Genomic DNA, 56268 nt, shown 5'->3' with positions numbered 1-56268 from the left:
CAACAGCCCCGGGACGGCGGCGCGAACGTCGTCGCGGGCGAACAGTTCCCGGCTGCCGCGCAGCACCCACTCGATCCACCCCTGCTGGTCGGCGCCCTCGAACGGGCCCAGATCCGGTGTCTCACCCAGCACGGCGTGCAGCACCAATTCGGCCTTCGATTGCCAGCGGCGAGCGATCGACGCCCGGCCGACGCCGGCGCGCGCGGCCACCGCCCGCACGCTCAACTCGTCCCACCCCACTTCGACCAGCATCTCCCGGACGGTCGCCAGCACCCGCTGTTCGACCGACTCGTCCCTGGGCCTGCCCGCGCTCCTGCTCGCCGCAGGCGGGTCCTGCGCCGTTTCGCCCATGCCGCTCCCTGACTTCCATTACGATGCCACTGGCATCGAATTTGTGCCGATGCTTCCGATGTGCGGCCATTCTCGCGTGTGCGGCGGGCATGGGCGGTGGATCGGACGGCGGAACCATGCTGACGAAGGATCGAAATGGGTGGACACATACCGGCTGAGACCGGCACGGCGGCGAGCGCCTGGACGCCGACGACCGGACGCGACGAGGGATAGCCGGTATGCGAATCGCGGTCACCGGCGGCACCGGCTATCTCGGCGCGCACACCGTCTCCGCGCTGTTGCGGGACGGGCATCAGGTCGTCCTGCTCGTTCATCCGAGCGAGTCCGTCGCGGAGGTCGTCGGCATGTTCGACGCCACGCCCGAGGCGCTGTCGGTGCTGCCGGGCGACATCAGGGACCCGCGGACGGTGGAGAAGTTGCTCGTCGGATGCGACGCCGTCCTGCACGCGGCGGGCGTCGTCGGCACCGACAACCGCCGCGAGCAGTTGATGTGGGAGGTCAACGCGGACGCCACGGCGACCGTGCTCGCCCGCGCGACGGCGCTCGGACTCGACCCGATCGTGCACGTCGCCAGCTACAGCGCGCTGTTTCCCAGCCCCGATCCGGTCATCACGCCGGACAGCCCGACCGCGCCGGGGCGCAGCGCCTACGGCCGCACCAAGTCCGCCGCCGACCGGATCGCGCGTGCGTTGCAGGCCACCGGTGCCCCGGTCGTGATCACCTATCCGTCCAGTGTCGTCGGGCCCGGTCTCGGGACGCAGGCAGGCATCACCTCCGACGGCTGGGGCGCCATACTGCGGGCCCGCGTCGCTCCGCGAATCCGGGGCGGGATGCAGATGATCGACGTCCGGGACGTGGCCGCCGTGCACGCCGCCGTCATGCGCCCCGGTCTCGGCCCGAGGCGCTATTTGTGCGGCGGTCACCTGGTGGCGTTCGACGAAATCGTGGACATCTTGGAAAGCGCTGCCGGACAACGCATCCGCCGGATCCCGGTGCCGAAGGCCGCGCTGCTCGGACTCGGACGGCTCACCGACGCCGCCGCCCGCTTCCTCCCGATCAGCGCGGGCCTCAGCTACGAGGCCGCCTGGTTGCTGACCACCGCCACACCGACCGACGACTCCCGCACACTGGCCGAACTCGGTGTGCGTTGGCGGCCCATCGGCGAAGCGATCATCGAATCCGTGCGCGGGGAAACGGGTTCCCGCGCATGACGCGGTACGCGCCGGTCAGATCATCTCCCGGGAAATGGCCGCGACCAAACCGCCGTCGATGATCAGGTCCTGCCCGTTGACGTAGGACGCCTCGGCGGACGCGAGGAACGCCACGGCGTCGGCCACGTCCTCGGCGGTGCCGAGCCGGCGGCTGGCCACTTCGGCGAGCACGGCGGTGTGCGCGTCGGGGCTGACGTTGTCGTGGAACATCGGAGTCTCGATATAACCGGGGCTCACCGAGTTCACCCGGATCCCCTTGGGCCCCAATTCCGCGGCGAGGCTGCGCGCCAGGTTGTGCACGGCCGCCTTGGTGGCCGCGTACAGCGACGCGCCGGGCAGGCCGCGGTGCAGGGTCCACGACGCGTTGATGACGATCGCCGCGTGCTCGGACAGCAGCGGCAGCGCCTTCTGGACGGTGAAGAACACACCCTTGAAGTTGATGTCCACGACGCGCGCGAACTCGTCCTCGGTGATCTCGGCGTTCGGCTGGAAGGACGCGACGCCCGCGTTGGCGAACACGACGTCCAATCGGCCGTGCCGGTCGCGGACGGCGGCGGTGAGCGCGTCGAGATCGGCGAGGCGCGCCGCGTCGGCCTGGATCGCGAGCACCCGTTCCCCTCCGTGCAGCGCGTCGACCGCGGCGTCCAGCCGGGCCCTGTCCCGGCCGGTGATGACCACCTGTGCGCCTTCGGCGAGCAGCCGTCGCGCGGTGGCCAGCCCCATGCCGCTGGAGCCGCCGGTGACGAGTGCGACCTTGCCGTCGAATCGGGAGTTGTTGTGCGTCATGAGAGTCAGCGTGCCGAAGGTCGGCGCGGGCGAACAGTGTCCAGTCGACCTAGGTCTGGCGCCACCAGGCTGCGGTCACGCCGGGGCGGTGAGCGCGACGCGCATCAGGTCCTCCACCCGCTCCGCGCTTTCCGGCTGCGGGTTGTAGAGCACCAGGAACCAGCCGGGGTGGCCGGCCACCGCGAGGGTGGTCGTGTCGAACACCAGGTCGCCGGCGTCGGGATGGCGTACCGCCTTCACGGCTTGGACGGCGGCGTCCACGTCGTGGCGGGCCCACAAGCCGGCGAATTCGGGGCTGGCGGCACTGAGTTCGCCGACCACCCGGCCGAATTCGGGATCGTCGGGAGCGTAGGCGGCGTCGGCGCGGAAGGCGGCCACGACGGCGGGCGCGATCGCGGCCCACGCCACGTGCATACCGCGATACCGGGGGTTGCGGAAGAAGGAGACCAGGCAGTTGTGGTCGGCGGCGGTGAATCCGAAGACGGTGCGCGCCATGTCGTTGACCGCGAGCAGATTCCAGTAACGGTCACGCAGCACGGCGGGCCGCGCTCCCCACGCGTCGAGCAGTCGGCGCAACTGCGGGGTGACCTCGGCGTCACGGCCGGGGCCCAGGGGCGGCGGGTTGAGACCGGCGAGCAGATACAGATGCCGTCGTTCCGGGCCGGACAGGCGCAGCGCCGCGCCGACCGCGTCCAGCACCTCCGCCGACACCGTGATGTCGCGTCCCTGCTCCAGCCAGGTGTACCAGGAGACGCCGACTCCGGCGAGCAGCGCGACCTCCTCCCGCCGCAGGCCGGGTGTCCGCCGTTTGCCCACGGTCGGCAGGCCGACGTCTCGCGGTGTGAGCCGGGCTCTGCGGGTGCGGAGGAAGTCGCGCAGCTGCGCGCGCCGGTGCGGCGCCGGGGAATCACTGGCCATGGGCACGGTAACAACCGATGCGCCGGATCAGTTCCCCAGATACACCGGGAACGCCTCGAGATCGTTCTGGGTGAGCACCGGCAGGTTGCGGATCTGTTCGACCGGCACGGCGAAGCGCAGGCCGGGGAAGCGGGCGAACAAGGCGGGCAGCGCGATGCCCGCTTCCAGCCGGGCCAGCGCCGCGCCGGGGCAGATGTGCGGGCCGTAGCCGAAAGCCAAGTGCCGGTTGGCCGTCGGGCGGGAGACGTCGAAGTCGTCGGCGTCCTCACCGTGCACGGCGAGATCCCGGCCGATCGCGCGGTAGGACATGACCACGCCTTCGCCTTTCTCGATGACGGTGTCGCCGACGGCGATGTCCTCGGTGGCGAAACGCATCAGCAGATGGGTCACCGGGCTGTCCCAGCGCAGGGTCTCCTCCACCGCGTCCGCCCAGGTGCGGTCCCCGGCGCGGACGGCGTGCAACTGCTGCGGCCGCTGGAGCAGGGCGCGCACGGCGTTGAGGATGAGACCGATCGTGGTTTCGTGCCCGGCGGCCACCAGCGCCTTCAGGTTGCCGACCACTTCCTCTTCGGTCAGCGGCTCGATGTCGTCGCCGCCGACGATGAAGGCGCTGGTCAAGTCGTCGGTCGGGTCAGCGGTCTTCTTGCGCACCAGGTCGGTGAAGTACACGTCCAGCTCGTCGATCACCCGCAATCGCTCGTCCTGCGGTGTCAGCAGTGAGAAGAACGCCTTGTACCAGTCGAGCAGCATCGGGTGGTCGGCACGGTCCACGCCCATGAGCTCACTGATGACCCGCATCGGCAGCGGATAGGCGAACACCGACTTGAGGTCGACCGCCGCCCCGTCGCGCCCGGCCGCGGCGAGGTCGTCGAGCAGTTCGGCGGTCATGCGCTCGATCGCCGGACGCAGCGCGTCGAGCCTGCGCTTGGTCAGCGCCTGGGTGGTCTTGATCCGCAGCCTGCGGTGCTCGGGACCGTCGACGGTGAACATGGAGCGGCCCGCGTCGATCATGCCGATCAGCGGCCACTGCCTGGTCACCGCGCCGGACCGCCACAGCGCCCACGCGTCGATGTTCTTGACCAGCCTGGTGTCCACGAGCAGCTGCCTGGCCAGCGCGTGGTGGGTGACGGTCCAGGCGGGCACGCCGAGCAGCTCGATCCGGGTGAGCGGGCCTGCGGCGCGCAGCCTGCTGGTCTCTCCGGCGAGGTCACCGACCATCGGATCGATGACAAGGGCTGCTGCGTGCGGGCATTCTCTGGTCACGGGGTACCTCCGACGGCGCGAACGGGTGTGAAGCGGACGGGCAGGGACGTCATGCCGCGCAGGAAGGCCGACGGCCGCCGGACCAGGTTCTGGGCCGGCACCGCCAGATCGAGGTCGGGCAGCCGGTCGAGCAGGACCTCGATGCCGGTGCGCGCGATGACCTCGGCGATCTCCTGCGCGGGAAACGGGCAGCGGTATTCGCCGTAGCTGAACGCGAAGTGCGCGCTGTTGCCGGTGTGCGCGGGGTCCGCGCCGTCGGAGACATGCTGTCGCACATGGGGATCGGCGTTGGCCGCGGCCAGGCCGAGTAGCAGCATGTCTCCGGCCCGGATGACCTTGTCACCGAGCCGGGTGTCCCGCGCGGCCCATCGCCCGGCGAGGATCTGGGTCGGCGTGTCCTCCCACAGCACTTCGTTCATCGCCTGGCCCACGCTGTGGCGCCCGCCGCCGAGCGCGGCGGCGAACCGGTCGTCGGTGAGCATCAGCCGCACCGAGTTCCCGATCCAGTCGGCCGTGGGCAGATATCCGGCTGCGGTGATCGCCATCAGATCCAGGACGTATTCCTCGTCGGTGAACGGACCGGGATGCGCCAGCATCCAGGACACCAGGTCCGCGCCCCGCGCGACCTTCTTGGTCGCGAGCAGGCGCCCCATGTGCTCGCCGAACTGCTGATGCGCGGCCTGGGCGTCGGCGCCGCCGTCGGCGAGGGTCTTCATCGTCCACGCCAGCCGCGGGCCGTCCTCGTCGGGGAAGCCGAGGACGCGCGCCAGGGCCAGCACCGGCAGCGGCTCGGCGAAATCGGCGACCAGCTCCGCTTCCCCCCGCCCGCAGAACGCGTCGATCAGGCGGTCGGCCAGCTCCTCGCACGCACGGCGCAATGCGAAGGTGTCGATCCTCTCCAGCGCGGGTTCCACCATCGCCAGGTGCCTGCGGTGCTCCGCGCCCGCGGTGAAATAGATCGACGGCATCGGCTGCCCGACCATCGGCAGCAAGGGCCAGTCCGGAGGGATGTTCGGCCACTGGTTCCACCGCCCCACATCGCGGGGGAACAACTCGGGATCGCTGGTCACCTGATGCAGTTCGCGGTAGCCGATGACCAGCCACGCGGGAACGCCGCCCGGCAACTCCACGGCGACCACCGCGCCGTGCTCCCGGCGCATCTCGTGATAGAGCTGATGCGGGTCGGTGTGAAAACGCGGACCGCTCAACGTGACCGGCGCGGTGTGGACAGGGCAGCTGTCGGTGGAGCTCGGCGCGGGCGTGGTCATGACGCGGCCTCCGGAGTGGGGAGCAGGGCGGCCGGGGACGGCGCGCGGGAATAGAGGTGTTCGACCAGGGCGATCAGCACGCCCTTGCCGGACTCGCGCGAGCGGGCGTCGCAGTCGATCACCGGCACGTGCGGATCCAGGTCGAGCGCGTCGCGGACCGCGTCGGGGCGGTGGCCGTCGCCGAAGTCGTTGCAGGCGACGACGAACGGCGTCCGCTGGTGTTCCAGCCGGTCCACCGCGTACCAGGAGTCCGCGATCCGGTCCGGGTCGACTAGCACGATCGCGCCGAGCGCGCCGGTGAACAGCCGATCCCAGAGAAACCGGAACCGCTCCTGCCCCGGCGCGCCGAACAGGTAGAGCACGTGCTCGTCATCGATGGTGATGCGCCCGAAGTCGAAGGCGACGGTCGTGGTCGATTTGCCGGGCGCGCCACTGGGATCGTCGATCCCGAGCCCCTCGTCGGTCATGATCGCCTCGGTGTCCAGCGGCCGGATCTCGCTGACCGCGCGGACCATCGTCGTCTTGCCGACGCCGAAACCCCCGACGATCACGATCTTCAGCCCCCGCGTCGCCGCAGGGTGCAGGGGCGCGTCCGCGCGGGCGGGACGCGGATCAGAGTTTGCGAAGTCCAACGAGCACCTTCTCGAGCGTCGTGGTGTCGGGCAGGCAGTGCCACGGCGAACCGGGCGGACCGGCTTGGGGCGGGCGAACGGTGATCTTGCCCGCGAGCAGCAGGTCCGACAGCAGGATGGTCGTGATGCCGACCGGAATCCGGAGCTCGGCGGCGATTTCGACGACGGAGGTAGGGGCCTGGCACAGCTCGAGGATCGCGACGTGCTCGGACTGCATGCCGGACGCCGGCGCGCATTCGCTGACCACCAGAGTGACCAGATCGAAGGTGTCGGAGTCCGGTTTGCTCCGCCCGCCGGTCAGCGTGTACAGCCGATCGGGGTCGTCGTCGCGGCCTGGTCTGCTCACGACACGCCCGCTCCAGGGAAGCGCGGCGTGGCCGCCAGATGTTCGCCGAGCTGTTCCACCAGCTCCCGCATGTTGTGGCCGACCAGCCCGGCGTCCGCGTCCTCGGCGGCGACGACCGCGATGTGCGCGCCCAGCCCGGCTTCGACGATGAACAGGATGCCACCGTAGAACTCGGTCATCGATTGGCGCACCCCGGCCCGGCCGTCGCCGAATTCCACCGACGCGCCGTGCGAGAGGCTCTGGATACCGGCCGCGATGGCGGCGAGTTGGTCGGCGCCGTCCACGGTGAGTTCGGGTGTGTGACAGATCTTCAGCCCGTCGCTGGACAGCAGCAGGGCATGCCTGCTGCGCGGCGTGCGGGTGAGCAGCTGTTCCAACAGCCAGCTCAGCTGGGCGGTCTCGGAGGTCGTCATCGTTCGTGCTCCACGGAGACGGAAGGGACGGGGGGAGTGGCGGCGGCGCTGCCGCTCGCGGAGCCGGTCACCGCGCGCTGAAACGCGCCGAGCGAGTCCGGTCGTGCGGCGGGAGGGATCGGTGCGGCGGGCTCCGGCGCGGCGAGGCCATCGGGGTGCACGGCGGCCAGCGTGCTGCCTCGACGCCGCTTGGGAAGTGTCCGGGTGGCGGCGGGAGCGTCGTCCGCAGTGGACGGACGCACGGGCCGCGGCTCGGCGGACGCGTGCTCCGGCGCGGCGGTGCGGGCGGGCTCTCGCGCGACCGGCAGCGTGCCGGTGGTGGTGGACGGGTGAGGGCGCTCGGCGCGGGTGGTGAGGTCGCGCGGGATCACCACGACCACGGCGGTGCCGCCGATGGCGGAAGGCCGGAACGAGACGGTGAGCCCGTGCTTGCGCGCCAGGTTGCCCACGACGGCCAGGCCGAGTCTGGTTCCGGTCAGCGAGGACAGGTCGGCTCCGGCCCCGCGGGCGTCCGGCCCGGTGGCCGAGACCGCCGCCTCGGCCCGGCGCAGCGCCGACTCGCTCATCACCAATCCGCTGTCCTCGATGGTGATGATCACGCCCGCGGGCACCTCGGCGGCGTACACGTGCACCTCGGTGGTGGGCGGGGAGAAGTTGCAGGCGTTGTCGAGCAGCTCCGCGAGCGCGTGCATGACGCCTTCCGCGGCGTGACCGGAGACCGCGATGTCGGCGATCGCGCGCAACCGGACCCGTTGGTAGCCCGCGACGCGGCCCATCGCGCCACGCAGAATCGATTCCATCGCAATGGGTTTGGCCCAGCGGCGGCCCGATCGCGCGCCGCTGAGCACAGCGATGCTGTCGGCGAGCCTGCCCGCCTGGGCGGTGCGGTGATCCAGGTGCAGCAGGTCGGCGAGCACGGTGGGATCACCGTGGCGATGCTCCATCTCGCGCAGCTCGGCGAGCATGCTGGTGGTCATCGCCTGCATGCGGCCCGCCGCGCCCGCGAAAGCCGCCATGGCCGCGGCGCGACCGCTCTCGCTGTCCTTGGCGCGCGCCTCGTATTCGGCGACCGCCGCGGCCGCGGCGGCGATCTCGGCTTCCGCGCCGCCGGCGACGCGCGCTCGGTCCTGGACGGCCTGCCCCGCGTCCCGCTGGGCGTGCCGCGCTTGCCGTCGGAAGTGGACCGCCGCCGTCGTGGCGGCGCACAGGGCGATGGCCGCGGCGGTGGCGCCCGCCGCGAGTGGGATCCGGAATTCGGCGGGCGCGTAGTACACCGCCGCCGTCACGATGGCGGCGCTCGCGATCAGGCAGGCCGACAATATCGCGTACGGCGGTTTCGGGTGTCCGACGACGCCCTCGCCGCGCCCGCTCGCCGACGCATTCAACAACTCTGACAAATTCCGTACTTCCGCACTCGCGCTTGCCGCAGGAAACGGCACAACTGCCCTCGTCCGCGTGCATCGGCACCCCAAATACGCAGACCGACAAGCAGTTTCGAAATATCGCGGCCCGAGCATAGCGGCGTGCGCGATGCGGCGCCACTCGGGCGGATTTCACGAGAAGGCGGCGCGGGGGATTTTTTCGCTGCCGTGCCGATGCTCGGATTACGCTGACTACGGCCGAAAAATGTGGCGCGACCGCGCGCTCAGCGCGAAATGAGTGAATTCTCGTTTGCCTGTAATTCACTATCGGTGTGCTGGGGGCGCTCACGTGCGGCCGTATCACCGAAGCGGTATGTGAATCTCGAATTATCGACGCGTCATGTGTTCGCGTCCGTGAGCGGCGGTGGCGCCGCGTGGGCGGAGTGGCCGGCCCGCCGGGCTTCCCGGGGGCCGAAGCCGAGCCGCTGTCGTTCGATCAGAGTTGCGCGGTTTGCTCGCACGGGGGCAGGCCGTCGGCCTGGCGGAGTACTTCGGCGACGGACTCCAGATACAGCAGGGTGCGCAGCGACACGCCGTTCACGGCTTGCCCTAGGCGGCGCAGGGCCGAATTGTCCAGGTGCGCGATGACTTCCGCGTCGTCGGCCCGGTCGGGGCCGGGATCGAAGCCGAAATAGCTGGGGTCGAGCCCGAACACGTGGACCAGCCCGGCGCGGGCCTGTTCGGGAAGCGTGGCGAGATGTCCGCGCCGAACTTTGGTCAGGTGACCTGGTTCCAGGTCGTACCCGGCTGCGGTCACCCATGTCTCGACCGTATCGTCGGCGAGCGGGCGCCCGTGCGCGCGCTCCCACATCTCGAACGCTAGGTTCAGCCGGGTAGTGATATCGATTTCCACGACCGCCTCCACCTTCTGGCGACTTAGCCTGTTGACGGGTCACACATTGCCTCGACCGTAGCGTGGGAGTAGTCGATCGCCGCGATTTCACGGCAAATGTCCGGTTGCATAGGGGGCGGAACATACTCGATCCCCGATTCGCGGGGACAACGATCTCGAGGAGGCGGATTTGCTGCTGCGTTCCGAGGAAGCGCGCAAACGATTCGCGACCAGTCCGGTCGGGCGGTTGGCAACCGTTTCGCCGCAACTGCGCCCGCATGTGGTGCCCATCGTCTTCGCCGTGGCGGGGGAGGTGGTCTACACCAGCGTGGACGCGAAACCGAAGATCACCACGGCGTTGCGCAGGCTGGCCAACATCGCGGCCAACCCCGCCGTCGCGGTGCTCGTGGACCGCTACGACGACGACTGGACGCAGCTGTGGTGGGTCCGTGCCGACGGAACGGCTCGCATCGCGGAAGGCGCCGAGGCGCAAGCGGCGATCCGCCACTTGACCGTGCGCTACTCCCAGTACGAGCGGCAGCCGCCGCCGGGCCCGGTGATCGCCATCGATGTCGCGCGCTGGTCGGGATGGTCCGCCCGCTGAGCGAGCCGCGCCGCTTCGGGTACAGTCCGATTCACGGTCTCCCACTGCGGGAGTCGTCGAGCCGAACCACCCGTCGAGCCGATCGTGAGGATCGTATGCCCTCGAATTTCGCGCTGAAGGCCATGAATACGGCGCATCGCGCGCTGTTGAAGATCAGCTTCGGGAAGCTGGGCAACGATTTCTCCGGCATGCCGTCGCTCGAGCTCACCACCACCGGCCGCAAATCGGGTCGGCCGCACGCGGTGATGCTCACGGCGCCGATCGTCGACGGCGACACCTACGTCGTGGTCGCCTCCCGTGGCGGCGACCCTGTCCATCCGGCGTGGTTCCTGAATCTGCGCGACAACCCCGATGTGCTCGTCTCGGTGCGCAACGGCCCGAAGCTGCCGATGACGGCGCGGGTGGCCACCGCCGAGGAGCGGGCGGCGCTGTGGCCACGGGTCACCGCCGCGCAGCCGGTCTACGCCGGTTATCAGACGAAGACCACGCGCGAGATCCCGCTCGTACTGCTGACCCCGAAGGGCTGACCGCTGCCGTTCAGGCGCGATAGTTGCGCAGCACCGCAGCGAGGCACCCGGCCGCGGCGAGTGCGCCAGCGGTGAACATCGCCGGATAACCGAGACCGAACGTGTCGTGCAGGAACGAAAGCAGGGCCGGGGCGCCGAATCCCAAGTAGCTCGCCGAATAGAACACGGCGGTCAGCCCGGCCAGATCGTCCGGGCGGGCGATGCGTTCGATCTCCTGCAGCCCGGCCACCAAGCCGATGCCGTATCCGGCGCCCAGCACCACGGCGGCAGCCACCGTCGCCCACAGGGTCAGCAGCCCGGAGGCCGTCGCGGCCAGCGCCATCCCGAGCGTGACCGCGATCAGCGCGGCGGCGACCGCCCGCGCGGTGCCCGGCCGGTCGATCCGGCGCGCGACGGACTGGACGGCGAATCCGCAGCCGAGGGTGATCACGCAGATCATGGCGGAGAAGGCGATCGGCGCCGCGCCGACCCGGGGCGCCATCAGCGCGGGCAGCACCGCGTACGCCGCCGCGGCGGAGGTGAACAGCCACAACGCCGCAGGCAGCGCCACCGCGCGGAAGCGGCGGTGGCCTGCGGCGGGAATGCGCAGGTCGTCGCGGAGACTGCCCGGATTCCGTCGCCGGGGCACGGTTTCGGGCGCACGCCGCACCCACACGGCGGCGACCAGGCACAGCGCGACGTTGATCAGGTACGCCAAGGTGTTCGGCCACGGCGCCCACTGCGCGAGCACACCGGCGCAGCAAGCGCCGATGGCGAAGCCCGCGGTGAGGCTCATCGCGGAGCGACGCGCGCCCGTGCCCGCGGCAAGCCGCGGGCCGTGGGGAGGTTGCGCCAGCTCTTTGAGCCAGCTGCCGCCGACCGCCATCGCCAGCCCGAGCGCGACGCCGCACAGCACCCGTCCCATCGACATCAGCGGCACCGACGCGGACCCGAACGCGAGCAGCAGTGATCCGGTCGCGGCGATGAGCGGTGCAGGCCGCAGCAGGGCGCGGCGGCCGTAGCGATCCGACAGCGGGCCGCCGATCAGCAGCGCGGGCACGATGCCGAGCACGTAATAGAACAGCAGCAGGTCGACCGTCGTGGCCGCCAGTCCGTTGTGCTTGTACATCACCAGCAACGGCGTGAATTCGTTGCCGCCCCAGGCGATCGCGAACATCGCGGCGGCGACGCCGCGCCATCGGCTCGGGACGGCCAGGTCTCGGGGCGCGGTGACGGTGAGTGTCGCCATCACCGGCCTCGTAGTTCCAGTTGGTGCACGCCGGAAAGATGCTCGACCAGCGCGGCGGCGAACCCGTCCACGTCGGAAGCCGCGACCAGGTCGGCCAGTCGCGCGTGCTGCTCGATGATCCGGGTGATGTCGACCGGGCCGCGGCGCAGGGCGACGCTGTTCATCCGGCGCTGGCGTTCCCGCAGCGAGTCGTAGAAGCCCGACAGCAGCGGATTGCCGCCGGCCAGGACGTAGGTGCGGTGGAAGTCGGTGTCGGCGAGCGCGAAGCCGTCCAGATCGCCCGCGGCGGCCAGTTCGCGCTGCCGCAGGATCGAGGAACGCAACGCTTCGACCAGCATGCCGGTGTCTTTCGCGGTGGCGCCGCGGACCGCGGCCGTCTCCACCACGTACCTCGCGTGCGCGACGTGCTCGGCCTCGTCGGGCGGGATCGGAACCACCAGAGCGCCGCGCTTCGGGTACAGCTTCATCCACCCTTCGGTCTCCAACCGCAGGAACGCCTCGCGCACCGGCGTGCGGGAGGTGCCCAGGTCGGCGGCGATCTCGCCCTCGCTGATCAGCTCTCCGCCCGCGAGCGCGCCGGACAGGATGCGCTCCTTCACGGCGCGATAGGCCTGTTCAGCGGATGAATACGTCTTAGACACAAGTTGTATCTTACGCCCGGGTGCGCGGTGGATATATCGAGGGCCGGCTCCTCGGGCTGGCAGGTCTTCGACGGAAACGGCCATGTCGTCCTCGGCGGCGACCGCCGAGCCCTGACCACCGGAGGCCTGTTCGTAGTGTCCTGGTGGTCCAGTGGTCCGACTGCGGGCATGCGCCCGTGGCGAACACACCGCAACCGCCGATCCAGAGCAACATCAGGCAGTAGCAGGCCTTGTGGGTGTCGGTTCTCGCAGGTGCGCACTACGGGCCCCGTGGGCTCTGGTCGGTCCCACCAAACGTTTCTCACTGCCGCGGCCGGGCCGAGACAAAGCAACTGCGGCACGGCTGTGGGCCGAAGCCGAAAACCTGACCGGCGTCTCCGCCGAAACCATCGAATAAGCACCCGGGCCGGCAAATTCAGGTGCTGTCGGCCTGCACCCGCCGAGGACCCCACATCAGCCCCGGCCGCGCCGTAATCGAATCATCGGGCCGCTCAGTACAGAGAACGATCAATACGCGGCGCGGAGGACCGATCATGATGCGGCGGGGACGGCCGACCAAGACGCGGGTACGGACCGCCGATCGGGACGCGGCATGCGGCTGCGCGTACCAGTCGGGACGGTGCGACGCGACGCCGAGCGCGAACCGGGCCGCGTATTCGGGCACGCTCGCGAGGCTTTTCGCCGGAGCCGGTGCTTCCGATTCCGGCGCGATGTCGTGCAGGTCGGACTAGCGGTTCGAAAGGGCCGCCGGTCGCGGATGCGGGCGCGCCTGCTCGAGCTGCGCGGCGACCGGAAGAATGGCCGTCTCGCCGTTGGTGGGGCCGACCAGCTGCACCGACAACGGGAGGCCGTCGTCGCCGACGCCCGCGGGCAGCGAAGCTGCGGGGTGGCCGGTGACGTTCCACAGCTCGGTGTAGGCGACCATCGGGATCGATGCGAGCTGAGCGCGTACCGTGTTCGCGCCGTCGAGCACGCCGAGCAGCGGCGGGCGGATCGCGATGGTGGGCGTCAGCAGCAGATCGCATTCGGCGAAGACGCGGTCCATCTTCCGCGTCAACGCCGCTCCGCGCCGGATCGCCCACTCGACGACCGGCCTGCGCGCCCACGCGCCGACCGCGACCGTCTGCTTGGTGCGGCGTTCGAGTAGTTCCGGATGATCTATTTCGGCCAGTTCGGCGCGCACCCCGCCGAAGAACTGTGGGAAGAACGCGTGCATGGAATCCGGGTAGCGCACATCGATCTCGGCCACCGTATGCCCCAGTTCGGTGAGCAGTTTCGCGGTGTCGCGGATGGCGCGCACGTGCTGCGGATCGAGTTTCACCATCAGGGCGTGCGGTTTGGTGCTGTAGCCGATGCGCAACGGCCGGGCCGGCTCGCGTGCCGCCGCCTCGAAGGAGGTCGCCGGTTCCGGCGCGCGGAAGCGGTCGGTGGGAGTGCTGCCGCGGATGACGTCGTAGACGACGGCGGAGTCCAGCACGCCGCGAGTCAGCGGCCCGGCGGCACCCAGCGCCCACCACAGGTGCTCGTTCGGGGCGATCGGCACGCGCCCGCGCTGCGGTTTGAGACCGAACAATCCGCAGCACGCCGCCGGGATCCGGATCGACCCGCCGCCGTCGCCGCCGAGCGCGACCGGCACCAGCCCGGCCGCCACCGCGGCGGCGGACCCGCCACTCGATCCACCCGCGGAGCGGCTCGGGTCCCACGGGTTGCGGGTCACGCCGAAGGTGCTGGATTCGGTGTACGGCCACTGCCCGAATTCCGGCATGGCGGTCTTGCCGACGATGATCGCCCCTGCCGCGCGCAGTCTGCGCACCACCTCCGCGTCCGCCACGGCGGGCGTGGCGTTCGCCCTGGTGCCGAAGGTGGTCACCACGCCGGCGACATCGAACTCGTCCTTCACCGCGACCGGAATTCCGTGCAGCGGGCCGACCGCCTCGCCCGCCGCCCGCTCGCGGTCCCGCTCGACGGCCGCTGCCCTGGCCTCTTCGCGCAGGACATGGGTGAAGGCGCCGAGATCCGCCGCCGCGTCGATTTCGTCGAGTGTCGCCTCGACCAGTTGCTCCGCCGAGAGGGCGCCCTGAGCCAGCAACTCGCGCTGTTCGAGCACACCCGCCGACACGACCTCCCGCAGATCCATCCGCCACCGCTCCTTCCGAGCCGCGCGACGACGCGGCTGTCGCCGATGCCGACGTTCTCGACCGTATGCACTCGAGCGGCCGTTCCGCAATGGGGTACCCGGCCGACGACGGATCAGGAAGCCGCTGAGCCTTCCGCAGCGGCGGGCCGGGCGCGCTCGAGCCTGGAATGGGTGCGCGAGTAGGTGAAGTAGACGATCAGACCGACGACCAGCCAGATCACGAAACGCGCCCAGGTCTCCCACGGCAGCGACCAGATCAGGTACACCGAGAACCCGATGCCGATCAGCGGCACCACCGGCATGAACGGCAGACGGAACTCGCGCGGCTCGTCGGGGCGGGTGCGCCGCAGCACGATCACGGCCACCGACACCACGATGAACGCCATCAGGATGCCGATATTGGTCAGCTCGGCCACCACGGTGATGTCCAGCAGCCCCGCCATCAGGGCCGATCCGATGCCGACGATCCAGGTCACCCGGGTCGGCACCTTCCGGACCGGATGGGTCTTGGCGAACCACTCCGGCAGCAGCCCGTCGCGGCTCATGGCGAACCACACGCGGGTGACGCCGAGCATGAAGGTGAGCACCACGGTGACGATGCCGATGATGGCCCCGATCGCGATGACGTTCGCGACGCCAGGCTGCCCGACCGACTCGAACGCGGTGGAGAACCCGCTGGTCGGGCTGATCTCGGTGTATTTCTGCATGCCGGTGAGCACCAGGGTGGCCAGCACGTACAGGACCATCGCGATGGCCAGCGAGTAGAGGATCGCCTTCGGCAGATGCTTCTTGCCCTCGGTGGACTCCTCCGCGGCGGTGCTCATCGCGTCGTAGCCGAACACGGCGAAGAAGACGGTGGCCGCGCCGGTCCACACCGCGCCCGTGCCGAACGGGAAATACGGGGTGTAGTTGGCGCTGTCGATGTGGAACACGCCGAGCACGATGATCAGCACGACGAGGGCGACCTTGATGCCGACGGCGACGGTCTCGAACCGTCCGACGCTGCGGATGCCGCGCGAGAGCAGCCAGGCCGTGCCGAGGCAGAACAGCACGGCGAACACGTCGACGACGTGTCCTTCGCCGGTGCCCGCCGCGCCGAGCATCCAATCCGGCAGTGCGATATCGACCTGTTCCAGCAGGAATTTGAAGTAGCCGGAGACGCCGATGGCCACCACCGCCGCGACCGCGACGTACTCCAGCAGCAGATCCCAGCCGATGAACCAGCCCGCGATCTCGCCGAGCGACACGTATCCGTAGGTGTAGGCGGACCCGGCCTTGGGCACCATCCCGGCGAACTCGGCGTAACACAGCGCGGCGGCGGCGCTGGCCACGCCCGCGATGAGGAACGAGATCAGCACCGAAGGCCCGGTGACCGAGTGCGCCACCGCGCCGGCCAACGTGAAGATGCCCGCGCCGATGATGCCGCCGACACCGATCGCGGTGAGCTGCCACAGGCCCAGCGATCGCGACAGCTGCTCGTCGGCCGCGGCGGCTTCGTCCTCGACCTCGCCGAGCGGCTTGCGGCGGGTCATCTGGGCTCGTAACTGCGCGAGCGACATACGACTCCTGTGTTGAATTCGCCGCGAACGGCGGATGCTCGGTCTCGCTTCGCTCGAAACCGTAGGTTCCGCCAGTATGGTCGCGTGGCGTCGCACGTGGCGGCGAAAAGCACGCCAATCCTGGTTACTCGGTTCGGGTGGGCGGCCGACCGACCACAAGTCCTCCTCCGGCCGCTGATCGCTCCAAGCGCTGCCGCGTTACCCGCGTTGCGCCCGCGTCACCCCGCGTCGCGCCGCGCCATCGGTGCTGCTGCCGGTGCCGCGCGCGTCATCCCCGTTGCGGCTGCGCCACCCTGCCCGCGTCATCCGCGTTGCACCGCGCCACCGCACCGTCCCCCTCAGCGGTCGCGGCCGAGGGAGCGCAGAAAGAACGCGATGTTGGCCGGGCGCTCGGCCAGCCTGCGCATGAAGTAGCCGTACCACTGGTCTCCGTAGGGCACGTAGACGCGCAGCGTGTGGCCCGCTCCGGCGAGGCGGCGCTGTTCGGTGTCGCGGATGCCGTGCAGCATCTGGAATTCGAAGTCGCCGGATTTGCGGCCGCTTTCCCGCACGTGGCGCAGCGCCGCGTCGATCAGCGCGGGGTCGTGCGTGGCGATCATGGGGTACCCGTTGCCCTCCATCAGCACCCTCAGGCATCGCAGGTAGGACTCGTCCACCGCGGAGCGGCTCTGATAGGCCACCGAGGCGGGTTCGCGATAGGCGCCCTTGCACAAGCGGATCCGCGAACCCGGGCCCGCGAAGGTGCGGCAGTCCTCCTCGGTGCGTTTGAGATAGGCCTGCAGGACCGTGCCGAGCCACGGGAAGTCCACCCGCAGTTCGCGCACGATCGCCAGCGTCGCGTCGGTGGTGGTGTGGTCTTCGGCGTCCACGGTCACCCAGACCCCGGCGGCCTTGGCCGCCGTGCAGATCTCGTAGGCGTGCTCCCTGGCGATGGCGTACCCGTTCTGGGGGAGCGACTGCCCGAGCGCGGAGAGTTTCAGCGACACTTCCAGTCGCGGCACCGGCGGGTTGTCCACGGCGCGCAGTTCGGCCAGCGCCGACAGCAGTCGCAGGTAGTGCGCGACGGTTCCGCGGGCGCGGTCGAGGTCGGTGGTGTCCTCGCCGAGATAGTCGATGGTCACCGAGCGGCCGGAGCCCAGCAGCGCGGAGGCCGCGGCGACCGCGTCGCTCTCGGTCTCGCCCGCGATGAAACGGTCGACCAGCTTCTTGGTGGCCGGCATGCGGGTGATCGCGCGCTCCATGCGCGGGGAACGGCAGGCCGCCAGCACGGCGGGCCGCAGCAGTCCGGAGAAGGCCATCACAACTCCTGGTGCGGGTAGCGGTGGTCGGTCGCGGGAACGAAGGTTTCCTTGATCGTGCGAGCGGAGGTCCAGCGCAGCAGGTTCTGTGCCGAGCCTGCCTTGTCGTTGGTGCCGGAGGCGCGCGACCCGCCGAACGGTTGCTGGCCGACGACCGCGCCGGTGGGTTTGTCGTTGATGTAGAAGTTGCCCGCCGCGAAGCGCAAGCGCTCGGTGGCCGTAGCGATCGCCGCGCGGTCCCGGGCGATGACCGAGCCGGTCAAGCCGTAGGGCGAACCACGGTCGATCAGGTCGAGCACGGACTCGAACGCGCCGCGCACCGAATCGTCGTAGACGTGCACGGCCAGGATCGGGCCGAAGTACTCGGTGCCGAACGCCTCGTCGGCCGGGTCGTCGCCGAGCAGGACGGTCGGCTCGACGAAATAGCCGACGCTGTCGTCGGCGTGGCCGCCCGTGGCGATGGTCAGGCCCGGCGTCGCTTTGGCGCGCGCGATGGCGTCGGCGTTTTTGTCGAAAGCCCGCCGATCGATGAGGGCTCCACCGAAGTTGGCGAAGTCGGTCACGTCGCCGTAGCTGAGCGCGGACACCCGGTCGATGAACTCGCGGCCCATCCGGTCCCACAGCGATCGCGGCAGGAAAGCGCGCGAGGCGGCCGAGCACTTCTGGCCCTGGTAGTCGAACGCGCCGCGGATCAGGGCCGTGCTCAGCACGTCCGGATCGGCGGAACTGTGCGCGACGACGAAGTCCTTGCCGCCGGTCTCGCCGACCAGGCGCGGGTAGGAGTCGTACCGGTCGAGATTGGCCGCGACGGTGCGCCACAGGTGGCGGAAGGTGGCGGTCGATCCGGTGAAATGGATGCCCGCGAGCCGGTGGTCGGCCAGCGCGACCTCCGACACCTCCTGGCCCGCGCCGTGCACCATGTTGATCACCCCTGGCGGCAGGCCCGCCGCCTCGAGCAACGCCATCGTCCAGTACGCCGCCACCGATTGGGTGACGGCCGGCTTCCACACCACGGTGTTGCCCATCAGCGCGGGCGCGGTGGGCAGGTTGCCCGCGATGGCGGAGAAGTTGAACGGCGTGATCGCGTAGACGAATCCCTCCAGCGGCCGGTAGTCCATCCGATTCCACATCCCGGGCGCAGAGATCGGCTGATCCGCGAGGATCCGGCGAGCGAAGTGCACATTGAACCGCCAGAAGTCGACCAGTTCGCACGGGGTGTCGATCTCGGCCTGGTAGGCGGTCTTGGACTGGCCGAGCATCGTTGCGGCGGCGATGGTTTCGCGCCACGGCCCGGCCAGCAGGTCGGCGGCCCGCAGGAAGATCGCGGCGCGATCGGCGAAGGACAGCGCGCGCCACTCCGGGGCCGCCGCGGCCGCCGCGGCGATGGCGTCGTCGACATCGCCCGGTCCGGCCGTGGTGAGCGTGCCCAGCACGGCGGCGTGCCGGTGCGGCTGCACCACCGTGACGCGCTCGCCCGAGCCGTGCCGGTGCGCACCGCCGATGACGTGGGTGACCTCCGTCGGGGTCGCGGCGAGTTCGGTCAGCTTCGCGCGCAGGCGCTCGCGTTCCGGCGTGCCCGGCGCGAAGCTGCCCACGGGTTCGTTGACCGGCGGGGGCGGGGACACGACGGCATCCATGGGACCTCCCAGATGGCAGATGAATTTTCGGTAGTGAGAAGTCAACACCGGAAAACTGCCCGAATAATGAGCCGATTGGACAAAGATGAGGCAAGTGCGTTGTCGAGTTGGCCGAAGGACGGAAACGTGGGCCGGGATGGGGACGAGGTCGCCGCGGACATCGACCTGTTCGCGCTGGCGCAGATGATCGCGGACAACGCGGGCGCGATGGTATCCATTGAGGATTCGGGGTCGCACGTGCTCGCGTACTCGGCGTCCGACGAGACCGCCGACGAGTTGCGGGTGCGATCGATCCTGGGCCGGGAGGGGCCGCGGGAATACCTGACCCTGCTGCGGCAGTGGGGCGTGTTCGATCGGCTGCGCGACACCGACGAGGTCGTCGACGTGCCAGCGCACGACGAACTGAACATCAAGCGCAGGCTGGTGATCGGCATCCGCGAGCCGGCGGACGCGCACGCGCGCGCCCCGCGCATGCTCGGCACGATCTGGCTGCAGCAGGGCGATCGGCCGTTCCACCCGGACGCGGCGGAGATCCTGCGCGGCGCAGCGGCCATCGCCGGACGACTGATCTCCCGCAACCTGGACGCGCCGACCACCGAAGCGCTGCTGGCCCGTCGGCTGTTCGGCGCGGGCGGGGCTGCGGTCGACGCCGCGGCGGTGGCGAACGCGCTGCACCTGCCGCCGACCGGTCCTGCCGCGGTGATCGGCTTTGCGCTCACGACGGGCGAGCAGGCCCCCGGCCTCGAGCGGTCGGTGCTGGGCGGCGTTCTTCGATTGCGCGCCAGTGCTTTTCGCGCCGACTCGGTGACCGCCGCGATCGGTGACCGTGTCTACGTGCTGCTGCCCGGCTATCGATCGGCGCAGGCCGTGACCGCCTGGACGCGGCAGCTGATCGAGCAACTCGAAGCGAAGCGGTCGCTGTCGCTGCGGGCCGCGATCGCCTGTCCTGTACCCGATCCGGGGCGGGTGGCCGACGCGCGCGCCGAGGTCGATCGGGTTCTGGACCGCACGGCCGGATCGCCCGCGAGCCGGGTGACCACCCTCGCCGAGGCGCGTACCGCGGTGCTTCTCGGCGAAGTGCTCGATCTGGTCGGAGCACGGGCGCAGCTGCGCGATCCGCGGCTGACCGCACTCTTCGACTACGACCGCAAGCACGCCGCGAGCCTGCGCGAGAGCGTCGAGACCTACCTGCGCGAACACGGCGACGTGCGCGCCGCCGCCGCGGCCCTGTGCGTGCATCCGAACACGCTGCGCTACCGGCTGCGCCGGGTCGAGGACATCCTCGGTATGGACCTCGACGACCCCGCCGACCGACTGCTGCTGGAGATCCAGCTCGCCCTGCACCGCCGCCCGGGCTGACGACGGCTTCTGCGCGGTCGCGACCCACCGAGTCGTCTCGGCCTCGACCGTCGCGAGCAGCGGGGCGGTTTCGAACCGGCACCGGCGAGTCGGCCGGAGCGAATCGGCGGCCGACCGGGATACGTCTGCCGGGCGGGGTCGCCGCGCTCTACAGTTGAGCGCAGGAACCCGGGTCACGGCCCCGGGAAGGCGTTCGGCTCGGTCCGCGCCGGACACCCTCCGGGTCCCCGTCACGGAGGACGAGATGACGACGCGACGTCAGATGCTCGAGGTGGGGTCGCGATTCGGGCCGTATCGCCTGGATCGCCTGATCGGTCGTGGCGGCATGGGGGAAGTGTTCGAGGCCTACGACACCGTCAAGGACCGCGTCATCGCGCTGAAGGTGCTGCCCGAGCGGTTGCACGACGACCCGGTGTTCCGGGAACGGTTCCGGCGCGAATCGCAAGTCGCGGCGCGGCTGCAGGAGCCGCACATCATCCCGATCCACGACTACGGCGAGATCGACGGCAGGCTCTACATCGATATGCGTTTGGTCCGCGGCGACAGCTTGCGCGCGTTGCTGAAGGCGCAGGGGCCGCTGGAGCCGGAACGGGCGGTCGCGGTCGTGCGGCAGGTCGCCGCTGCGCTGGACGCCGCGCACGCCGACGGCCTGGTGCACCGCGACATCAAGCCGGACAACATCCTGCTCACCCCCGACGGCTTCGCCTATCTGGTGGACTTCGGTATCGCGCAATCGGCCACCGGGGACAGTCTCACCGGAACCGGCTCGGCGATCGGGTCGTTCCACTACATGGCGCCGGAGCGGTTCCATTCCCGCACGGTCACCCCCGCCGCCGACATCTACGCCTTGACCTGTGTGCTGTACGAATGCCTGACCGGTTCGCGGCCCTACCCCCGGGACACCGAAGCGCAGATCATCTCCGCGCACCTGTTCGAGCCGCCGCCGCAGCCGCACGCGCACCGCCCCGGACTGCCCGCCCGGCTGGACGACGTCGTCGCGCGCGGCATGGCCAAAGATCCGCAGGCGCGCTACGGCACCGCGGGCGAACTCGGCGCGGCCGCGCAGGCGGCGGTGGTGGCGGGCCGGGCCACGGGGCCGTCGGAGCCGCCCCCGGCCGTAGAGGCTTCGGCCGGTGCGGATAGCCGCGAAGACGGGCCGACGGCGCCGGGACTGCACCGCTCGGGGCGGCCACACCGCCGTCGGCTGCTGCGCATGCTCGCCCTGCTGTGCGTCGTCCTGCTCGCCGCCGCGATCGGCTTCCTGGGCTGGGAGCTGATCCGGCCGACCACCGGCACCGCCGTGCCGGACGCGAGCGCGCCCAACGGCCAGGACATCGAGTTGCTGTCGCTGGTCGGCCCCTCTGGTTACAAACGCGCGAACTGCGTGCACGAGAACCCCGACGCACCCAGCGTCGCCGTCGTCTTCTGCGCGGCGAATCCGGCGGCGAGCGATCCGGTGGCTCGGTTCCTGCGCTTCCGCACCCCCGACCAGATGCGCGGCTACACGCAGTCGTTGCTGGCCGGCCTGCAAGGACACAGCTGTCCGGGAGACCCGCCGGGGTCGGACGGGCCGATGCTGCGCGACGGCGTGGAAGTCGGCCGCAAGGCGTGCTTCGAGAGCAAGATGGACGATCCCGCCGCGCCGCGGCCCGCGTTGCTGCTCACCGACGAGCGGATACCGGCCGCCGCGGTGTACATCTGGAATTCCGACGAGCAGCCTTACCGCGACTATGCCGCCGTGCGCAACCGCCTCGGGTTCCGCACCGCCGACCTCGCCCGGGATCCGGACTATTTCACGCCGGCCGATCGCGCCGTGCTGAACCATCTGGCCGGTGATTTCGGTGCTGCCAATTGCCGCCACGCCGACCCGCCGCCCGGTCCGGTGGCCGCGGCGCTGGCCTGCGGCACGAAGGCCGGGTTTCCGTCCGCGGAGTTCTACGGCTTCGCGAGCCAGGAGTCCGCGACGTACCTGTACGAGGCGGATCGAGGGCAGTTCTCCGGCCATGTCTGTGGTCGCGGCGACCAAGGCGACGATGTCTGGCGACAGAACGGCAACGTGCTCGGCCGCTACTTCTGCTATCCGAACACCGACCCGGCGCTCGGGCCGAGCTGCCTGATGCTGATCCACCAGAAGTTCGCGATCATCGGTCATTTCTGCACATTGCGCGCCGATCATCCGGAACCGGGTCCGAAGACCGAAGCCGACCTGACGGCATGGTTCCACCGGTATTTCGGCTAGTGCCTCGCCCCTCGGTCTGTGCGGTGCTCGGGCCGATGCCTAGGCGAGGAACCCGATGTATCTTCGGACGGGGAATGCGCGACCCCGTCCGGCCGCATCGCCGGGCGGGGTCTTGCCATGCGCTCTCTCGCGGACCAGCAGCCGAGCGCGGCCGCCCCGCCACGCTGGGTCGGTGGTCGCGCGTGAACTGCGCGACCACCGGGGCCGCGGCTATGCGGCGCCCGCCGTCGGTGGCCATGCGCACGCTATCGGCGGACGAATTCCGACTGTGCGGGCCTGTCCCGGTGCGCCGGAGCGGATGCGTCTCTGGGTATTCACCTCGGTGTGGCGCACGGACTGGGAAGTGCCGACCCGGTGGCCAGATCGCAGACGGCGCCGGTGAATATCTGCAAGGGCGCGGTGACCAGGAGTACGAGAATCCCGATGACGTCACCGCGCTGGAGGAAGTACACGGCCGATTGCGCCGCCGCCGCGCCGGAATCCACCGCGGACGAGCCGGTTCCGGCTGCGACCGCGGTCGCCGGGGTGGAGCTGGTCGGTTCGGCGGTCGCACCGGCTGCGGTGGCGACGAGAGCCGCCGCCGCGACCGAGGCGGCGGCGAGGCGAAGGGGCGTACGCATCATTGCGCTCCTCTGTTGAAGAATTGTCGTTCACATAGTAGCGAGAGTTTCGTCCGGGTGTGCGCGAGATCGCGGAGCAAGTCTCGCCGCTTGCGGTCAGGATCTTCCGGTGGATTGCTGGCCTCTGCTGCGCAATCAGGACCAATCCGCACTCTGAAGCCCTACATGCGGCGGAAGGGAAGTCGCCCGACGGCATATCGCATGTCAAGTGAAGGCGCACTTCTGATAGAGGAATGGGTCATCACTTGATGGAGCTGCTCGCCCAGCGCGTGAGCCTGCGCGCGCAGAACGAGAAGCCGCCGAGCTACCGAGCGCCTGAGTCGCGTCGCGGGTGTTCGATGACGTTCGTCGAGCTCGGTAAGGGAGTCGTCGGTGATCCTCGCACTCAGGCCTGGCCTGCCGGCTGCTTCGGAAGCAGGAAGACGACCATGCCCGCGATGACAGCGATGACGAACGTCGCGAAAGATGCGACGGCGAAGGCGTGGCCTGCGGCGGCAACCCTGCCGACTTCCGTGGGATGGAACGAGCTGAAGTAGACCGCTCCGATAACGGCGACGCCCAGCGCCCCGCCGCACTGCTGGGCCGTGGACAAAGCTCCCGACGCCACACCGGCGGACTCCGGCTTCACGCGACTCAGCACCGTGTTCAGCGCCGGTGTGATGACGAGTCCGCCGCCGACGCTTTGCAGTACGAGGGTGGGGATCACGAGCAGCGGGGTGATCCGCGGGCCGGACACCAGCAGCAGGCCGGTCGCCAGATAACCGCTCGCCAATATGAGCGCCCCGATCTCGAGGACACGTCGGCCGTATCTCGGGATGATCCGGCTCGCCACCATGCTGAACACGAAGAATGCGATGGCTGCCGGCGTGTAGACCAGGCCCGCGCCGAGCGCCGACATATCCAGGCCTTCTTGCATCGTCACCGACAAGGCCAGGTAATAGGAGTAGATCAACGCGTACAGCGCGAGGACGAGAACGATACCGAGCGAGAACGAGCGCTGTCCGAACAGCGTCAGCGGTACCAGCGGATCCCCGCCCCGCTGTTCCAGGCGTCGCTCGAGCGCGACGAACGAGCCGAACGCGACCGCGCTGCCCGCGAAGCACGCCCAGACCCACCCCGGCCAGCCTGCCTCCTGCCCTTGGATCAGCGGGAGTGCCAGGAGGAAGAGTGCCGCGCTGAGCGCCAGCACCCCGGGCATGTCCAGCTTGCGGGTGACGGCCGAGCCTGTCTCCGGCACGTATCGCACGGCGAGCAGGAGCATGGCGATTCCGATCGGCGCGTTCGCCCAGAACACCAGGCGCCAGCCGGAGTCGAACAGGTCGGCGCCGATCAGCAACCCGCCGATGACCTGCCCGCCGATGGTGGCCATCCCCATGACGATGCCGAGCACGCCATATACGCTGTGCCGCTTCGCCGCCGGTACCAGCACCGTGACGTACGCGAACACCTGGGGAACCATCAGTGCGGCTCCCAGGCCCTGGACGACACGCGCCGCGATGAGGCTGCCCGCGTTGGGCGACAGCGCGCAAGCGACTGACGACAGCGTGAACAGAGCCACCCCGAGAAGGAAGATCCGCTTGCGGCCGTACATGTCGGCCAGGCGAGTTGCCGTGATGATGAAGACCGCGTAACTCAGTTGATAGCCCGCCAGCACCCACTGGACATCGCCGTCGGACGCGTGCAGGTCCACCGCGATCGAGGGGCCCGCGACCACGACGATGAACGAGTCGAGGACCGCCATGAACAGGGCGGTCAAAAGGATGGATACCGTCATCCACGCAATCGCGTCCGCTTCCGCGGCCACTACCGGCCGACTGGCCGTTTGCCGACTACTCGCCACGATGAGAGACCTCTTCATTTGCCGGTGCCCAGGGAATCAGCCAGCTTCTTGACCACCTCGGCCGCCATGACGGCCTGACCCGAGGTCGAGAAGTGGATGCGATCCGCACTGAGCAGGTTGTCGCGGTCGTTGACCGGGTGGTCCCACATGTCCACCACGATGGCGTCGTATTCCGAAGCCAGCCCGCGCACGATCTCGTTCACCGCGGCCACCCGCTCCGCCCAGTCGGAGAAGACCGGGACGACATACGCCCTGCCGAGCGTGAAAGTTGTCAGCAGCGCGCCGGTCCCCTTCGCCAGGTCGTACATCTGCCGAAGCGTTCGCTCTATCTCGCCGAAATCCGGCCTGCGCCGCACGATGTCGTTGGCCCCGCAGGGCAGGTGGAGCAGGTCGGGGGAGAACTCGACCATGCGGGCCGCCTGCTTCTCGAGCGTCTGGGCGGTGGTCGCTGCGTTCTCGGAGACGTTGAGGTAATCCAGATCCGGCCGGACGGATCGCAGGACACCGGCAACCCGATCCGACCAGCCCTGATCCCGGTAGCCCGGGGTGGGATCGCCGATTCCCGCCGAAAGACTGTCGCCGACAACGGCGTACCTGCCCCACGGGGCCTCGGCCAGCATTGCCACGGCATCCGCCTGATCCAGGCAGAACGGGTCGGTCTCCTCGGTGAAGACGTTGTGCTCCATGGGAAAAATATACGGTCGGCCGTATGTATTTAGCAAGATGTCGTGTCGGCGCTCGGTCACGGTTGGAGATACAGGCGCTCGTGGGGCATGCGCGGATAGGTAGATCTAGCGCGCAGATCGACGGTCGCATCATCGGCGTAGCGATGGCTTCGGTTCAGACACCGCCGACGCGCTGGCCGATGAACGCGGGTATCAGCAGATCCAACGGGGTGATCTCGTCAGCGGCGGAGGTATTTCGATGATCGGGTCGAGCACCGCGGCGGCATAGAGCCGCCCGGCGTGGGGCGCTGCGGCGGTGCGGGCGCTGGTGATCAGGACATAGATCACCTTCGCCATCACATTGGCGCGGGCGGCCTCGGTCATCCCGTCGCGTACCGCATCCCGGTAATGGTCACCAGCGTGCCGATAACCTCGGTGAGAACATCGAGTTCGGCGGCGGAACGCTCGGCCTCTCGATCGCCGCTCACCGGGAGAGCCGCAGTGGCCGATCCGGCACGGGAACCCTCGACTACATGTCGCTCGGTGCGGCGGATATCCAGCGGCGCTTGGCCGTTGACCTGGCGGTCCTGCAACAGCAGTTGGACAGTCCGCAGATGTGGGGAGCTGCTGCCCGGCTCATGCTTCCGGCCGAGTTGCCGCGCTTCGCAACGCATCTGGAGATGCATCGCGGTCTGATGCTGGTCAGAGCGGGTGATCGAGCCGAAGGAATTCGGACCGCACGCAGCGCGATGGACGCCCTTCCGCTCGAGAAACATTCCGTGACCCTGCGGATGCTGATGGACGAGATCGCCGGTTCCGGCGATGGCGCAACCCGAGCGCCTTCGCAGGTCAGTGTACTCGAGACTTTCGGGCTATACCGAGGTGTCGCGCCCCGATTCGCTCGTCCAGCGAGCGCGCAGTCTTGCCCCCGCATTCCGACCTGGTCGCCGCACCGCGGTTCGCGGGACTATTCGGTCGAATGTCCGGCGTCACCGCCGCCGTCGAGGTGTCGACGTGCTCGCGCCGTATTGCCCCACCAGCGCGATACCTACGCCGATCATGAAAATCACGAATCCGTTGGTGGCATCGTTCATGTGGCCCGGAGTGTGCTGGGCGATCGCGATCGCGCCGATTCCCCAGCCGATCACGCCGATTGTCGTGCCGATCCAGAGCAGGACTTTGCTCCACAGCGGCGCACCCGACAGATCGCCCGGCGCCGGGGAATCATAGGTGGTGTTGTAGACATCGTCGCCTGCGGTCAGGCCGTCGCCGCCGGTGACGATCCGGCTGCCGTGGGTGGCGGTGTTGATGACGGTCGGGCCGTTCATCCGATCGAGTCGGTCGCGAAGTTCGGTGAGTTCGCGAGCGAATTCGGCGTCGGCGGCCGCCGCGCGTTCGATCTCGTCGGCGAGTTGGCGGCGTGCTGCCATGCTGCGCGGGTTCCGGTCGAGGTCGTCGAGTGCGCGTCGGCCCAGTCTTCGTGTGACCGCGCCGGTGAGAGCGGTCAGTCCTTGATCCAGCGACCGGTCGACGAACCGTCCGCCCGCTGCGCCCAGTGCCGCGGCCACGTATGCGGCAACGACCATTCCGTCGATCATGTCAGCCTCCTGCAAAGCCGCCCCGGCAGCATAATCATCTCATCGAACGAACCACCGGTGTCGTTTCAGGTATTTCGACCCGAAAACCAGTTCACCGGGTTCCGGTCGGTCTACGCGGTAGCGGGCCGCATGCCAGAAGTCGAATTCGATCGCAAACCGCAGATATCGATGATCCATACCCGCAGCTATGCGTCCATCTGATTCGTGAGAATGCTTGGCTCAGCGGTCCTCCAGCTGAACTGCCGCATTTATTACCGCATCGAACTTCTCTACTGCCGATCGCACTCCCCGCACGGGCGTTCCGCCGGCCGCAGGGAGCGTCCGAGTCGCGAACTACCGGCGGCGTCTCGGTGCCGATGTCCTCGCGCCGAGCTCGGCGAAGGTCATGAGCACACCGCCGATGAGAAAGCATGGCGCCAAGCTGAATTGCTCGGACACCGAAGCGCCCTGGGACATACCGATCAGCCCGCCCACGAAGCCGATGCCGATGAACGCCAAGCCGATCCACAACAGCACTTTGGTCCACATCGGAGCACGGGACAGATCTTCGTCCGAGGCGATGTCGTAAACCGTGTTGTGAATGCTTCCTCCCGCCGTGATGCCTCTGCTGCCGGTGACGATCCGGCTGCTGTGGGTCGCGGTGTTGATCACGGTCGCCCCGTTCATCCGGTCGAGCGTCGCTTGCAGGGCCGCGAGGTCGCGGGCGAATTCCGTGTCGCCGACGGCCGCCCGTTCGATCTGATCGGCGAGATGGCGGCGTGCCGCCATGCTGCGCGGGTTCCGGTCGAGGTCGTCGAGTGCGCGTCGTCCGAGCCTGCGTGTGACCGTGCCGGTGAGCGCGGTCAGTTCTCGATCGAGCGGCCGGTCGATGACCTGTCCGCCGGTTGCCCTGAGCGCCGCGGATACATAAGTGGCAATGGCCATTCCGTCGATCATGTCAGCTTCCTCCGCAGCCGCCCCGGCAACTTGATCGTCTCATCGAACGAACCCCGTGCGGCGTTTCAAGAATTCTCGTCGTCGGGCGCGTCGCTGTCGCCAGGCGCCGCTTCGTGCTATCGAGAACAGATGACACCGACGCGGTCCTTCTATGATGTCGTGATCGTCGGTGGCGGGCACAACGGTTTGGTGGCCGCCGCGTATCTGGCGCGGGCCGGGCGGGCGGTGCTGGTGCTCGAGCGCCAGCCGCACACCGGCGGGGCCGCGGTGTCCGAGCGGGTGTTCGCGGGCGTCGACGCCAGGCTGTCGCGGTACTCGTATCTGGTGAGCCTGTTACCGCGGTCGATCGTGACGGATCTGGGCCTGCGGTTCCAGACGCGGCGGCGGGCGGTCTCGTCCTACACGCCGGTGCGGGAAGGGGGTTTGCTGGTCTCGTCGGCGCACGCGCGCACAGCGGCGAGTTTCGCGCGGCTGACCGGCTCGGACCGGGAATTCCGGGCATGGCAGCGCTTCCACGCGACCACGGGGCAATTGGCCCGGCGGATCTTTCCGACGCTGACCCTGCCGCTCCCGTCGAAGGAGGCATTGCGGCACATCGTGGACGATGCCGCTACCTGGGAAGCGCTGTTCGAGCGCCCCTTGGGCGAGACGATCGAGTCGGCCTTCGCCGACGACACGGTGCGCGGCGTGGTGCTCACCGACGCGTTGATCGGCACGTTCACCCACGCGCACGATCCGTCGCTGCGGCAGAATCGCTGCTTCCTGTATCACGTGATCGGCGGCGGGACCGGAGACTGGGATGTGCCGATCGGCGGCATGGGCGCGCTCACCGGCGCGCTGGACGCCGCCGCCCGCGCGGCGGGTGCGGAGATCGTCACCGGCCGCGAGGTGGCGAGCATCGAAACCGACGGCGCCACAGCGGAAGTGGGATACCAGGACGGGAAGATCGCGGCGCGACACGTCTTGGCGAACGTCGCGCCGTATACGCTCGCCGGGTTGCTCGGCGAATCTCTGCCGCCGAAGCCGGAAGGCGCGCAGTTGAAGATCAATATGCTGCTGAGCCGCCTCCCGCGATTGCGCGACGCCGAAGCCGATCCTCGCGAAGCGTTCGCCGGGACGTTCCACATCGGTGAGTCGTACGCCCAACTCGACCGGGCCTACGGCGAGGCCGCGATCGGCCGGATTCCGTCCGCGCCACCCGCCGAAATCTACTGCCACACCTTGTCCGATCCGACGATTCTGTCGCCGGAGCTCGCCGCCCGAGGCGCGCACACCCTCACCCTGTTCGGACTGCACGCTCGTGCGAAGCTGTTCGCCGCCGACCACGCTTCAGCGAAAGCCGAGTTCGTGAAAGCCACCCTGGTACAGCTGGATTCGGTACTGGCCGAGCCAATCGCCGACTGCTTGGCGAGAGACGAGAACGGAGTGCCGTGCCTGGAGGCGAAGACGCCCGTCGAACTCGAGCGCGAAGTCGGCCTGCCCGGTGGGCACATCTTCCACCGGGATCTGGCCTTCCCTTACCTCCCGGACGACGCCGACCCGGCCGACCCAGCCGCCCGGTGGGGCGTGGCGACCGGTCACCGCAATGTGTTCCTGTGCGGTGCGGGCGCCATCCGGGGCGGCGGCGTGAGCGGGATTCCCGGGCACAACGCCGCGATGGCCGTGCTCGACGCCGGTCAGGCGGGCTGACCGCGCAGCGCGATCTTGGCGGCGCGCCCCGGCGTCTCGGTGGCGACGGCGGCGTCCGCCGCGGCGTCCAGCGGGTAGGCGGCTTCGACATCGAGCCGCAGCTCACCGCGGGCGGCGAGATCGATCAGTTCGCTGATCAGCCGTCCGCGCTGGTCGGCGCCGATCTCCTCGATCCGCTTGGCGCCCCAGAAGCCCTTGACCACGGCTTGGCCGAAGATCAGGTTGCCCGTATCCAGCGTCAGCGGCTTGCCCGAGAGCGCGCCGAAGGAGATCAGTTGACCGCCCGGCGCGAGCAGTGCCAGCTCGTCGGCCGCGGCGCGACCGCCCACCTGATCGACGGCCCGGAGGATGGGCGCACCGGAGGTGGCCGCTTCGACCTGGTCGCGCCAGCCCTCGCTCTCGGTGTCGAGCACCGGTTCGTAGCCGAGTTCGCGCAGCGCCGCGACAGAACTCGGACCGCGCACGAGGTTCAGCACGCGCAGACCGCGTTGCCGGGCGAAGACATTGACCAGCCTGCCGACCGCGCCGTTGGCGGCATTGATCGCCAGCCATTCGCCGGCGCGCAGCTCGAGGTCCTCGATGAGCATCAGCGCGCTCAACGGCATGGCCAGCAGCTGGGCCGCGGTCTCGTCGGAGACCGTGTCGGGCAACGGGACCACCTGGCGGGCCGGGACCACGAAGTACTCGGCCCACACGTTGATCGCGCCGGACACCGTCACCCGCCGTCCGACCGACATATCGGTGACGCCGGGGCCCACCGCGTCGACGCGCGCGACCGCCTCGCTGCCCGGGATGGCGGGCAGCTCGGGCCGGTAGCCGTACACGCCGCGCACGATGGCCAGATCGTGATTGTGGATCGGCGACAGGATCAGCGCCAGTCGCACCTCGCCAGGACCTGGCTCGGGTACCGGGCGTTCGGCGACGGTCAGTACATCCTTCGGTTCGCCGAACCGTTCGATGACTACGGCACGCATATCCGCTCCTTCTCGATCAGTCGTCGGCGATGAGAACCTGGACGTCGATGTTGCCGCGGGTCGCGTTGGAATACGGGCAGACCTGGTGTGCTTTGTCGGCGAGCGCTTGCGCGTCCTCCCTGGACAGGTGGGGGAGTGACACCTCAAGGGTAACCGCCAAGCCGAAGCCGCCCGCGTCGTTCGGCCCGATCCCCACCTTGGCGCCGACCGCGGAGTCGTCGATGTTCGCCTTGGCCTGCTTACCGACCAGCCGCAGCGCCGAATGGAAGCACGCGGCGTAGCCGGCCGCGAACAGCTGCTCGGGATTGGTGCCCTCGCCGTCCCCGCCCATCTCCTTGGGCGCCGACAGGTTCAGGTCGAGCTTGCCGTCGGTGGTGCGTGCGCGGCCGTTGCGGCCGTCGCCACTGGCCAGGGCCTCGGCGGTGTAGAGGATCGGCATGTCATTCTCCTTCGTTCAGCTGGGACTTCAGCGAATCGGTCAGTCGGTGCAGGATGTCGCGCAGTGTGGCGATGTCGTCCATGGACAGGCCGCTGGCCTCGGCCATCCTGGCCGGGATGTCGCCCGCCTCGGCACGCAGCGCGCGCCCGCGGTCGGTGAGCCGGATATCGACGCGGCGTTCGTCGGCCGCCGAGCGCCGCCGCTCGACCAGGCCCGTCGCCTCCAGCCGCTTGAGCAGCGGCGAGAGCGTGCCGGAGTCCAGGTCGAGCGCGTGGCAGACGTCGCCGACGCTGCGTTCGTCGCGTTCCCAGAGCGCGAGCATCACCAGGTACTGCGGGTAGGTGAGCCCGAGCCGTTCCAGCTTCGGGCGGTAGACCGCGGTCATCGCCCGGGACGCCGCGTAGAGCGGGAAGCAGAGCTGCTCGTCGAGGCTCAGGTGATCGGGCATGAGCAATAATGTAGTGAGCAATTTAGTTGTGCACAACCAAAATGATGGTCGTGCTCGTCACATCAGGACTGCCGACGGCGAAGCTCAGCGGGCCGGGAAGCGAAGGACGCGGTCGTCACCGCGGGCGGGGTCGCCACGGCCGTCGGTGTTGGAGGTCGTGAGCCACAGCGCTCCGTCCGGCGCCACCGTCACGGTGCGCAACCGGCCGTAGCGGTCGCGCAGTGCGGCGCTTGGCGCACCCACCCGGCCGTTCACCAGCGGCACTGTCCACAGTCGGCGGCCGCGCAGCGCGGCGACGTACAAGGTGTCTCCGGCGATGGCGATGCCAGAGGGTGAGGCTTCCGCGGTGGTCCAGGTCAGCGACGGATCGGTGAAGCCGCGCTCGGCCCCGCCCGAACCCTCGACAGCGGGCCAGCCGTAGTTGCGACCCGGCTCGATCAGATTGATCTCGTCGAACCGGTCCTGCCCGAATTCCGCCGCGAACAATCGGCCGCCGGAGTCCCACGCCAGGCCCTGCACGTTGCGGTGGCCGAGGCTGTAGACCGGTGAGCCGGGATACGGATTGCCCGGAGCGGGGCGGCCCTCGGGAGTCAGCCGGAGGATCTTCCCGTTCGGGCTCGCCGGATCCTGCGAACGTCCGGATTGCCCCGCGTCGCCGGTCCCGACGTAGAGCATGCCGTCCGGGCCGAACGCGATCCGTCCTCCGTTGTGGTTACCGGCCTTCGCGATCCCGTCGACCAGCACCTCCGGTGGGCCGTCGAGCCGGAACCGGACGATCCGGTTGTCCGTATCGGCGGTGAGATAGGCGTAGACATAACGACTTTCGGCGTAGTCCGGCGCGACCGCGAGCCCGAGCAGTCCGCCCTCGCCGCGGGCGGAGACGCCCGGCACCTGGTACACCTGTTGCGGCGCACCGCCCGGCGCGACGCGCAGGATCCGTCCGGAGTCCCGCTCTGCGACCAGTGCCGCGCCGTCGGGCAGGAAGGCCAGCCCCCAGGGCACGTCGAGGTTGCCGGCGACTTCCTCGGCGGCATCGAGGTCGGGTCGACCGGCGGGATCGCTCGGCGCGGCGGTGGTTTCCGCCGCCGCGGGTGTGCTGGTGCGCGCGGTCGACGCGTCTTCGCCGCACGCCGTCAGCGCCGTCGCGAGCAGGAGTGCGGCGATCGCCGTGCACGAGCGGCGCGCATGAAGCCGTTCCGGTGCCGGCAGCCTGCCCTCGCGAGCGTGCGCGCGCCGAACTGCCCGGTTGGGGTCGGAGCTCATGGAAGGGCTCCGGACACCGGGGAAACGTCTCGACCCGGTGCGCATCAGCCGAGATACATTCCGTACCAGTCCAATACGCGACGCCAAGCCTCGGTGGCGGCCGTGGCGTTGTACCGCTGACCGGTGTCGTTGAAGAAGGCGTGGTCGGCGTCGGGCGCGGTGAAGATCTGGTGCGGGTTGCCCGATCGGGCCAGTGCCGCTTCCGCGGCGGGCCGCGAGGCGTTGACGCGGGCATCGGCCGCCGCGTAGACGCCGAGCACCGCCGCTTTCGAAGCCGACAGATCGCCGTTGTCCGGGAACGGTCCGTAGAACGGTGTGGCCGCGGCCAGCGGCGACGGGCCGGAGGCCAGCAGCAACCAGGTCAAACCGCCGCCGAAGCAGAAACCCGTGGTCCCGAGCTTCTTTCCCTCGACCCGCCGTCCGAGTTCGTCCAGCCCGGCACGCAGGTCGGCGACGAGTTGGTCCTGCGGGATCCGGCTCAGCTCGGCGGTCGCCTCGGCGGGATCGGTGAACGTCGCGGTGCCGCCTCGCGCCGACAGCAGATCGACCGCGAGCGCGGAGTACCCCGCCCCCGCGAAACGACCTGCCACCGAACGGATGTGGTCGGTGAGGCCTTTGTTCTCGTGGATCACCAGCACCCCGCCCCGCGGTTGCGGCGCCGCTGCCCAGGCGGCTTGCAGCGTGCCACGGGGACCGGCGAAAGTGACGGCGCTCGTCGGAAGAGCGGCGGCGGACCCCGGTGGTGTCGATGGCGACGTCGGCGTGGAGTCGGTGATCGGGGTATCGGAGTTCGCGCAGGCGGCGAGCAGGGCGGCGGCGGCCGTTGCGCCGAGCCCGAGCAGCCCCAGCCTGCGCAGTGCCTCCCGCCGGGGGAGCAGGCCGTCCGCGTGATCGGCCGCGATCTCCTCCGCGATGTAGCGCTGCAGCGGCGTCATGTGCTCCACCCTAAGCCGCCTCGTCCGTGGCGGCGTCGCGTTCACCGTCTGTTCGTCCGCGACAATCCGGCCCGACCGCACGTCCCGCGTTATTCGCCAGCAGGTTGCTACGTTGTCGCCCAATCGGGTGATCGATGGTCGGTCCGCACACCGGTCGAGGGAGCGAGATGGCAGCGCGGCGTGGCGTGAGACGAACGATGAGCAGGGCGATCCGGACGGTGGCCGCGGTCGCGGTGGCCGCGGCCGTGGGATGCGCGGCCGTCCCGGCGGCCGCGGAGCCGTCGGCCGACGCCCACAGCGTGGCGTGGACCGCGCTGCACGACGGACCCCAGCCGTATGCCGACATCCACATCGACTGGGATGTGCCGATCCGCATGAGCGACGGTGTCGTGCTGAAGGCGAACATCTACCGGCCGGTGAAACACGGGGGTGAGGTGGAGCGGCAGCCGCTGCCGACCATCGTGAACCTCACGCCCTACACCAAGCTCATGACCACCCTGATCGACACGGCGCTCGCGGTGCCCGGCTTGCAGCCGTTGACCGTGCGGCTGGTCAATCGCGTGAATCTGTCCCGCACGCCGGTCAGTGGTTTCGGCGATCTGCTGCACGCGGTGGACGGCGGCACCGTGCAGACGGTGCTCGGGCTGGATCGCGATCTGATCCGCGCCGGATACACCCAGGTCATCGCCGACGTGCGCGGCACCGGCTTCTCCCAGGGATCGTGGGACACCCTCGGCGAGCGGGAACAGCTCGACACCCGCGAGGTGATCGAGTGGGCGGCGGCGCAGCCCTGGTCCAACGGCCGGGTCGGGATGAGCGGCGGCTCGTACTCGGGCATCAACCAGCTGCGCGCCGCCGAGAACGCGCCCGCGCCGTTGCGGGCGATCTTCCCGGTGGAACCGGGCAGCGACCTCATGCGCGATGTCGTCGCACCCGGCGGCGGCGTGGGGACGACGTTCCTTCCGATGTGGCTCAGCACGGTCAACCAGCTGAAGCTGATTCCCGACGTGCAGTCGATGTTGAAGGGCACCTTCGACTGGGAGTGGTTGCGGGAACGGATGTCCGATCCGGCCAGCAATGTGGATCTGCTGGCCCAGGCGTTGCTGACGCCCTCGCTCGACCACGTGCCGCCCGCGCTGGCCGACGCGCTGGACGAGAACAGCTACTTCCGGCGCGGCATCGAGGGGCATCCGGAGCGCATCACGGTGCCCACCTTCGTCTACGGCGGCTGGCACGACATCTTCGCCAACAGCGCGACCAAGCTGTACAACGCGATTCCGCTGCCCGCGGGACAGAAGCAACTGGTCGTCGGCGATACCTATCACGCGAATCCCGGTGCGGGCACCGGCGTTCCGGGTGCGCCGCCGCGGTTGGACGTGCTGCAGCGCGTGTGGTTCGACAAGTGGCTGAAGGACATCGACCACGGCTTGGGCGATTTCGGGCCGATCACCGTGTGGGAACAAGGCGGCGGCTGGATCTCCCTCGGCCAGTTCCCGCAGAAGGACCTCAACCATCGCCGTGTGTATCTGTCGGCCGACCCGAGCGGCACCGCGGGGAAGGCCGTCCACGACGGATCGTTGACGATGAGCGCTCCCGCCGAACGGCGGACCCTGACGGTGGGGCCCGGCCTCGCCTCGGCATGTTCCCGCGACACCGCGCAGGGCTCGGCCGGGATGGCCGCGGTGCTGGACGTGTGCGCGAAGGACTCGCGCATCGCCGAGCGCAACGCGCTGGCCTTCACCAGCGCCCCGATGACCGAGCCGACCGTGATCTCGGGGCCGGTGAACGTGCACCTGAACACGGTGCACGACGCCACCGACGGCTACTGGAGCGTCACCATGAACGACGTCGCGCCGGATGGGAGTTCGAAGGTGCTGTCCACCGGGCAGCTGACCGCCTCACTGCGCGCCGTCGACGAGCAGAAGAGCAGCCGCACACCGACCGGCGACCTGACCGAACCGTTCAATCCGATCACCCTCGACAGTGTGCAGCCGGTCGTTCCCGGTGAGCCGGTGGCGCTGGACATCGCGGTGATTCCCACCCAGGCGGCGCTGCAACCGGGCCACCGGCTGCGGATCGACGTGTTCGCGGGCAACTCGCCGAAGGCGCTGGCCTTCCGGCCGATGCTGAACAACACCGAGCTGAAACCGCAGCACCTGGAACTCGACCCGTCGGCGCCGAGCTTCGTCGTGGTGCCGACCAACCGTCCGCTGGGCTGAGCGCTACCTCACAACTGCGACTGCACCTGCGCGGAGATCAGCTCGAGATGGTCGAGATCGGTCAGGTCCAGCACCTGCAGGTAGATGCGGGTGGTGCCGATCTCGGCGTACCGGCCGATCTTGTCCACCACCTCGGCGGGCGAGCCGGCCAGGCCGTTGGCCTTCAACTCGTCCACCTCGCGGCCGATCGCCTCGGCTCGGCGCGCCACCTCGGCGTCGTTCGCTCCCACGCAGGCCACCAGCGCGTTGGAGTACACCAGGTCGCCGGCGGCGCGGCCGTAGGCCTCCGCGGCCGCGCGCACCCGGTCGAACTGCCGGGTGCTGTCCTCGATGGAGGAGAACGGCATGTTGAACTCGCTGGCGTACTGGGCGGCCAGCCGCGGGGTGCGGGTGGCGCCATGCCCGCCGATCACCACCGGGATCGGGTCCTGCACCGGTTTGGGCAGGGCGGGGGAGTCGGTGAGCTGGTAATGCTTGCCGTCGTAGCTGAAGGTGTCGCCGGGTTTGGTCGCCCAGAGCCCGGTGATGACGGCCAGCTGCTCTTCCAGCCGGGAGAATTTGTCGGCGGGGAACGGGATGCCGTACGCGGCGTGCTCCTCGGCGAACCAGCCGCTGCCGAGGCCGAATTCGACTCGGCCGCCGGACATCTGGTCCACCTGCGCCACCTGGATCGCCAGCGGGCCCGGCAGCCGGAAGGTGGCGGCGGTGACCAGGGTGCCCAGCCGGATGCGCTCGGTCTCCCTCGCCAGACCGGCGAGGGTGATCCAGGCGTCGGTGGGGCCGGGCAGCCCGTCGGCGCCACCCATGCTCAGGTAGTGGTCGGAGCGGAAGAACGCGTCGAAGCCCAAGTCCTCGGTGGCCTTGGCGACGGTGAGCAAGGTGTCGTAGCTCGCACCCTGCTGCGGCTCGGTGAAGATGCGTAGTTCCATGTCGATGACCCTAGCGGTCGCGTCAGTGGCGCGCCTCGGCTGCTCGGCCGGGGGCCGGAGCAGCCGGAACGGGGCCGACCCGGTGCGGCGGCGCGCCTGAAACGTGTTCACCGCGCGGGGCGGTCCGGCGCGGGTGCGGACTGCGTGTAAGTCCGTGCGATGAGCGCGGCGCGCAGTCGGTAGAGCGCGTGCGCAACGGCGGTGTCCGAGCCGGTGAGGCGGCCGATGCGCTCGAGCCGATGGTCGACGGTGTTCGGGTGCGGATACATCGTCCGTGAGGTGCGCAGGCGGTTGAAGTCGTTGCGGATGTGCTCGCGCAAGGTGTCGAACAGTTCGGGGTGGCCCTCCAACGGGTCGAGCAGGGCGGCGAGCCGGTCGCGCCCCGGCCCCGGCCGGGTGAGCTGGCATTCCAGGGCGAGGTCCTCCCGCTGTTCTCGAAATGTATCGGCGGTGGCGCGCAGGGTCACTGCACGGGCCGACGAAGTGCTCGGCGGCTAGGTTGTTGCCGATGACAAGCCCGTGTGCGCGGGAGAGTCCGCCATCGGAGGGAGAAGGGTCCGAGTGCGTGATCTACCGGTGATCGTCGTGATGGGGGTGTCGGGATCGGGGAAGACGACGGTCGGCGCCCGCCTGGCCGAAGTGCTGGGGGTCGAGTACGCCGAAGGCGACGCTTTCCACCCGCCCGCGAACATCGCGAAGATGGCGGCGGGCACGCCGCTGGACGATGCCGACCGCGCACCGTGGCTCGACGCCTTGGCCGCCTGGATGGCCGAGCGATCCGGTCGCGGAGGCGTCGTGACCTGTTCCGCCCTGAAACGGGCGTATCGCGACCGGTTGCGCGGCCGCGCAACCGGCGTCTTCTTCCTGCATCTGGACGCGCCCCGCCAGGAACTCGAACGCCGCCTGGCCGCACGCCGCGGGCACTTCATGCCACCGAACCTGCTGGATTCCCAGCTGGCCACCCTGGAGCGGCTCGATGCCGACGAGCGCGGGAGCGCCGTCGACGCGACCCGACCGCCCGAGGACGTCGTGCGTGCCGCCGTCGCGGCGCTGGCGTGACGGTGCGCCGGTCAGAGCCCGCCGAGGCCGGACAGGACTTCGAAACCGAGATCCAGGCCGCGCCACAGGGCGTCGATCTCGGCGGTGACGGCGGGCGCCGCGGCCGGGTCCTGCAGGGCCAGTCCGTTGCCGAAGATGACGACATTGGCGCCCGCGTCGGCCAGCCGGAGCAGAGGGCCGGTCGCCACGCCTTGCCCGAGCACCGCGTCCAAGCCCTCGCCGACGAAATAGAAGCGCCACAGCGGCCCGAGGTCACCGCCGTAGACGGATCTGGTCGCGGCTACGATCAGCGCTCCTTGCTGGGCGATCGAGTCGACGATACGGAAGTAGTCCCGCGCGTTCGCGGCCGAGCTTCCGATGGCCGCGACGGAGTAGGCCAGATCGACGGTCAAATGCGCGTCGTAACCGGCCATCGCCACGCGCGCGGGGGACAGCTCGCAGCGGCGGGTCAGGTCGAAGTAGTGCGCCCACTGCGGTTCGGCGGGTGCGCCGGTGAATTCGGCGTGCAGCGCGCGCAGGAACCGCGACAGCAGCTCGAGACTGATCCGGTGCGCCCATTCCGGGTCGTCGAACGACGCGGGGTCGCGCTGCAGCGGCAGGACGGCCGCTTGTTCCACCGCGTCGAGCCCGAGGGCGAACACACCGCGTGAATCGTGGTGGCGGACGAGGATATCGGTGATCCGGCGGTGCCGGTCGATGGCTTGCTCCAACTGCCACAACGAGGTACCGGCCTGCGGCCCGGCCGCGGACAGCTGCGCGATCTCGGCTGTCTCCGCCCGCGTCAAGGGTGTGCCGCAGGCCGTGCCGAAAGGTGCGGCGTAGGCGGTCGGACCGAGCGTGATCGTGCCGAGCAGCACCGTGACGGCCGAGACCAGTGCCGGAAGAAGCCGCCGCGCAGCGGTGCTCGGTGCGCGCGCGGGAATGTTCACCATGCTGGCTCCCTGGGGGTCGTGAATCGCGATCCGGCGTCGGACGGCCGAAGGGGTGAGCTCGGCGAATGCGCCGCCGCCGCAGGTGAGGCGTCGGCACTGGGCGGAATCGAAGCCTAGTCGAGCCGACCGGGTGGCGCAGCGCGGCGGTCAGCGCGCCGCGAAGCAGGACCCCGAAGGCGCGCCAGGCAGGCAGACTTCGGCGATGGCGGAGACGAGCAGCCACGCCCCGACCGCGAGCGAACCGACGGCGATCGCGCCGAACACGAAGACCCACAGCAGGCCGGGCAGGCGGGTGAGCCGGGCGAGCTGATCGGCGTCGGAGTCGACCTCGTGGTAGCGGGCGCGTTGCTGCCGGGAACGGCTTCGTTGCAGCTCGATGACCGGACGCGCCCCGGCGAACAGCAGGAACCAGGCGCCCAGATACGCGAAACCCGCTTGCAGCGTGTCGGTGCCGAACCAGGAGACCACGAAGACCACCGCTCCGAGACCGAGCACGGTGATGGCGCCGTAGACATTCCTGATCTTGATCAGCAGCGCGGCGAGCAGCACGATGGCGGTCCAGAGCAGCAGCGTGATCCGGCTCGCGCCCAGCAGCGCGGCGAATCCGAGACCGAGCAGCGGCGGCGCCGGGTAACCGGCCATGGTGGTGAGAATCATTCCGAGGCCGTAGGGTTTGCCGCTCGACACGGTGAGCCCCGAAGTGTCCGAATGCAACCGGATGCTGTTGAGCTTGCGGCCGGTCAGCAGGGCGACCAAGGCGTGCCCGCCTTCGTGCGCGATGGTGACGATATTGCGGGTCAACCGCCAGACGGGGGTGTAACCCACCAGCACGAGCGCCGCCACCGCGGCCGCCGCCACCAGCCACCACGGCGGCTGCGCTTGCGTCGTCGTCAGACGATCGGCGATGGAAGCGCCGCGCTCGAAGAATTCCGCTCTGTCCACCGCCGCACCTTAACCGCCCGCGGACCGCGGCGCTCGGGCGTGCGTTCCCGCGCACGGCGCCCGGTCCTCACGCCGTCAGCTCTTGCGCAGGACGCCTTCGATGTTGCCGATGACGCCGGAGGTCCGGTACGACAGGGAACCGTCCGGCTGCAGGGTGACCGTCGAGGTGGAACCATTGTCGAAGCAGGCCGGGGAGCCGCCGGAGAGCCGCGCGACGAACGACAACTGGCTCTCGCCCGCGGCGGTGAGCGTCTCCGTGCGTTCGCAGCGCTCACCGCTCAATTTGCCGGTGTTCGACGACTGCGCGACTTCTTGGCCCACCGCGCCGTCACGAATGGTCAGCACGATGTCGAAGGACAACAAGGGGTCGCGGGCCACGCCTTTCCATTCTCCGACGAAAGCCTCCGGAACACTGCTGCCGGAAGGACCGCTGCCGGTCGGTTCCGCGTCGACGGCCTCGGTGGCGGTGGCCGCGGAGGAGCTGCCGGTGGTTCGCGTGATCTGGTCGGCCGATTCGTTCGCGTTCTGGTTCCGTAGCTGAGCGCCGACCACGAACGCGGCGATCGCGACGGCGAGGCAGACGACGAACGCTCCGGCTATGAGCAGAACGCGGCCGGGGCGGCGTGCGGGTGGCGCGGCGGGGACCGGACCGAACGCGGGCGAAACCTGGTGCGCGGGTGCAGGCGTCGGAGGTCTCGCGAACGCGGGAGGCGTTCGCGGCGGGAGGGAGTGCGGCGTGGACGCCGATCGTCCTGGATCGCCTCGCGGGTACCGCGCGTCGGTAGGTGGTGCGGGGCCGACCATGGTGTCGGCCGTGCGCGCTGGATCAGCGGGCACGAAGAACCGCTGGTGGTCGAGTGGCCCGGAGTCCAGATTCAGCAACTCGACCGCACGGCGGCCGACCTCCTCGAGCACCGGGCCGGGCAGCCAGCCGCCGCGGTCGGGGATGCCCAGCGCGGTGAGCTGGGACAGCAGTTGTTCCGGAGTCGGGCGCGCCGCGGCGTCTTTGGCCAGGCAGGCGGCCACCAGCGGGCGCAGCCGTTCCGGCACGTCGTCGAGCCGCGGCTGCTCGTACACCACCCGCCACAGCATGTGCACCGCCTCGCCGACGCCGAACGGGCCGTGGCCGGTCGCCGCGAACACCAGGACGCCGCCGAGTGCGAAGACATCGGCGGGCGGGCCGATCGGGTCGCCGGTCACCTGCTCCGGACACATGAACCCCGGTGAGCCGATGACCTTTCCGGTGGTGGTGAGCCTGCTGTCGTCGACGGCGCGGGCGATGCCGAAATCGATCACCTTGGGGCCGTCGAGGGCCAGCAGGACATTGGACGGTTTGAGGTCGCGGTGCACCACACCGGCTCCATGGACGGCGGTCAACGCCTCGACCAGCCCGTGCGCCAGCACGAGCAGGGCATTCTCCGTGAACGGCCCGTACCGCTCGACCGCGTCGGCCAGCGGGAATCCGGCCACGTAACCGGTGGCCAGCCAGGGTGGATCGGCGTCGACGTCCGCGTCGAGCACCGGTGCGGTGAAGTGCCCGTCGACCCGGCGGGCCGCGGCCACCTCGCGCCGGAAGCGCTGACGGAATTCGGCGTCGATCATGTCCGGGCGGATGACCTTCACCGCGACGGTGCGCCCGCCCGAGTTCCGGCCGAGGTAGACCCGGCCCATGCCGCCCGCGCCGAGCACGCCGAGCAGGCGGTAATCCCCGATCCGGGCTGGATCGTTCGTGCCGAGCGGTTGCATCGCGCAGCTGACTCCCTTCGCGTGGCATCGACCCTCCGAGAGGCTACTCACCGGGCCCGTCCGTGTCCGCTCGGACCGTCTCCGTCAACCCGCCATGCTCGGCGCGGGCGCGGACTGCTCGCGGCGCGCCCGCCTGGCCAGCAGATACGCGGCGATCGCCGCCGGGATGTTCATCAGAACCCCGTACACCGCGCCGGGAACGGCCATGGTCTCGTTGTCCAAGACCGAAGCGGCGACGGCGATCGCGAGCGCCGCGTTGTGCACGCCGATCTCCATCGCCGAAGCGATCGCCTGATCGGCTTCCACACGCAACAGCCGGGGCAGGAAGTAGCCGACGGCCAGACTGATCACGGCGAAGCACAGGCAGATCGCCGACAGCTCGCCGATGTGCTCGGTCAGGATGTCCGGATCGGAGCCCACCCCGGCCGCGATCACCAGCGCCAGAACCACGACGGACAGGATCTTGACCGCACCGCGCATCCGCCGCGACCACTGCTGAAACCGCCGGTGCACCACCATGCCGATCGCGACGGGCACCAGCACGATGGCGAAGACCTGCGCGAATTTGTCCGGTCGAAGTCCCACCGAACCCGTGCCGTCCAGGAACAAGGCGTAGGACAGCGCCACCACCACCGGCAGGGTGAACACCGCGAGCACCGAATTGATCGCGGTGAGCGTGATGTTCAACGCCACATTGCCTCCGGCGACGTGACTGAACAGGTTGGCCGACGCTCCGCCCGGTGAGGCCGCCAGCAGCAGCATGCCCGCCGCGAGCGCGCCGTCCAGCCCGAACAGGCGGATCAGGCCCAGGCATACCGCGGGAAGCAGGATCATCTGGCACACCAGCGCGATCACCGCCGCTTTCGGGTACCGCAGCACGCGCGCGAAATCCTCGGTCGTCAAGGTCAATCCGAGCCCGAACATCACCAAGGCCAGCGCCAGCGGCAGCAGCACCGCGAAAACCGTTGCACCCACTCGGTTCTCCTCTCCGGCGGGCGGCCGGGAGCGGCCGGCCCAGGGACCGACGTTATCGAGTCGCGGCGCAGGTAGCCAGTGGCGGTCAGGCGGTGACGGTCACACCCCTGGCCGCCGACTCGCGGGCTTTCGTCAGCAGGCGCAGAGTGGTGACGGCGTCGCGCGGGTCGACGGGCACGGGCCCGCCGTCGAGCAGCGCGGCGGCCATCGCGGAGTAGAACTCGGGATATGCGCCGGGTGCGGTCGGCAGAGGGGCGAAGTCCGGTTCCGCGCCCAGCACGCCCCAGCGCTCGGGATCGACTGTGCCCCAATCGGAATCGCTCTCCGGACGACGCCCCGACCGGAGCGCGTCCTCCTGCGGGTCCAGCCCATGGGTGACATACGCGGCTTCCGACCCGAGCACCCGGAAACGCGGCCCGAGTTGCGGGGCCACGGCGCTCATCCAGAGATGGGAGCGCACACCGCCGGTGTGGGTGAGCGCGACGAACGCGTCGTCGTCGGTGGTGATCCCTTCTCGCCGCCGGTCCAGCTCGCAGTACACCGAAACCACCGGACCGAAGAGGGTCACCGCTTGGTCCACCAGGTGGCTGCCGAGGTCGAGCAGAATGCCCGCGCCCTCCTCGTCGGTGCCGACCTCCCGCCAGCCGCCCTTCGGCACCGGACGCCACCGTTCGAACCGGGACTCGAAACGCCGCACGTGGCCGAGTCTTCCGGTCTCGACGAGTTCGCGCACCGTCCGGAAGTCACCGTCCCAGCGACGGTTCTGGAAGACCGACAGCGCCAGGCCGGACCGCTCCGCGCGCCGGACGAGGTCTTCGGCGTCGTCCACCGTGACCGCGAACGGCTTGTCGACAACCACCGGCAGCCCGGCCTCCAGCGCCTGCCCGGCCAGCGGTGCGTGCGTATGGTTCGGTGTCGCGATCACGACCAGATCGATGCCGTCCGGTGCGGCGAACAACTCCTCGGCGCGCGGCGCCACCCGCACACCGGGGTGTTCGGCGCGCGCCCGGTCGGCACGCTCCGCCGAAGAGGTCACCACGGCCGCGACCCGCATCCGCGGCTGCGCGGCGATCAGCGGGGCGTGGAAGACCGACCCGGCCAATCCGTAGCCGACAACGGCGACCTCGACGATGCTCATGTCCCGACGCTACCGCGCCGACGACAGCGTGGCGGGCACCCGCATCCGAGCCGGGGCGGCGCCCGAGCAGAAGACGATGCTCGTGCCCGGACGCCGGCGCGCCGATGAGGATGTGGTGGGCATGGGGCGGCGGCTGAGCAGGGCGGGAAGCGGTGCGCGGCTCGAAGTGAGCGCCGCCGCGCCGGACGATCGGACCCTGCCGGACGGTGCGGCTCGGGACGGCATGGCCGCGCGCCCTCACCCGGCCGAGCCCTGTGCCGGAGCGCGCGGATGGGCGCAGAACCGGCGGATTCAGCGACCGGTGACCGCCGGGCCACGGCGTCGCGACCCAGCCCACGCGTCGCTGCAACCCGGAAAGCCCGATTCCGGCTCGGCAGCCGTTGAGACACCGCGTCGGCTCAGTGCGGCGGTGCGGCGGAGTACTCCTGTTCGGGCCGCCCGGTGCTGCCGTAGCGCAGGCTCATGCGCACCGCGCCGCCGGACACGAGCGCGGCGAGATAGCGCTGCGCGGTGGCCCGGGAGATACCGATGGCGCTCGCGACCTCGCCCGCCGACAGGGGCGCGTCTGCATCGAGAATCGCTTGCAGGACTGCGTCTTTGGTCGGGGAGGCGACGGTTGCCGCCGGGGTGGCGGTGACCGAGGGACGCAGCGCGTGCAGCGCAGCGGCGACCCGGGCGTTGTCGGCCTGCGGCACGGCGAGGATGCGCCGATAGCGGGCGTAGGCGGCGAGCCGGGCGGCGAGTTCGGTCTGCGGGAAGGGCTTGACCAGGTAGGACACCGCACCCGCCGCCACCGCGGCGCGCACGGACTCGCTCTCCGTCGACGCGGTGAGCACCATGGCGTCGCAGCGCAGCGCCCGGACGAAATCGATCCCTGATCCGTCCGGCAGGTAGACGTCCACCAGCGCCAGGTCGATGGGCTGCGTAGCGATGATGTCCCGGGCGGCGGCAAGGGTGTTCGCGGTGCCGGCCACCGTGAAACCCGGGATGGCCTGCACGATTCCGGCGTGCAGGTTCGCCACCCGGAAGTCGTCGTCGACGACCAGGACGGTCAGGGTCGTCGAGGCCATGACACCTCGCTCTCCACGAGCACCCCGGGGATGCGGGCGATGAACTCCGCGCCGACGAGTGGCGGTTCCCCGCCGCCCGCACTCGAAAGGCGGACGTCGCCGCCGTGGGCGCGGACGATCTGGCGGATCAAGGCGAGTCCCACCCCGCGCCCACCGGGGACGCCGCGATCGTCGCGGGTCGAGATCCCTTCGATGAACAGCCGGTCCACCAGATCGGGGCCGACACCGTCGCCGCTGTCGGCGACCGTGATGTGCAGTGTCGAATCCTCCTGCACCAATTCGACTTCCACCTGCCGCACCGGCCGGTCCCCGGCGCGGACGGCTTCCATGGCGTTGTCCAGCAGATTGCCGAGCACGGTGGTCACGTCCACCGGATCGGCGAGATCGCCCTCGACCCAGGTGTTGGGCCCGAGCACGAGTTCCACCCCGCTCTCCCTGGCGTGCGCGGCCTTGGCGGCCAGGAAGGCCTGCAGGTAGGTGTCGTGGATGGCGTCGATACCCGGCGTCGCCGGACCGAGCGGACCCGCGCCGATCAGCTCGTCCACCGACCGCGCCGCTTCCTCGACGTGCCCACTGTGCAGCAGTCCGCTGATCAGGTGCATCTTGTTGGAGAATTCGTGGCGCTGCGCGCGCAGCACCGTGCTCATCGATTGCACCGCGTCCAGCTGCCTGGTCAGCGATTCCACGTCGGTGCGGTCGCGCACCGTGAGCACCGCGCCCAGATCACGCCCGTCGCGGCTGACCGAGCGAGCGGAGACGATGACGACGTTCGCGCCGATCGTCGCCGAGGTGGGTTGCTGGTCGAGGTCGCGGAAGACCTCCAGCACCCGCGGGGTGAGTCCGATCCGGTCCACCGGGCATCCGATGTCCGGCGCGACGCCGAGCAACCTGCGCGCCTCGTCGCTGACGAAGGTCGTGCGCCACGCCGCGTCGACGGCCAGCACGCCGCCGCCGATGCCGTGCAGCACCGCGGCCTGGCCGCGGACCAGCTCGGCCAGCTCGTCCGGCTCCAGCCCGAGGGTGAGCCCGCGCCACCGGCGGGCGAGCAGCACCGATCCGGCGATGCCGACCGCGAGCGCCACCGCGACCAGCCCGCCCGCGGTGCGCAGATCGCCGAGCAGTTGCTCGTGCACCGCGTCGGTGGCGATGCCGACGCTGACCGCCCCGACCACACGGTCGGAACCGGGTGCCGTGACGGGAACCTTCGCGCGCACGGAGTCACCGAGCGTGCCGCGTTCCTCGGTGATCGACTCGCGGCCCGCGAGCGCCTCCGACGGATCGGTGCTGACGTGCTCGGCGAGCCGCCCGGCGTCCGGATGCGCCAGGCGAATTCCCGCGTCATCGGTGATGACCACGAACAAGGCATCGTTGCGCTGGGTCGCGTCCACCGCGACCCGCTCCAGCGGGCCGGTGGCCAGTTGCCGACGCACGCCGGGATCGACCGCGCCCGGCGCGTACCCGGCCACTTCGGCGCGCACCACCGGGTCGGCGGCGACAGTGCGGGCGACGGCCAGCGCGCGCTGGCCGTAGGCGTCGCGCAGCCGCCGGTCACTGAGATAGCCGAACACCGCGAACGCGACGCCGAGCGTCAGCGCGACCACCAGGATCTGCGACAGCAGTACCTGGGTCCGCAATCGCACGGCCCGCGCGCCCTCAGTGGCCATGGCCGCAGCATAAGCGCAGACCCCCGCGCGCGGCGCATGAGCAGAATGCGCAAAACCCGCAGATCCCGCGTTTGTGGCGGTTGTGCGCACAAGCTCCGGCGTGTGACCGGGGCCACGTACGTTTCCCCCGACCCGATCTCGCAGGAGTAGGAAGCAATGACGCAATCACTCATCGAGCTGCGGAACGCGACCAAGCGCTTCCCCGGCACCGGCGGCGGCATCCACACCGCCGTGCGCAATCTGAACCTCGCCGTGCGCCCCGGCGAATTCGTCGCCGTCGTCGGCCCGACCGGATGCGGCAAGTCCACCACGCTGTCGCTGGTGTCCGGCCTGGAGCCGGCCTCGGCCGGACGGACGCTGGTGCGCGGCAAGGACGTCGACGGCATCCCCGATGGCATCGGCTACATGTTCCAGCAGGATGCGGTGCTGCCGTGGAAGAGCGTGCTGGACAACGTGGCGCTGGGCCCGCGCCTGCGTGGCGCGTCGAAGGCCGAGGCGCGCGCGAAAGCCGCGGGGTGGGTGCGCACGGTCGGGCTGGCCGGGTTCGAGAGCTACTACCCGCATCAGCTGTCCGGCGGGATGCGCAAGCGCGTCGCGCTGGCGCAGACGCTGGTCAACGAGCCGGAGATCCTGCTGATGGACGAGCCGTTCAGCGCGCTGGACGTGCAGACCCGTCAGCTCATGCAGGACGAATTGCTGCGGGTCTGGGCGGGCACCAACGCGGCGGTCGTCTTCGTCACCCACGATCTGGAGGAGGCGATCGTGCTCGCCGACCGGGTGGTGGTGATGACGGCGAGCCCGGCCACCGTCTGCGGTGACTTCCCCGTGGGCCTGGCCCGGCCGCGCAGCGTCGAGGACGTGCGGCTGACGGCCGAATTCCGCGACATCTACCAGGAGATCTGGCAGACGCTGCGCGATCAGGTCGAGGCGGCTCGGGCGAAGGGAGCCTCCCGTGTCGCATGACGTGCTGGTCCAGGATGCCGTCGACGAGCCGGCGGTGGAGAACGAGACCGAGGAGCAGATCCTGGCCAGGGTGCGCACCTCCGCCCGCCGCGCCAGGATCCGCACCTGGGGCCTGCGCGCCGCGCTGGTCGCGCTGTGGCTGGGCGCGTGGGAACTCACCGCCACGGTGTGGATCGACCCGTTCTTCTACTCCAAGCCGTCGCTGATCTGGGCGCGTTTGGTCGAATGGTTCACCGAGGGAACGCAATTCGGCTCGGTCTGGTTGCAGGTCTACACCACCGTGCAGGAGGCCGTGCTCGGCTTCGTGATCGGCACGGTGGCCGGCGTCGTGCTGGGCGTGTTGCTCGGCCGCAGCCGCTACTGGGCGGAGGTGCTCGCGCCGTTCATCAAGGCGCTCAACGCCGTGCCGCGCATCGTGCTGGCGTCGCTGTTCATCATCTGGTTCGGGCTCGGGCTGAGTTCGAAGGTGGCGACCGTGGTGGTGCTGGTGTTCTTCGCGGTGTTCTTCAACGCGTTCACCGGTGCGCGCGAGGTGGACGGCAACGTGATCGACAACGCCCGCATCCTCGGCGCGAGCCGCAGGCAGGTGCTGGTGTCGATCGTGCTGCCGAGCGCGACCACCTGGATCCTGTCCAGCCTGCACACCGCGTTCGGCTTCGCGCTGATCGGCGCGGTGGTGGGCGAATACGCCGGGGCGAGCAAGGGCCTGGGACTGTTGATCAGCAACGCGCAGGGCACCTTCGACTCGGCGGGCATCTACGCGGGCATGATCATCATCACCGTGATCGCGCTGATCGCCGAGTGGGGCATCGGCGCGGCGGAGAACCGGTTGCTGAAATGGCGGCCCTCGCAGACGACCTCGAACCACGGGATCTGATCATGAGGTATCGCAAGCAGCTCGCGCTCGTCGCCGTGGTGGTCGCGGCACTGCTGACGGCCACAGGATGCCGGGACTCCCGCACCATCCCCATGGCAGGCGGCCGACCGCAGATCACCATCATGGTGGGCGGACTGGAGAAGGTGATCTACCTGCCCGCCGTGCTCACCCGCCAGCTCGGCTTTTTCGAGCGCAACGACATCGATGTGACCTTGCTCGGCGAGCAGTCCGGAGCCACCGCCGAGACCGCGCTGCTCACCGGCGACGTGCAGGGCGTGGTCGGCTTCTACGACCACACCATCGATCTGCAGGCCAAGGACCAGTGCATCCGCTCGGTGGTGCAGATGTCCGACGTGCCGGGTGAGGTCGAACTGGTGTCGAAAGCGGACGCGGACATCACCTCGGTCGCCGACCTGCGCGGCAAGAAACTGGGCGTGACCTCGCTCGGTTCATCGACCGACTTCCTCACCCAGGCGCTCACCGGCCAGGCCGGCATGGGCACCGCCGACTACACCCGGGTGAAAGTCGGTGCGGGGCAGACGTTCATCGCGGGCATGAACCACGACGGCATCGACGCGGGCATGACCACCGATCCCACGGTGGCGCAGATGGTGAACTCCGGGGATGCGCGCATCCTGGTGGATCTGCGCACCGAGGCGGGCACCAGGGCCGCGCTCGGCGGACTGTATCCGGCGACGTCGCTGTACATGAGCTGCGCGACGATCGAGGCTCACCCCGACATCGTGCGCAAGCTCGCCGCCGCGTTCGTGCAGACGCTGCAGTGGATCGATACGCACACGCCGGAGGAGATCGCCGAGAAGATGCCGCCGCAGTACGCGAGCGCGGGCAAGGACCTCTACGTCCAGTCGATCCGCGACTCCATCGGCATGTTCAACGGCGACGGGTTGATGAAACCCGAAGGCGCGCAGAACGTATTGGAGATCCTCGGCAAGTACTCGAAGAATGTGCGGCCCGTGCGTGATCGCATCGACCTGTCCGCGACCTACACCACGCAGTTCGTGGAGGAGGCGTTGCGCGCGCCGCGACAGTGAAGCGGCGTCTACGACCATGTCCGGCCGCCCGGGATCGTCCCGGGCGGCCGGGACGCTGCCGGTGTGCCCGCGGGTGGCCGCGGCTTCTCAACTGTGGAGACACCGCAGCATAAACCGACATGAGAGGTGCTCCCACAAGCTGTTGTAGGCCACGGCCGCCGAGGTCCGCGTGCATCATTTGATCGGAAGCGCCGGGCTGGTGTGTTTCCTGCTGCTGGCCTGGCTGCCCAGTACCGACCGCCGCGCCGCCGCCGCTCGGCTGCCCCGGATCGCCCTGCTGCTGCTCGTGCAGATCGCGTTCGGGTTCCTGCTGCTGAAGACGGGGGTGGGGGCCACCGTGATCCGCGCGGTCAGCGACGCCTTCGCCCACATCCTCGGCTACGCGGCCCAGGGAACCGCGTTCGTGTTCGGCGAGCTGCCCGCCGTGGGCAGCGGCGGGCCCGCGTTCCTGTTCGCGGTCCTGATGCCGATCGTGCTGGTCTCCGCCCTGATCGGCATCCTGCAACACCTGCGGGTGCTGCCGTTGATCATCAAGTACCTCGGCCTGCTGCTGGCGTGGGTGAGCGGCTTCGGCCGGATCGAATCGTTCAACGCGGTCGCCTCCGCCATCCTCGGCCAGTCCGAGGTGTTCATCTCGCTGCGCGCCATGCTCGACGACATCCCGCCGCAGCGGATGTACACCCTGGCGGCCTCGGCGATGTCCACGGTGTCGGCGGGCATCCTCGGCGCCTACATGCTGCTCATCGACCCGAAGTACGTGATCGCGGCCATCGTGCTGAACATGCTCGGCGCTTTCGTGGTGTGCTCGCTGATCAATCCCTACGCGGTCGCCGCCGCCGACGACGCCCGGCTGCTCGGCGAGGAGATCGCCGACAGCCGCAAGCGGCAGTCGTTCTTCGAGATGCTCACCGAGTACATCCTGGTCGGCTGGAAGGTGGCGTTCACCGTCGCGGCCATGCTGATCGGATTCATCGCCTTGCTCGCCATGGTCAACGGGATCTTCGCCGCGCTGTTCCACGGCACCACGTTCCAGGACGTGATGGGCCACGTCTTCGCCCCGCTGGCCTGGATGACCGGCATCCCGTGGGAGGAGGCCGCGGCAGCGGGCCGGTTCATGGGCACCAAGCTGGTGTCCAACGAGGTGGTCGCCATGCAGGAACTCAACCGGCAACACGCCGGGCTGTCGGACCGCACCGTCGCGATCGTGTCCACATATCTGGTGTCGTTCGCGAACTTCTCCACCATCGCCATCGTCACCGGCGCGGTCCGCAGCCTCAGCGAGAAACAAGGCACCGTCATCGCCCGCAACGGGCTTCGCCTGCTCTACGGCGCCACCCTGGTCAGCTTCCTGTCCGCCACCATCGTCGGACTGCTGAGCTGAGGGCTCAGCCGTCGGCCCCCTCGGCCGCTCGCAGCTCGGCCTTCCATTCCCGGAAGCCTTCCTCGGTGCGGCCGCGGCGCCAATATCCGGAGATCGACGCCGCCCACTCCGCGGTGACGCCGCGATCCTTGCGGATGTAGCGGCGCAGATTCTTCATCACCGACTCCGCTTCGCCGTGGATGAACACCTGGACCTGCCCCGGCGTCCACGACGCGGAGCGGACGGTCTCGGCGAGCACCTCGCCGGGGGCGCGTGTCCCGCGGTGCAGCCAGGTCAGCTCGATGCCGTCCGGCTTCTTCAACGGCAGTTCGTCGTCCGGACCGGCGACTTCGACGAACGCCAGCCCGGTGGCCTCGCCGGGCATCGCCTCGAGCGCGGCGGCGATGGCAGGCAGCGCCGCCTCGTCACCGGCCAGCAGATGCCAGTCGGCATCCGGGCGCGGGGCGTAGGCGCCGCCGGGTCCGTAGCAGTCGATGGTCTCTCCGGGCTGGACCGCGGCGGCCCACGGTCCGGCGATGCCCTCCGCGCCGTGGAAGACGAAATCGACCGCGATCTCCCCGGCCACGGGGTCGACGGACCGGACGGTGTAGGTGCGCAGCACCTCGTTGCCGTCCTGCGGGAAGATGAACTTCACATACGAGTCGGTGAACTCGCTGGGCCGGAACGCGGCGAAGCCGGGGCCGCCGAGATGCACCCGAATCAGGTGCGGGGTGAGCCATTCGGTGCGCTGCACCGTGAAGGTGGTGCGGGGACGTGCCAAGAGAACCTCCGATAATGCTAATTAGGATTGCCTTACTTACCCTACCTGTGTTCCGCTCGAGCTGCGGGGAACCGTCGACGGCGCGCCGCCCCGGCGAAAGGATGACGCCCATGACGCAGTCCGTGCCGACCCCCACCCACGCCGTGCAACAGCGCTACCGCGATCCGCGACCGGTCGAACCCGCGCAGTGGAACCAGGTTCTGCAAGTGCTGCACGAGCATCGCTCGGTGCGCCGCTACCTGTCCGACCCGGTGCCCGACGCCACCCTGCGGCTGCTGATCTCCGCGGCGCAGTCCGCGCCGACCTCGTCGAACCTGCAGGTCTGGAGCGTCATCGCGGTGCGCGACCCGCGGCGCAAGGCGCGCCTGGCCGCGCTCGCGGGCGACCAGGCCCACATCGTGCAGGCGCCGGTGCTGCTGGTCTGGACGGCCGATTTCGCGCGCCTGCGCCAGCTCGCCGACGACCGGAGCGCGCCGTTGGATGGCGCGGACTACCTCGAATCGAGCTACGTCGGATTCATCGACGCCGCGCTCGCGGCGCAGAACGCGGTGGTGGCGGCGGAATCGCTCGGACTGGGCACCGTCTATGTGGGCGCGCTGCGCAACAAGCCGGAAGAAGTCGCCGCCGAGCTGGGGCTGCCGACGCAGGTCTTCGCCGTCTTCGGCTTGGTGGTCGGCCACCCGGACCCCGCCGAGGCCGCGCGGGTGAAGCCGCGCCTGCCGCAGGAGGCCGTGCTGCACCGGGAGACCTACGATCTGGACGCGCAGCGCGCGCACGTGGCCGAGTACGAGACCAGGATCGCGGAATTCTATGCCGAGCAACAGCTGTCGCATTCCTGGACCGAACGCGTGCTGGCCCGGCTCGGCTCGGCGGCGGCGCTGAACGGCAGGCATCGGCTGCGTGAATCGCTGGCCGACCACGGCTTCCGTTTGCACTGACCCGGCTCAGGCCGCGACCTTCTCGGTGAGCAGCTCGAACGATCGGGCGCGGTCGTCGATGTCGTAGACCAGCGTGTTGATCATCAGCTCGTCGGCCTGCGTGCGGCGCAGCAGATCCTCCAGCTGTCCGCGCACCGTCTCCGGGGAGCCGAGCAACTGCCCGGCCCTGCGCTGCCGGATGAACGCGCGCTCCTGCTCCGACGGACGGAAGGCGGCCGCTTCCTCCGGCGTGGCCAGCGCCCGCGGCGTGCCGCGCACCAGATTGAGGAAGGCCAGGTCGCGCGGACCGGCCAGGACTTCGGCGCGCTCGTCGGTGTCCGCGCAGATCGCCGCGACCGCGACCATCGCGTGCGGGCGCTCCAGGGCCTCCGAAGGCCGGAAGTGCTCGCGGTAGAGCGCCAGCGCGGGCTCGGTGTTGTCGGGGGCGATGTGGTGAGCGAAGGCGAACGGAAGCCCCAGCAGCGCCGCGACCTGGGCGCTGTAGCCGCTGGAGCCGAGCAGCCAGATCTCCGGCTCCTCGCCGCGACCCGGCGTCGCGGCGATGCCGCCGGGATCGGAGCCGCGGAAATAGCCCAGCAAGGCGGCCAGTTCCTGGGGGAACGACTCCGCCGACAGTCCGTCCGCGGTCCGCCGCAGCGCGCGTGCGGTCGCCTGGTCGGTGCCAGGGGCGCGCCCGATGCCCAGATCGATCCGTCCCGGGTGCAGCGCGTGCAGGGTGCCGAACTGTTCGGCGACCACGAGCGGCGCGTGGTTGGGTAGCATCACCCCGCCGGAGCCGACCCGGATGGTCGAGGTCGCCGCGGCCAGGTGGGCCAGCAGCACGCTCGGCGCCGAGCTGGCGATGCCGGGCATGTTGTGGTGTTCGGCGACCCAGAACCGGTGGTAGCCCAAAGCCTCGGTGCGCCTGGCCAATTCGGTGGTCGCGTCGAGCCCCTCGCCGACGGTGCGGCCGGACTGCACCGGCGCGAGATCCAGTACGGACAGCGGGACGTCGATCATGGGTCTCCTCCACAGTGGCGATCTCCACTGGCAACGTCCCGGGTCCCCGCGGTATTTCGCGGGCCGGCTCAGCCGCGCGCGATCGCACGGAAGACCTCGATGGTCTCCTGCTCGTCCTGGGTGGTGCCGTGGTCGCTGAGTTTGACGATGACGGTGCCGCTGGGCGGATCGACGTAGACGTATTGGCCGTAGACGCCGACGGCGGTGAGATCGGCGCCGTCCCCGCCGGTCGGGTGCCACCACTGCGCGCCGTAGGGCCACTCGCCCACTCGGCGGACGGGGGTGCGGATGCGTTCGATCCAGGCCGGCGGAACGATCTGCGCGTCACCGGCGCGCCCGCCGTCCAGGACGACCTGGCCGATCTTGGCGAAGTCGCGCGCCGTCGCGTTCAGGCAGCAGAACGCCTTTTCCTGGCCGCCCGCGCGATCGAGGTTCCACCGCGCGTCGTCCTCGGCGCCGATCGGCGCCCACAGCTCGCGTTCCAGCAGTTCGCTCAGCGGCAGGCCGGCGACCCGCGCCAGCGCCATGCCCAGCAGCTGGGTGTCCACGCTGCGGTACTCGCCCGCGCTGCCCGGCGGGAAGCGCAGGCCCTGGTGGTCGCGGACGAACCCGGCGAGATCCTCGGTGAGGTACATCCGGGCGGTGCCGGTCAGCGGCCAATACTTGTTGTAGTTCTCCGCGACGTCGACGCCGGAGGCCATGTCCAGCAGATCGCGGATGGTGACGCTGTCGTACGGGCCGCCGGTGGTCAGCTCGGGCAGGATCTGCACCAGACGGTCGTCCTCGTGCAGCCGTCCCGCCGCGATGGCCCGGCCGGTCAGCAGCGACACGACGGACTTCGCCACCGACCACGACGACTGCCGAGTGGTGGCAGAGAAGCCGTCGCGATACCACTCGTGGGTGCGGGCGCCGCCGCGCAGGACGAGGAACGAATTGGTGTGCGTGGCGGCGAGGAACTCGGCGATCGGGACGCGCGAGCCCTTCCACGGCACCCGGTCGGGCAGCGGCCGCGGGGCGATCGGCAGCGGCCGCGGGGTGGGGGAGGCGGCCACCGTGCGGCTCTCGAACAACTCCCCCTGGGCCGAGGGCGGGTCGGTCATCAATCGCAGCAGCGTCGGCGGAGACGGGATGTGCAGGACCGCGGTCGCGGCGAACGCCGCGCCGAGCAGGACGGCGACGACAGTGAGCAGGACGGCGGCGGTGCGCACCGCGTAGCGGCCCGGCCGGATGCGCCGGGATCGCGGTTCGGTCATGACGGAACCCATCGTCGGGGAATCCGATGATGACATGCCGGACGCGCGTCCGGTAAGTGTCCACCGCCCGCGGCCCGGAGACGACGCGCACCGACGCAGCGGTAGCGTGGCGAAGTGATCCAGGCTGGACGTGCGATGATCCCTCGTCGTAAGTCCGGCGCACCGATCGTCGCATCGCTGCCCAGCGAAAGGACCGCAGTATGACAGCCTCCGACCGTCACCTTCAGGACGCCCGACCATCGGATCCGGCGGACAGCGGCGACTCGGAGGGCTACGCCAGGGGGCTGAGCCCGCGCACCATTCAGATGATCGCCATCGGCGGCGCGATCGGCACGGGCCTGTTCTACGGCGCGGGCGGCGCGATCGAGCAGGCCGGGCCAGCCCTGATCCTGGCCTACCTCGCGGCGGGCCTTGCCATCTTCGTGATCATGCGTGCGCTCGGCGAACTGCTGACCTACCGGCCGATCTCGGGCAGTTTCGCCGAGTACGCGCACGAGTTCCTCGGCCGCTTCGCCGGTTTCGTCACCGGGTGGTCGTACTGGGCGGTGTGGGTGGCCACCTGCATGGCCGAGATCACCGTGGCGGGCAAGTACGTGGAGTACTGGTTCGACATCGCGCCGTGGGTCACCGCGCTGGTCGTGCTCGCGGTGATGTTCGGCGCCAATCTGATCTCGGTGCGTCTGTTCGGCGAGGGCGAGTTCTGGTTCTCCACCATCAAGGTGACCGCGATCGTCGGCATGATCCTGCTCGGCATCGGCGTGCTGCTGTTCGGCTTCGGACACGCGCCGAACCCCACGGTCACCAATCTGTGGGCCGACGGCGGTGTCTTCCCCAACGGCATCGGTCAGTCGCTGCTCGTGTTGCAAATCGTGCTGTTCGCCTATGTCGGCGTGGAGCTGGTCGGCGTCACCGCAGGGGAGGCGCGCGAGCCCCGCAAGACCCTGCGCAAGGCGATCAACACGCTCCCGTTCCGGATCGGCCTGTTCTACGTCGGTGCGCTGGTGGTGATCATGTCGGTGTCCAGCTGGCGCGACTTCCACGCGGGCAAGAGCCCGTTCGTGGAGGTCTTCGAGCTGATCGGCATTCCGGGGGCGGCGGGCATCGTCAATTTCGTGCTGCTCACCGCGGCGCTGTCGTCGTGCAACTCGGGGATCTATTCGACCGGCCGGATGCTGCGCACCTTGTCGCTGCGCGGTGAGGCGCCCGCGCGGTTGAACAAGCTGAGCGCGAACGCGGTGCCCTATATCGGCATCACCGCGTCGGCGGCGGCGATGGTGATCGGCGTGATCGTCAA

The 56268-nt window shown here is 69.8% G+C and carries 54 protein-coding genes (2 of these 54 running past the window's edge); 14 read left to right on the top strand and 40 right to left on the bottom strand.

Annotated elements, in window-relative coordinates; all coding sequences use genetic code 11:
• Positions 1-351: the 5' portion of a TetR/AcrR family transcriptional regulator gene (locus U3653_RS21845; protein WP_195081628.1), read on the bottom strand. The gene continues 246 nt to the left of window position 1, outside the view; the window shows 351 of its 597 coding nt (coding positions 1-351); the start codon lies at positions 349-351; its stop codon lies off the left edge, out of view.
• Between the two features lie 218 nt (positions 352-569).
• On the opposite strand from U3653_RS21845, the gene U3653_RS21840 reads away from it, so the two are divergent.
• A complete protein-coding gene (locus U3653_RS21840; protein WP_195081629.1) occupies positions 570-1562 on the top strand; it encodes an NAD-dependent epimerase/dehydratase family protein in 993 nt (330 codons plus the stop codon).
• A 15-nt stretch (positions 1563-1577) separates the two neighbouring features.
• Here the strand turns inward: U3653_RS21840 and U3653_RS21835 are convergent, their stop codons facing one another.
• The 9 genes from U3653_RS21835 to U3653_RS21795 all read right to left on the bottom strand — a co-directional run bounded on the left by U3653_RS21835 (position 1578) and on the right by U3653_RS21795 (position 9462).
• Positions 1578-2348, bottom strand: a complete 771-nt coding sequence (locus tag U3653_RS21835; protein WP_195081630.1) for an SDR family NAD(P)-dependent oxidoreductase — start codon at positions 2346-2348, stop codon at positions 1578-1580.
• Between the two features lie 75 nt (positions 2349-2423).
• Entirely contained in the window at positions 2424-3266 is an 843-nt protein-coding gene (locus U3653_RS21830; protein ID WP_195081631.1) for a helix-turn-helix transcriptional regulator, read from the bottom strand.
• Between the two features lie 27 nt (positions 3267-3293).
• Positions 3294-4529 carry a cytochrome P450 family protein gene (locus U3653_RS21825; RefSeq protein ID WP_323124312.1) on the bottom strand — a complete coding sequence of 412 codons (1236 nt, stop codon included), beginning with the start codon at positions 4527-4529 and terminating at the stop codon, positions 3294-3296.
• Positions 4526-5797 carry a cytochrome P450 gene (locus U3653_RS21820; protein ID WP_195081632.1) on the bottom strand — a complete coding sequence of 424 codons (1272 nt, stop codon included), beginning with the start codon at positions 5795-5797 and terminating at the stop codon, positions 4526-4528. Before U3653_RS21820 ends, U3653_RS21825 begins: the two co-directional genes overlap by 4 nt.
• Entirely contained in the window at positions 5794-6429 is a 636-nt protein-coding gene (locus tag U3653_RS21815; RefSeq protein ID WP_195081633.1) for a GTP-binding protein, read from the bottom strand. Before U3653_RS21815 ends, U3653_RS21820 begins: the two co-directional genes overlap by 4 nt.
• Positions 6410-6775: a DUF742 domain-containing protein gene (locus tag U3653_RS21810; protein WP_195081634.1), complete on the bottom strand. Its 366-nt coding sequence runs from the start codon at positions 6773-6775 to the stop codon at positions 6410-6412. Before U3653_RS21810 ends, U3653_RS21815 begins: the two co-directional genes overlap by 20 nt.
• Positions 6772-7188 (bottom strand): roadblock/LC7 domain-containing protein, encoded by a 417-nt coding sequence (locus U3653_RS21805; RefSeq protein ID WP_195081635.1) that lies wholly within the window; start codon positions 7186-7188, stop codon positions 6772-6774. The genes U3653_RS21810 and U3653_RS21805 overlap by 4 nt, the downstream gene beginning before the upstream one ends.
• Entirely contained in the window at positions 7185-8585 is a 1401-nt protein-coding gene (locus tag U3653_RS21800; RefSeq protein WP_323124313.1) for a sensor histidine kinase, read from the bottom strand. The genes U3653_RS21805 and U3653_RS21800 overlap by 4 nt, the downstream gene beginning before the upstream one ends.
• 460 nt (positions 8586-9045) lie before the next feature.
• The gene (locus U3653_RS21795) at positions 9046-9462 is read right to left on the bottom strand and encodes a hypothetical protein (RefSeq protein ID WP_195081637.1); all 417 of its coding nucleotides are present in this window, start codon (positions 9460-9462) and stop codon (positions 9046-9048) included.
• 175 nt (positions 9463-9637) lie between these two features.
• On the opposite strand from U3653_RS21795, the gene U3653_RS21790 reads away from it, so the two are divergent.
• Positions 9638-10045 carry a TIGR03668 family PPOX class F420-dependent oxidoreductase gene (locus tag U3653_RS21790; protein ID WP_195081795.1) on the top strand — a complete coding sequence of 136 codons (408 nt, stop codon included), beginning with the start codon at positions 9638-9640 and terminating at the stop codon, positions 10043-10045.
• 95 nt (positions 10046-10140) lie between these two features.
• Positions 10141-10572, top strand: coding sequence for a nitroreductase family deazaflavin-dependent oxidoreductase (locus tag U3653_RS21785; protein ID WP_195081638.1), 432 nt, complete (start codon positions 10141-10143; stop codon positions 10570-10572).
• Positions 10573-10582: 10 nt separating this feature from the next.
• On the opposite strand, the gene U3653_RS21780 is transcribed toward U3653_RS21785, so the two are convergent.
• The 6 genes from U3653_RS21780 to pruA all read right to left on the bottom strand — a co-directional run bounded on the left by U3653_RS21780 (position 10583) and on the right by pruA (position 19072).
• The gene (locus U3653_RS21780; RefSeq protein ID WP_195081639.1) at positions 10583-11800 is read right to left on the bottom strand and encodes an MFS transporter; all 1218 of its coding nucleotides are present in this window, start codon (positions 11798-11800) and stop codon (positions 10583-10585) included.
• Positions 11800-12441 (bottom strand): GntR family transcriptional regulator, encoded by a 642-nt coding sequence (locus tag U3653_RS21775; protein WP_195081640.1) that lies wholly within the window; start codon positions 12439-12441, stop codon positions 11800-11802. Before U3653_RS21775 ends, U3653_RS21780 begins: the two co-directional genes overlap by 1 nt.
• A gap of 727 nt (positions 12442-13168) precedes the next feature.
• Positions 13169-14578, bottom strand: coding sequence for an amidase (locus tag U3653_RS21770; protein ID WP_195081641.1), 1410 nt, complete (start codon positions 14576-14578; stop codon positions 13169-13171).
• A 113-nt stretch (positions 14579-14691) separates the two neighbouring features.
• Complete coding sequence (locus tag U3653_RS21765; protein ID WP_195081642.1) at positions 14692-16137, bottom strand: amino acid permease; 1446 nt, start codon at positions 16135-16137, stop codon at positions 14692-14694.
• A gap of 338 nt (positions 16138-16475) precedes the next feature.
• Complete coding sequence (locus U3653_RS21760; protein WP_195081643.1) at positions 16476-17435, bottom strand: proline dehydrogenase family protein; 960 nt, start codon at positions 17433-17435, stop codon at positions 16476-16478.
• Positions 17435-19072 (bottom strand): L-glutamate gamma-semialdehyde dehydrogenase, encoded by a 1638-nt coding sequence (gene pruA, locus U3653_RS21755; RefSeq protein WP_195081644.1) that lies wholly within the window; start codon positions 19070-19072, stop codon positions 17435-17437. Before pruA ends, U3653_RS21760 begins: the two co-directional genes overlap by 1 nt.
• A 12-nt stretch (positions 19073-19084) precedes the next feature.
• Here pruA and U3653_RS21750 point away from each other — a divergent pair, with 12 nt between their 5' ends.
• Both U3653_RS21750 and U3653_RS21745 read left to right on the top strand, forming a co-directional pair.
• Positions 19085-20431, top strand: coding sequence for a PucR family transcriptional regulator (locus U3653_RS21750; protein ID WP_195081645.1), 1347 nt, complete (start codon positions 19085-19087; stop codon positions 20429-20431).
• 244 nt (positions 20432-20675) lie between these two features.
• Positions 20676-22670, top strand: a complete 1995-nt coding sequence (locus U3653_RS21745) for a serine/threonine-protein kinase (RefSeq protein WP_195081646.1) — start codon at positions 20676-20678, stop codon at positions 22668-22670.
• Positions 22671-22984: 314 nt separating this feature from the next.
• Here the strand turns inward: U3653_RS21745 and U3653_RS21740 are convergent, their stop codons facing one another.
• The 7 genes from U3653_RS21740 to U3653_RS21710 all read right to left on the bottom strand — a co-directional run bounded on the left by U3653_RS21740 (position 22985) and on the right by U3653_RS21710 (position 28059).
• The gene (locus U3653_RS21740) at positions 22985-23290 is read right to left on the bottom strand and encodes a hypothetical protein (RefSeq protein ID WP_195081647.1); all 306 of its coding nucleotides are present in this window, start codon (positions 23288-23290) and stop codon (positions 22985-22987) included.
• 385 nt (positions 23291-23675) lie between these two features.
• Positions 23676-25064 carry an MFS transporter gene (locus U3653_RS21735; RefSeq protein WP_323124314.1) on the bottom strand — a complete coding sequence of 463 codons (1389 nt, stop codon included), beginning with the start codon at positions 25062-25064 and terminating at the stop codon, positions 23676-23678.
• A gap of 80 nt (positions 25065-25144) precedes the next feature.
• Positions 25145-25816: an SGNH/GDSL hydrolase family protein gene (locus tag U3653_RS21730; RefSeq protein ID WP_195081649.1), complete on the bottom strand. Its 672-nt coding sequence runs from the start codon at positions 25814-25816 to the stop codon at positions 25145-25147.
• A gap of 192 nt (positions 25817-26008) precedes the next feature.
• Positions 26009-26179, bottom strand: a complete 171-nt coding sequence (locus tag U3653_RS21725; protein WP_195081650.1) for a hypothetical protein — start codon at positions 26177-26179, stop codon at positions 26009-26011.
• Complete coding sequence (locus tag U3653_RS21720) at positions 26176-26571, bottom strand: hypothetical protein (RefSeq protein ID WP_195081651.1); 396 nt, start codon at positions 26569-26571, stop codon at positions 26176-26178. The genes U3653_RS21725 and U3653_RS21720 overlap by 4 nt, the downstream gene beginning before the upstream one ends.
• Positions 26572-26784: 213 nt before the next feature.
• Positions 26785-27393 (bottom strand): hypothetical protein, encoded by a 609-nt coding sequence (locus U3653_RS21715; RefSeq protein ID WP_195081652.1) that lies wholly within the window; start codon positions 27391-27393, stop codon positions 26785-26787.
• A gap of 333 nt (positions 27394-27726) precedes the next feature.
• Positions 27727-28059 carry a hypothetical protein gene (locus tag U3653_RS21710; protein ID WP_195081653.1) on the bottom strand — a complete coding sequence of 111 codons (333 nt, stop codon included), beginning with the start codon at positions 28057-28059 and terminating at the stop codon, positions 27727-27729.
• Positions 28060-28458: 399 nt separating this feature from the next.
• On the opposite strand from U3653_RS21710, the gene U3653_RS21705 reads away from it, so the two are divergent.
• A complete protein-coding gene (locus U3653_RS21705) occupies positions 28459-30018 on the top strand; it encodes a phytoene desaturase family protein (RefSeq protein ID WP_195081796.1) in 1560 nt (519 codons plus the stop codon).
• Here U3653_RS21705 and U3653_RS21700 read toward each other — a convergent pair.
• The 5 genes from U3653_RS21700 to U3653_RS21680 form a co-directional block, all read right to left on the bottom strand.
• Positions 30006-30992, bottom strand: a complete 987-nt coding sequence (locus U3653_RS21700) for a zinc-binding dehydrogenase (RefSeq protein ID WP_195081654.1) — start codon at positions 30990-30992, stop codon at positions 30006-30008. The genes U3653_RS21705 and U3653_RS21700 overlap by 13 nt on opposite strands.
• A gap of 16 nt (positions 30993-31008) precedes the next feature.
• Positions 31009-31431, bottom strand: a complete 423-nt coding sequence (locus U3653_RS21695) for an organic hydroperoxide resistance protein (RefSeq protein WP_195081655.1) — start codon at positions 31429-31431, stop codon at positions 31009-31011.
• A gap of 1 nt (position 31432) precedes the next feature.
• A complete protein-coding gene (locus U3653_RS21690) occupies positions 31433-31879 on the bottom strand; it encodes a MarR family winged helix-turn-helix transcriptional regulator (RefSeq protein WP_195081656.1) in 447 nt (148 codons plus the stop codon).
• Between the two features lie 84 nt (positions 31880-31963).
• Positions 31964-33142: a PQQ-dependent sugar dehydrogenase gene (locus U3653_RS21685; RefSeq protein WP_195081657.1), complete on the bottom strand. Its 1179-nt coding sequence runs from the start codon at positions 33140-33142 to the stop codon at positions 31964-31966.
• Between the two features lie 44 nt (positions 33143-33186).
• A complete protein-coding gene (locus U3653_RS21680) occupies positions 33187-34077 on the bottom strand; it encodes a dienelactone hydrolase family protein (RefSeq protein ID WP_195081658.1) in 891 nt (296 codons plus the stop codon).
• A 197-nt stretch (positions 34078-34274) separates the two neighbouring features.
• On the opposite strand from U3653_RS21680, the gene U3653_RS21675 reads away from it, so the two are divergent.
• Complete coding sequence (locus U3653_RS21675) at positions 34275-36296, top strand: CocE/NonD family hydrolase (protein WP_195081659.1); 2022 nt, start codon at positions 34275-34277, stop codon at positions 36294-36296.
• An 8-nt stretch (positions 36297-36304) separates the two neighbouring features.
• On the opposite strand, the gene U3653_RS21670 is transcribed toward U3653_RS21675, so the two are convergent.
• Together U3653_RS21670 and U3653_RS21665 are read right to left on the bottom strand one after the other, a co-directional pair.
• Entirely contained in the window at positions 36305-37225 is a 921-nt protein-coding gene (locus tag U3653_RS21670; RefSeq protein ID WP_195081660.1) for an LLM class F420-dependent oxidoreductase, read from the bottom strand.
• 107 nt (positions 37226-37332) lie between these two features.
• On the bottom strand, positions 37333-37692 hold the full coding sequence (locus U3653_RS21665) for a helix-turn-helix domain-containing protein (RefSeq protein WP_195081661.1): 360 nt from the start codon (positions 37690-37692) through the stop codon (positions 37333-37335).
• A gap of 121 nt (positions 37693-37813) precedes the next feature.
• On the opposite strand from U3653_RS21665, the gene U3653_RS21660 reads away from it, so the two are divergent.
• The gene (locus tag U3653_RS21660; RefSeq protein WP_195081797.1) at positions 37814-38284 is read left to right on the top strand and encodes a gluconokinase; all 471 of its coding nucleotides are present in this window, start codon (positions 37814-37816) and stop codon (positions 38282-38284) included.
• Between the two features lie 11 nt (positions 38285-38295).
• Here U3653_RS21660 and U3653_RS21655 read toward each other — a convergent pair whose 3' ends face one another.
• The 7 genes from U3653_RS21655 to U3653_RS21625 all read right to left on the bottom strand — a co-directional run bounded on the left by U3653_RS21655 (position 38296) and on the right by U3653_RS21625 (position 46751).
• A complete protein-coding gene (locus U3653_RS21655) occupies positions 38296-39216 on the bottom strand; it encodes a DUF5995 family protein (protein WP_195081662.1) in 921 nt (306 codons plus the stop codon).
• Positions 39217-39363: 147 nt separating this feature from the next.
• The gene (locus U3653_RS21650) at positions 39364-40158 is read right to left on the bottom strand and encodes a M50 family metallopeptidase (protein WP_195081663.1); all 795 of its coding nucleotides are present in this window, start codon (positions 40156-40158) and stop codon (positions 39364-39366) included.
• 75 nt (positions 40159-40233) lie between these two features.
• The gene (locus tag U3653_RS21645; RefSeq protein WP_195081664.1) at positions 40234-41904 is read right to left on the bottom strand and encodes a protein kinase domain-containing protein; all 1671 of its coding nucleotides are present in this window, start codon (positions 41902-41904) and stop codon (positions 40234-40236) included.
• A gap of 84 nt (positions 41905-41988) precedes the next feature.
• The gene (locus tag U3653_RS21640; RefSeq protein ID WP_195081665.1) at positions 41989-42879 is read right to left on the bottom strand and encodes a bile acid:sodium symporter family protein; all 891 of its coding nucleotides are present in this window, start codon (positions 42877-42879) and stop codon (positions 41989-41991) included.
• An 85-nt stretch (positions 42880-42964) separates the two neighbouring features.
• Positions 42965-44017 carry a Gfo/Idh/MocA family protein gene (locus U3653_RS21635; RefSeq protein ID WP_195081666.1) on the bottom strand — a complete coding sequence of 351 codons (1053 nt, stop codon included), beginning with the start codon at positions 44015-44017 and terminating at the stop codon, positions 42965-42967.
• Between the two features lie 398 nt (positions 44018-44415).
• Positions 44416-45087 carry a response regulator transcription factor gene (locus U3653_RS21630; RefSeq protein WP_195081667.1) on the bottom strand — a complete coding sequence of 224 codons (672 nt, stop codon included), beginning with the start codon at positions 45085-45087 and terminating at the stop codon, positions 44416-44418.
• Positions 45069-46751 carry an ATP-binding protein gene (locus U3653_RS21625; protein ID WP_195081668.1) on the bottom strand — a complete coding sequence of 561 codons (1683 nt, stop codon included), beginning with the start codon at positions 46749-46751 and terminating at the stop codon, positions 45069-45071. Before U3653_RS21625 ends, U3653_RS21630 begins: the two co-directional genes overlap by 19 nt.
• A gap of 156 nt (positions 46752-46907) precedes the next feature.
• Between U3653_RS21625 and U3653_RS21620 the strand changes: the two genes are divergently transcribed.
• From U3653_RS21620 to U3653_RS21605, 4 genes are all read left to right on the top strand, one after another.
• Positions 46908-47714 carry an ABC transporter ATP-binding protein gene (locus tag U3653_RS21620; RefSeq protein ID WP_195081669.1) on the top strand — a complete coding sequence of 269 codons (807 nt, stop codon included), beginning with the start codon at positions 46908-46910 and terminating at the stop codon, positions 47712-47714.
• Positions 47704-48591, top strand: a complete 888-nt coding sequence (locus tag U3653_RS21615) for an ABC transporter permease (RefSeq protein WP_195081670.1) — start codon at positions 47704-47706, stop codon at positions 48589-48591. Before U3653_RS21620 ends, U3653_RS21615 begins: the two co-directional genes overlap by 11 nt.
• Positions 48592-48593: 2 nt before the next feature.
• Positions 48594-49643, top strand: coding sequence for an ABC transporter substrate-binding protein (locus tag U3653_RS21610; protein WP_195081671.1), 1050 nt, complete (start codon positions 48594-48596; stop codon positions 49641-49643).
• Between the two features lie 169 nt (positions 49644-49812).
• Positions 49813-51024: a NupC/NupG family nucleoside CNT transporter gene (locus tag U3653_RS21605; RefSeq protein ID WP_195081672.1), complete on the top strand. Its 1212-nt coding sequence runs from the start codon at positions 49813-49815 to the stop codon at positions 51022-51024.
• Between the two features lie 4 nt (positions 51025-51028).
• Here the strand turns inward: U3653_RS21605 and U3653_RS21600 are convergent, their stop codons facing one another.
• Positions 51029-51784 (bottom strand): siderophore-interacting protein, encoded by a 756-nt coding sequence (locus tag U3653_RS21600; protein WP_195081673.1) that lies wholly within the window; start codon positions 51782-51784, stop codon positions 51029-51031.
• Positions 51785-51894: 110 nt separating this feature from the next.
• Between U3653_RS21600 and U3653_RS21595 the strand changes: the two genes are divergently transcribed.
• Positions 51895-52722: an NADPH-dependent oxidoreductase gene (locus U3653_RS21595; protein ID WP_195081674.1), complete on the top strand. Its 828-nt coding sequence runs from the start codon at positions 51895-51897 to the stop codon at positions 52720-52722.
• 6 nt (positions 52723-52728) lie between these two features.
• Here U3653_RS21595 and U3653_RS21590 read toward each other — a convergent pair whose 3' ends face one another.
• A complete protein-coding gene (locus U3653_RS21590; RefSeq protein ID WP_195081675.1) occupies positions 52729-53721 on the bottom strand; it encodes an LLM class flavin-dependent oxidoreductase in 993 nt (330 codons plus the stop codon).
• Between the two features lie 68 nt (positions 53722-53789).
• Positions 53790-54974, bottom strand: a complete 1185-nt coding sequence (locus tag U3653_RS21585) for a serine hydrolase domain-containing protein (RefSeq protein WP_195081676.1) — start codon at positions 54972-54974, stop codon at positions 53790-53792.
• Positions 54975-55174: 200 nt separating this feature from the next.
• Between U3653_RS21585 and U3653_RS21580 the strand changes: the two genes are divergently transcribed.
• Positions 55175-56268, top strand: partial view of an amino acid permease gene (locus U3653_RS21580; RefSeq protein ID WP_195081677.1) — the 5' portion only. 343 nt of this gene lie beyond the right edge of the window; 1094 of the gene's 1437 nt are visible here — the first part of the coding sequence; the start codon lies at positions 55175-55177; its stop codon lies off the right edge, out of view.

Origin of the sequence: Nocardia implantans, from assembly GCF_035544775.1 — a bacterium.
GTDB classification, from domain to species: Bacteria; Actinomycetota; Actinomycetes; order Mycobacteriales; family Mycobacteriaceae; genus Nocardia; species Nocardia implantans.
The sequence above is the reverse complement of the archived record's forward strand: the minus strand, read 5'-3'. Positions and strand labels throughout refer to the sequence as shown.

What these genes read in the sequence shown, in the direction of transcription:
- U3653_RS21740 (WP_195081647.1), bottom strand. Translation starts at nt 23,290, where the DNA reads ATGCGTACGCCCCTTCGCCTCGCCGCCGCCTCGGTCGCGGCGGCGGCT.
- U3653_RS21705 (WP_195081796.1), top strand. Translation starts at nt 28,459, where the DNA reads ATGACACCGACGCGGTCCTTCTATGATGTCGTGATCGTCGGTGGCGGG.
- U3653_RS21585 (WP_195081676.1), bottom strand. Translation starts at nt 54,974, where the DNA reads ATGACCGAACCGCGATCCCGGCGCATCCGGCCGGGCCGCTACGCGGTG.
- U3653_RS21710 (WP_195081653.1), bottom strand. Translation starts at nt 28,059, where the DNA reads ATGAACGGGGCGACCGTGATCAACACCGCGACCCACAGCAGCCGGATC.
- U3653_RS21745 (WP_195081646.1), top strand. Translation starts at nt 20,676, where the DNA reads ATGACGACGCGACGTCAGATGCTCGAGGTGGGGTCGCGATTCGGGCCG.
- U3653_RS21830 (WP_195081631.1), bottom strand. Translation starts at nt 3,266, where the DNA reads ATGGCCAGTGATTCCCCGGCGCCGCACCGGCGCGCGCAGCTGCGCGAC.
- U3653_RS21700 (WP_195081654.1), bottom strand. Translation starts at nt 30,992, where the DNA reads ATGCGTGCCGTAGTCATCGAACGGTTCGGCGAACCGAAGGATGTACTG.
- U3653_RS21590 (WP_195081675.1), bottom strand. Translation starts at nt 53,721, where the DNA reads ATGATCGACGTCCCGCTGTCCGTACTGGATCTCGCGCCGGTGCAGTCC.
- pruA (WP_195081644.1), bottom strand. Translation starts at nt 19,072, where the DNA reads ATGGATGCCGTCGTGTCCCCGCCCCCGCCGGTCAACGAACCCGTGGGC.
- U3653_RS21770 (WP_195081641.1), bottom strand. Translation starts at nt 14,578, where the DNA reads ATGGATCTGCGGGAGGTCGTGTCGGCGGGTGTGCTCGAACAGCGCGAG.
- U3653_RS21785 (WP_195081638.1), top strand. Translation starts at nt 10,141, where the DNA reads ATGCCCTCGAATTTCGCGCTGAAGGCCATGAATACGGCGCATCGCGCG.
- U3653_RS21675 (WP_195081659.1), top strand. Translation starts at nt 34,275, where the DNA reads ATGAGCAGGGCGATCCGGACGGTGGCCGCGGTCGCGGTGGCCGCGGCC.
- U3653_RS21835 (WP_195081630.1), bottom strand. Translation starts at nt 2,348, where the DNA reads ATGACGCACAACAACTCCCGATTCGACGGCAAGGTCGCACTCGTCACC.
- U3653_RS21635 (WP_195081666.1), bottom strand. Translation starts at nt 44,017, where the DNA reads ATGAGCATCGTCGAGGTCGCCGTTGTCGGCTACGGATTGGCCGGGTCG.
- U3653_RS21750 (WP_195081645.1), top strand. Translation starts at nt 19,085, where the DNA reads ATGGCAGATGAATTTTCGGTAGTGAGAAGTCAACACCGGAAAACTGCC.
- U3653_RS21660 (WP_195081797.1), top strand. Translation starts at nt 37,814, where the DNA reads ATGGGGGTGTCGGGATCGGGGAAGACGACGGTCGGCGCCCGCCTGGCC.
- U3653_RS21670 (WP_195081660.1), bottom strand. Translation starts at nt 37,225, where the DNA reads ATGGAACTACGCATCTTCACCGAGCCGCAGCAGGGTGCGAGCTACGAC.
- U3653_RS21690 (WP_195081656.1), bottom strand. Translation starts at nt 31,879, where the DNA reads ATGCCCGATCACCTGAGCCTCGACGAGCAGCTCTGCTTCCCGCTCTAC.
- U3653_RS21655 (WP_195081662.1), bottom strand. Translation starts at nt 39,216, where the DNA reads ATGGTGAACATTCCCGCGCGCGCACCGAGCACCGCTGCGCGGCGGCTT.
- U3653_RS21685 (WP_195081657.1), bottom strand. Translation starts at nt 33,142, where the DNA reads ATGAGCTCCGACCCCAACCGGGCAGTTCGGCGCGCGCACGCTCGCGAG.
- U3653_RS21630 (WP_195081667.1), bottom strand. Translation starts at nt 45,087, where the DNA reads ATGGCCTCGACGACCCTGACCGTCCTGGTCGTCGACGACGACTTCCGG.
- U3653_RS21820 (WP_195081632.1), bottom strand. Translation starts at nt 5,797, where the DNA reads ATGACCACGCCCGCGCCGAGCTCCACCGACAGCTGCCCTGTCCACACC.
- U3653_RS21610 (WP_195081671.1), top strand. Translation starts at nt 48,594, where the DNA reads ATGAGGTATCGCAAGCAGCTCGCGCTCGTCGCCGTGGTGGTCGCGGCA.
- U3653_RS21720 (WP_195081651.1), bottom strand. Translation starts at nt 26,571, where the DNA reads ATGTTTCTCGAGCGGAAGGGCGTCCATCGCGCTGCGTGCGGTCCGAAT.
- U3653_RS21840 (WP_195081629.1), top strand. Translation starts at nt 570, where the DNA reads ATGCGAATCGCGGTCACCGGCGGCACCGGCTATCTCGGCGCGCACACC.
- U3653_RS21805 (WP_195081635.1), bottom strand. Translation starts at nt 7,188, where the DNA reads ATGACGACCTCCGAGACCGCCCAGCTGAGCTGGCTGTTGGAACAGCTG.
- U3653_RS21730 (WP_195081649.1), bottom strand. Translation starts at nt 25,816, where the DNA reads ATGGAGCACAACGTCTTCACCGAGGAGACCGACCCGTTCTGCCTGGAT.
- U3653_RS21765 (WP_195081642.1), bottom strand. Translation starts at nt 16,137, where the DNA reads ATGTCGCTCGCGCAGTTACGAGCCCAGATGACCCGCCGCAAGCCGCTC.
- U3653_RS21645 (WP_195081664.1), bottom strand. Translation starts at nt 41,904, where the DNA reads ATGCAACCGCTCGGCACGAACGATCCAGCCCGGATCGGGGATTACCGC.
- U3653_RS21735 (WP_323124314.1), bottom strand. Translation starts at nt 25,064, where the DNA reads ATGACGGTATCCATCCTTTTGACCGCCCTGTTCATGGCGGTCCTCGAC.
- U3653_RS21625 (WP_195081668.1), bottom strand. Translation starts at nt 46,751, where the DNA reads ATGGCCACTGAGGGCGCGCGGGCCGTGCGATTGCGGACCCAGGTACTG.
- U3653_RS21780 (WP_195081639.1), bottom strand. Translation starts at nt 11,800, where the DNA reads ATGGCGACACTCACCGTCACCGCGCCCCGAGACCTGGCCGTCCCGAGC.
- U3653_RS21715 (WP_195081652.1), bottom strand. Translation starts at nt 27,393, where the DNA reads ATGATCGACGGAATGGTCGTTGCCGCATACGTGGCCGCGGCACTGGGC.
- U3653_RS21595 (WP_195081674.1), top strand. Translation starts at nt 51,895, where the DNA reads ATGACGCAGTCCGTGCCGACCCCCACCCACGCCGTGCAACAGCGCTAC.
- U3653_RS21760 (WP_195081643.1), bottom strand. Translation starts at nt 17,435, where the DNA reads ATGGCCTTCTCCGGACTGCTGCGGCCCGCCGTGCTGGCGGCCTGCCGT.
- U3653_RS21620 (WP_195081669.1), top strand. Translation starts at nt 46,908, where the DNA reads ATGACGCAATCACTCATCGAGCTGCGGAACGCGACCAAGCGCTTCCCC.
- U3653_RS21725 (WP_195081650.1), bottom strand. Translation starts at nt 26,179, where the DNA reads ATGACCGAGGCCGCCCGCGCCAATGTGATGGCGAAGGTGATCTATGTC.
- U3653_RS21695 (WP_195081655.1), bottom strand. Translation starts at nt 31,431, where the DNA reads ATGCCGATCCTCTACACCGCCGAGGCCCTGGCCAGTGGCGACGGCCGC.
- U3653_RS21680 (WP_195081658.1), bottom strand. Translation starts at nt 34,077, where the DNA reads ATGACGCCGCTGCAGCGCTACATCGCGGAGGAGATCGCGGCCGATCAC.